This window comes from Pseudomonas sp. NPDC096950, assembly GCF_044762525.1.
In the GTDB taxonomy this organism is placed as follows: domain Bacteria; phylum Pseudomonadota; class Gammaproteobacteria; order Pseudomonadales; family Pseudomonadaceae; genus Aquipseudomonas.
Genome location: NZ_JBIWEL010000010.1, coordinates 27,630 through 85,300, shown reverse-complemented (window position 1 = coordinate 85,300; position 57,671 = coordinate 27,630). Strand labels below are relative to the sequence as shown.

At 58.5% G+C, this 57,671-nt stretch carries 42 protein-coding genes and 1 pseudogene (1 of these 43 only partly in view); 20 read left to right on the top strand and 23 right to left on the bottom strand.

Going from position 1 to position 57,671, the window contains the following annotated elements; translation table 11 throughout:
• The 9 genes from ACIQY3_RS17130 to ACIQY3_RS17090 all read right to left on the bottom strand — a co-directional run.
• On the bottom strand, window positions 1–1,349 hold the 5' portion of the coding sequence (locus ACIQY3_RS17130) for an HlyD family type I secretion periplasmic adaptor subunit (protein ID WP_403021465.1). Its footprint begins 1 nt before the window's first position; 1,349 of the gene's 1,350 nt are visible here — the first part of the coding sequence; its start codon is at window positions 1,347–1,349; only part of the stop codon is in view: it crosses the left edge, with 2 bases visible at window positions 1–2.
• Window positions 1,346–3,136, bottom strand: a complete 1,791-nt coding sequence (locus tag ACIQY3_RS17125; protein ID WP_403021462.1) for a type I secretion system permease/ATPase — start codon at window positions 3,134–3,136, stop codon at window positions 1,346–1,348. The genes ACIQY3_RS17130 and ACIQY3_RS17125 overlap by 4 nt, the downstream gene beginning before the upstream one ends.
• A 213-nt stretch (window positions 3,137–3,349) precedes the next feature.
• Window positions 3,350–3,772 (bottom strand): AprI/Inh family metalloprotease inhibitor, encoded by a 423-nt coding sequence (locus ACIQY3_RS17120; protein WP_403021713.1) that lies wholly within the window; start codon window positions 3,770–3,772, stop codon window positions 3,350–3,352.
• 97 nt (window positions 3,773–3,869) lie between these two features.
• On the bottom strand, window positions 3,870–5,324 hold the full coding sequence (locus ACIQY3_RS17115; RefSeq protein WP_403021460.1) for a serralysin family metalloprotease: 1,455 nt from the start codon (window positions 5,322–5,324) through the stop codon (window positions 3,870–3,872).
• A 931-nt stretch (window positions 5,325–6,255) separates the two neighbouring features.
• Window positions 6,256–6,714, bottom strand: coding sequence for an REP-associated tyrosine transposase (locus ACIQY3_RS17110; RefSeq protein WP_403021458.1), 459 nt, complete (start codon window positions 6,712–6,714; stop codon window positions 6,256–6,258).
• 93 nt (window positions 6,715–6,807) lie between these two features.
• Window positions 6,808–7,893, bottom strand: a complete 1,086-nt coding sequence (locus ACIQY3_RS17105; RefSeq protein ID WP_403021455.1) for a polyamine ABC transporter substrate-binding protein — start codon at window positions 7,891–7,893, stop codon at window positions 6,808–6,810.
• Between the two features lie 53 nt (window positions 7,894–7,946).
• The gene (locus tag ACIQY3_RS17100; protein WP_403021453.1) at window positions 7,947–8,288 is read right to left on the bottom strand and encodes a cupin domain-containing protein; all 342 of its coding nucleotides are present in this window, start codon (window positions 8,286–8,288) and stop codon (window positions 7,947–7,949) included.
• Window positions 8,289–8,319: 31 nt separating this feature from the next.
• Entirely contained in the window at window positions 8,320–9,726 is a 1,407-nt protein-coding gene (locus ACIQY3_RS17095; RefSeq protein WP_403021451.1) for an NAD(P)/FAD-dependent oxidoreductase, read from the bottom strand.
• Window positions 9,727–9,776: 50 nt separating this feature from the next.
• Window positions 9,777–10,592, bottom strand: coding sequence for a helix-turn-helix domain-containing protein (locus tag ACIQY3_RS17090; RefSeq protein ID WP_403021448.1), 816 nt, complete (start codon window positions 10,590–10,592; stop codon window positions 9,777–9,779).
• Window positions 10,593–10,855: 263 nt separating this feature from the next.
• On the opposite strand from ACIQY3_RS17090, the gene ACIQY3_RS17085 reads away from it, so the two are divergent.
• Window positions 10,856–11,131: a DUF1652 domain-containing protein gene (locus ACIQY3_RS17085; protein ID WP_027923219.1), complete on the top strand. Its 276-nt coding sequence runs from the start codon at window positions 10,856–10,858 to the stop codon at window positions 11,129–11,131.
• 183 nt (window positions 11,132–11,314) lie between these two features.
• Here the strand turns inward: ACIQY3_RS17085 and ACIQY3_RS17080 are convergent, their stop codons facing one another.
• Window positions 11,315–13,789 carry a UvrD-helicase domain-containing protein gene (locus ACIQY3_RS17080; RefSeq protein ID WP_403021444.1) on the bottom strand — a complete coding sequence of 825 codons (2,475 nt, stop codon included), beginning with the start codon at window positions 13,787–13,789 and terminating at the stop codon, window positions 11,315–11,317.
• Window positions 13,790–14,068: 279 nt separating this feature from the next.
• Here ACIQY3_RS17080 and ACIQY3_RS17075 point away from each other — a divergent pair, with 279 nt between their 5' ends.
• On the top strand, window positions 14,069–14,764 hold the full coding sequence (locus ACIQY3_RS17075; protein ID WP_403021441.1) for a pirin family protein: 696 nt from the start codon (window positions 14,069–14,071) through the stop codon (window positions 14,762–14,764).
• Window positions 14,765–14,817: 53 nt separating this feature from the next.
• Here ACIQY3_RS17075 and pgm read toward each other — a convergent pair whose 3' ends face one another.
• From pgm to ACIQY3_RS17055, 4 genes are all read right to left on the bottom strand, one after another.
• Window positions 14,818–16,464: a phosphoglucomutase (alpha-D-glucose-1,6-bisphosphate-dependent) gene (gene pgm / locus ACIQY3_RS17070; RefSeq protein WP_403021439.1), complete on the bottom strand. Its 1,647-nt coding sequence runs from the start codon at window positions 16,462–16,464 to the stop codon at window positions 14,818–14,820.
• A gap of 110 nt (window positions 16,465–16,574) precedes the next feature.
• Complete coding sequence (locus tag ACIQY3_RS17065) at window positions 16,575–17,975, bottom strand: PLP-dependent aminotransferase family protein (protein ID WP_403021437.1); 1,401 nt, start codon at window positions 17,973–17,975, stop codon at window positions 16,575–16,577.
• 67 nt (window positions 17,976–18,042) lie between these two features.
• Window positions 18,043–19,497, bottom strand: coding sequence for a hypothetical protein (locus tag ACIQY3_RS17060; RefSeq protein WP_403021435.1), 1,455 nt, complete (start codon window positions 19,495–19,497; stop codon window positions 18,043–18,045).
• A gap of 573 nt (window positions 19,498–20,070) precedes the next feature.
• Window positions 20,071–21,093, bottom strand: coding sequence for a zinc-dependent alcohol dehydrogenase family protein (locus ACIQY3_RS17055; protein ID WP_403021433.1), 1,023 nt, complete (start codon window positions 21,091–21,093; stop codon window positions 20,071–20,073).
• Window positions 21,094–21,362: 269 nt separating this feature from the next.
• On the opposite strand from ACIQY3_RS17055, the gene ACIQY3_RS17050 reads away from it, so the two are divergent.
• Entirely contained in the window at window positions 21,363–22,280 is a 918-nt protein-coding gene (locus ACIQY3_RS17050; RefSeq protein WP_403021431.1) for a LysR family transcriptional regulator, read from the top strand.
• 37 nt (window positions 22,281–22,317) lie between these two features.
• On the opposite strand, the gene ACIQY3_RS17045 is transcribed toward ACIQY3_RS17050, so the two are convergent.
• Entirely contained in the window at window positions 22,318–23,523 is a 1,206-nt protein-coding gene (locus tag ACIQY3_RS17045) for a hypothetical protein (protein ID WP_403021429.1), read from the bottom strand.
• A 222-nt stretch (window positions 23,524–23,745) separates the two neighbouring features.
• Here ACIQY3_RS17045 and ACIQY3_RS17040 point away from each other — a divergent pair, with 222 nt between their 5' ends.
• From ACIQY3_RS17040 to ACIQY3_RS17020, 5 genes are all read left to right on the top strand, one after another.
• A complete protein-coding gene (locus ACIQY3_RS17040; protein WP_403021426.1) occupies window positions 23,746–24,096 on the top strand; it encodes a DUF4190 domain-containing protein in 351 nt (116 codons plus the stop codon).
• 15 nt (window positions 24,097–24,111) lie between these two features.
• Window positions 24,112–24,567: a DUF805 domain-containing protein gene (locus tag ACIQY3_RS17035; RefSeq protein WP_403021423.1), complete on the top strand. Its 456-nt coding sequence runs from the start codon at window positions 24,112–24,114 to the stop codon at window positions 24,565–24,567.
• A 275-nt stretch (window positions 24,568–24,842) separates the two neighbouring features.
• Window positions 24,843–26,096 (top strand): multidrug efflux RND transporter periplasmic adaptor subunit MexE, encoded by a 1,254-nt coding sequence (gene mexE, locus ACIQY3_RS17030; protein WP_403021420.1) that lies wholly within the window; start codon window positions 24,843–24,845, stop codon window positions 26,094–26,096.
• Window positions 26,097–26,108: 12 nt separating this feature from the next.
• Window positions 26,109–29,288, top strand: coding sequence for an efflux RND transporter permease subunit (locus ACIQY3_RS17025; protein ID WP_403021418.1), 3,180 nt, complete (start codon window positions 26,109–26,111; stop codon window positions 29,286–29,288).
• Entirely contained in the window at window positions 29,285–30,706 is a 1,422-nt protein-coding gene (locus ACIQY3_RS17020) for an efflux transporter outer membrane subunit (RefSeq protein WP_403021416.1), read from the top strand. The genes ACIQY3_RS17025 and ACIQY3_RS17020 overlap by 4 nt, the downstream gene beginning before the upstream one ends.
• Window positions 30,707–30,908: 202 nt before the next feature.
• On the opposite strand, the gene ACIQY3_RS17015 is transcribed toward ACIQY3_RS17020, so the two are convergent.
• From ACIQY3_RS17015 to ACIQY3_RS17005, 3 genes are read right to left on the bottom strand one after another with little or no spacing between them, the layout of a single operon-like run.
• Window positions 30,909–31,859, bottom strand: coding sequence for a biotin/lipoyl-binding protein (locus ACIQY3_RS17015; RefSeq protein ID WP_403021414.1), 951 nt, complete (start codon window positions 31,857–31,859; stop codon window positions 30,909–30,911).
• Between the two features lie 4 nt (window positions 31,860–31,863).
• On the bottom strand, window positions 31,864–32,064 hold the full coding sequence (locus ACIQY3_RS17010; RefSeq protein WP_054046186.1) for a DUF1656 domain-containing protein: 201 nt from the start codon (window positions 32,062–32,064) through the stop codon (window positions 31,864–31,866).
• Window positions 32,054–34,201: an FUSC family protein gene (locus tag ACIQY3_RS17005; RefSeq protein WP_403021411.1), complete on the bottom strand. Its 2,148-nt coding sequence runs from the start codon at window positions 34,199–34,201 to the stop codon at window positions 32,054–32,056. The genes ACIQY3_RS17010 and ACIQY3_RS17005 overlap by 11 nt, the downstream gene beginning before the upstream one ends.
• A gap of 205 nt (window positions 34,202–34,406) precedes the next feature.
• On the opposite strand from ACIQY3_RS17005, the gene ACIQY3_RS17000 reads away from it, so the two are divergent.
• The 4 genes from ACIQY3_RS17000 (at window position 34,407) to ACIQY3_RS16985 (ending at window position 39,844) form a co-directional block, all read left to right on the top strand.
• Window positions 34,407–35,306 (top strand): bestrophin family protein, encoded by a 900-nt coding sequence (locus ACIQY3_RS17000; RefSeq protein WP_403021407.1) that lies wholly within the window; start codon window positions 34,407–34,409, stop codon window positions 35,304–35,306.
• Between the two features lie 76 nt (window positions 35,307–35,382).
• A complete protein-coding gene (locus ACIQY3_RS16995) occupies window positions 35,383–36,438 on the top strand; it encodes a tetratricopeptide repeat protein (protein WP_403021405.1) in 1,056 nt (351 codons plus the stop codon).
• Window positions 36,439–36,674: 236 nt separating this feature from the next.
• Complete coding sequence (locus ACIQY3_RS16990) at window positions 36,675–38,177, top strand: ATPase domain-containing protein (RefSeq protein WP_403021402.1); 1,503 nt, start codon at window positions 36,675–36,677, stop codon at window positions 38,175–38,177.
• The gene (locus tag ACIQY3_RS16985) at window positions 38,174–39,844 is read left to right on the top strand and encodes an ATP-binding protein (RefSeq protein ID WP_403021399.1); all 1,671 of its coding nucleotides are present in this window, start codon (window positions 38,174–38,176) and stop codon (window positions 39,842–39,844) included. The genes ACIQY3_RS16990 and ACIQY3_RS16985 overlap by 4 nt, the downstream gene beginning before the upstream one ends.
• Window positions 39,845–39,946: 102 nt before the next feature.
• Here the strand turns inward: ACIQY3_RS16985 and ACIQY3_RS16980 are convergent, their stop codons facing one another.
• From ACIQY3_RS16980 to ACIQY3_RS16960, 5 genes are all read right to left on the bottom strand, one after another.
• Window positions 39,947–40,324: a response regulator gene (locus ACIQY3_RS16980; protein WP_054046198.1), complete on the bottom strand. Its 378-nt coding sequence runs from the start codon at window positions 40,322–40,324 to the stop codon at window positions 39,947–39,949.
• Window positions 40,325–40,401: 77 nt separating this feature from the next.
• Window positions 40,402–41,583 carry an ATP-binding protein gene (locus tag ACIQY3_RS16975; RefSeq protein WP_403021397.1) on the bottom strand — a complete coding sequence of 394 codons (1,182 nt, stop codon included), beginning with the start codon at window positions 41,581–41,583 and terminating at the stop codon, window positions 40,402–40,404.
• On the bottom strand, window positions 41,577–42,170 hold the full coding sequence (locus ACIQY3_RS16970; protein ID WP_403021395.1) for a chemotaxis protein CheB: 594 nt from the start codon (window positions 42,168–42,170) through the stop codon (window positions 41,577–41,579). Before ACIQY3_RS16970 ends, ACIQY3_RS16975 begins: the two co-directional genes overlap by 7 nt.
• Window positions 42,167–42,982 (bottom strand): CheR family methyltransferase, encoded by an 816-nt coding sequence (locus ACIQY3_RS16965; protein ID WP_403021393.1) that lies wholly within the window; start codon window positions 42,980–42,982, stop codon window positions 42,167–42,169. The genes ACIQY3_RS16970 and ACIQY3_RS16965 overlap by 4 nt, the downstream gene beginning before the upstream one ends.
• Before the next feature lie 13 nt (window positions 42,983–42,995).
• On the bottom strand, window positions 42,996–46,487 hold the full coding sequence (locus tag ACIQY3_RS16960) for a response regulator (RefSeq protein ID WP_403021391.1): 3,492 nt from the start codon (window positions 46,485–46,487) through the stop codon (window positions 42,996–42,998).
• Window positions 46,488–46,751: 264 nt separating this feature from the next.
• Here ACIQY3_RS16960 and ACIQY3_RS16955 point away from each other — a divergent pair, with 264 nt between their 5' ends.
• From ACIQY3_RS16955 to ACIQY3_RS16920, 8 genes and pseudogenes are all read left to right on the top strand, one after another.
• A complete protein-coding gene (locus ACIQY3_RS16955) occupies window positions 46,752–47,117 on the top strand; it encodes a response regulator (protein ID WP_403021388.1) in 366 nt (121 codons plus the stop codon).
• 293 nt (window positions 47,118–47,410) lie between these two features.
• Window positions 47,411–51,190, top strand: a complete 3,780-nt coding sequence (locus ACIQY3_RS16950; RefSeq protein ID WP_403021385.1) for a hypothetical protein — start codon at window positions 47,411–47,413, stop codon at window positions 51,188–51,190.
• 92 nt (window positions 51,191–51,282) lie between these two features.
• Window positions 51,283–52,599, top strand: a complete 1,317-nt coding sequence (locus ACIQY3_RS16945; protein WP_403021383.1) for a glycosyltransferase — start codon at window positions 51,283–51,285, stop codon at window positions 52,597–52,599.
• A gap of 153 nt (window positions 52,600–52,752) precedes the next feature.
• Entirely contained in the window at window positions 52,753–53,619 is an 867-nt protein-coding gene (locus ACIQY3_RS16940; RefSeq protein ID WP_403021380.1) for a phospholipase, read from the top strand.
• 71 nt (window positions 53,620–53,690) lie between these two features.
• Window positions 53,691–54,596 (top strand): AraC family transcriptional regulator, encoded by a 906-nt coding sequence (locus ACIQY3_RS16935; protein WP_163910046.1) that lies wholly within the window; start codon window positions 53,691–53,693, stop codon window positions 54,594–54,596.
• A gap of 324 nt (window positions 54,597–54,920) precedes the next feature.
• Window positions 54,921–56,231 carry a sugar ABC transporter substrate-binding protein gene (locus ACIQY3_RS16930; protein ID WP_054046217.1) on the top strand — a complete coding sequence of 437 codons (1,311 nt, stop codon included), beginning with the start codon at window positions 54,921–54,923 and terminating at the stop codon, window positions 56,229–56,231.
• Window positions 56,232–56,402: 171 nt separating this feature from the next.
• A complete protein-coding gene (locus tag ACIQY3_RS16925) occupies window positions 56,403–57,302 on the top strand; it encodes a carbohydrate ABC transporter permease (protein WP_236708625.1) in 900 nt (299 codons plus the stop codon).
• 10 nt (window positions 57,303–57,312) lie between these two features.
• Window positions 57,313–57,671: pseudogene (locus tag ACIQY3_RS16920) on the top strand (carbohydrate ABC transporter permease); the annotation flags it as partial.

Genomic DNA, 57,671 nt, shown 5'->3' with positions numbered 1-57,671 from the left:
TATTCCTCGGTCAACGCGGAGCCTGCCCGGTCGAGCAGCGGTTTGAACAAATAGTTGAGGAGTGAACGTTCACCGGTGCGCACGAACATTTCCGCCGGCATGCCGGGCTTGATCACCAACCCGTGGAGTTTTTCCATGGCCTGGTCACTGACGCTGCTGCGCAACACGTAATACGGCGCGCCGGTTTTCTCGTCGATCATCTGGTCAGCGGAAATCAGGCTGACTTCGCCCGGTACACGCGGGGTGCGGCTCTGGTTGAACGCGGTGAACAGGATGTCCACCGGCAAGTGCGTGCCAACCTTGTCGATCAGGTTGACCGGCAAGTGTCCTTCCACTTCCAGGGTGGTGCCTTGGGGCACGATTTCCAGCAGGGTTTCGCCCTGGCGCACCACGGCGCCTTCGGTATGCACCCCAAGGTTGACCGCGATGCCGTCGGCGGTGGCGATGATCTCGCGGTGTTGCAAGTCGAACCCGGCGGAGGTCAGTTGCTCCTTCAGGGTGACGCTTTTGAGCTGCGCGTCGGCCAGTTGGGTGCGGACTTCTTTCTGGTATTCCTCGATGTGCTGTTGCAGCTTGAGTTTCGCTTCGAGGATGCCCTGCTCCACCCGGCCGCTTTCGCCGGTATTTTCGGCCAATTGCTGCTGCACTTGCGACAGTTGACGCTGGTATTCCATCAAGCGGTTGCGCGGGATGTAGCCGTTGTCCGCCAGGGGCTGAAGGTTGCTCAACTGTTGTTGCAGCGAGTTGGCCTGGGCCGTCAGGTCGGTGCGCGCACGGCGCATGCCGGCCAATTGCGCGCTGGCGCCTTCGATGTTGGCGCGCAGTCCACCTTGTTCGCGGGCATAGGCTTCGCGACGGCTGCTGAACAATTGGCGCTGGCCTTCGAGGACCAATGCCAGGCGCGGATCGGCGTCCTTGCTCAGTTCGGCGGGGAACGTCACCACCTTGAGGTTATCCCGCTCACTCTCCCAACGCGCCACGCTGGCCCACGCCATGCGGTATTGCGCCTGCAGCGAATCGACGTCGGCGGCGGCCTGGGTCTGGTCGAGCTGGAACAGCGGCTGGCCTTGCTTAACCGCCTGGCCTTCGCGCACCAGAATACGGCTGACCACGCCATTGCCAATCGACTGCACGGCTTTGCGTTTGCCGGAGACTACGACGGTGCCTTGCACCGGAATCCCTTGATCCAGCGGCGCAAGGCTGGCCCAGGTGAAAAAGCTGCCGGCACCGACGATCGCCAGAATCCAGCCCATGCGAGCGAAGTATTTGGCGTCGCGCTCCGGGCGCTCGGCAATGTAATCGTGTTCCATCGTTGCTTCGTTTTCAGTGTTCATGCGTGCGCTGCTCATACACCCGAATTCCTTGTCGTGGGCTGATACTGCCGGCTCATGCTGAGCCCGCCCGGTGCCTGCGCCGCTTTCTGTTCCTGATTGGCCGGTTGATTGCCGGACTGATTGCCTGATAGCGCCTTAAGCACTTCCTGACTCGGGCCGTAGGCCTGCAAGCGACCCTCGCTGAGCACCAGCAACTTGTCCGCCTGGGCCAGTGCCGAGGAGCGATGGGTGACCAGAATCACGCTGGTGCCCCGGGCTTTCATGTGTGCGATGGCGCCGGCCAGTGCCGCTTCGCCGACGGTGTCGAGGTTGGAGTTGGGTTCATCCAGCACCACCAGGCTCGGGTTGCCGTACAACGCACGGGCCAGGGCCACGCGCTGCTTCTGGCCGCCGGACAAACCGCTGCCGTCTTCGCCGAGCACGGTGTCGTAGCCTTGGGGCATGCGCAGGATCAGTTCGTGGACGCCGGCGTGTTGCGCCGCTTCCACGACTTTCTGCGGATCGGCATCGCGGAAACGCGCGATGTTTTCGGCGATGCTGCCGCTGAACAATTCGATGTCCTGGGGCAAGTAGCCGATGTATGGGCCGAGGTCGTCGCGGTTCCAGCGATGAATGTCGGCGCCATCGAGCCGCACCGTGCCGCCGAGGGTTGGCCAGACACCGACCAGTACGCGGGCCAGGGTTGATTTGCCAGAACCGGAGGCGCCGAGCACGCCCAGCACTTCCCCGGCCCCGAGGCTGAAATTGACCATGTGCAAGGTCGCCGCACGTTGGCCCGGAGGGCCGGCGCTGACTTGCTCAAAGGTGATCTGGCCTTTCGGTGCGGGCAGCGCCATGGCTTCATCGCTGGGCGGATAGGCTTGCAGCAGTGCGTCGAGGCGACGGTAGGCGAGTTTGGCGCCGCTCCATTGCTTCCACACGGCAATCAGTTGATCGATGGGGCTCAGGACGCGGCCCATCAAGATCGAACCGGCAATCATCATCCCGGCAGTCATGTCACCCTTGATTACCAGCAATGCACCCAACCCCAACACCAGGGATTGCAGGCACAGGCGCAGGGTCTTGCTCAGGGAGCTAATCACCGCACCGGTGTCGCTGGCCTGATTCTGCAAGCCCAGGAAACGCGAATGCACCTGGAACCAACGCTTGCGCAGAACCCCGAGCATGCCCATCGCCTGGATGGTTTCGGCGTTATGCAAGTGACTGGTGGCCAATTGGCTGGACTTCTGGGAAAACCCGGCGGCTTCGCCAAGTGGCTTTTTGGTCATCGCCTCGTTGAGGCACGCCAGGCCGATCAGCAGCACCGCACCGGCCGTAGCCAAAACGCCCAGCCAGACGTTGAACAGGAAAATCACAAACAGGTACACCGGGAACCACGGCGCATCGAAGAAGGCGAACAGCGCCGGCCCGGTAACGAACTGACGAATGTGGGTCAGGTCCCCGAGGGACTGCCCGGCGTTGCCCTCGCCCTTGAACAGGTTGCGCTCGAACGCGGCTTGGTAGACCCGCAGGTTAAAGCGCCGCTCCAATTGGCTGCCGATGCGGATGACGATAAAACTGCGCACGACTTCGAGCATGCCGATGAAGGCAAAGAACCCGACCACCATCAATGACAGCATCGCCAGTGTGGTTTCGTTTTGCGAAGACAGCACCCGGTCATAAACCTGGAGCATATAAATGGAGGGAACCAGCATCAGCACGTTAATCAGTGCAGTAAAACAACCGACGCTGATCAAGATGCTCTTATAGTCGCCCAGTGCCTTGAATAAGGGTGCGGTGCCTGGGGCCTTCGCCATCTTCATTGATTTTTCCTGAGATGATAGTCCTCGTCATTCTTTGACGAGGTTTCAATTAACTGCCTGCTCGCGAGCCCAGGCACTCTTTGCTAGTTAACGCTTACAAATGAATAACAACTCTTTTTAATCAAACGAGAGTCGGGGTTATTGATCTTCGGCCTATATCTGCATTGACGGGCTTTATATCCAGCGCTCAGAGCGTCGATCTTGTACTTATGCTTATTGCGCGGCGCGCGTGAGCGTAATGATCAGTCCTGACTTCAAAGTGCTTTTATAGAGCCCTTCGCGTTGTCGGCTGAAAAACACAATTCTTGAGCCTTCTTTGCCAGTGATCGAAATGCCGTCCGGCTCGGTGAACCAGCCAATCGCCGGCTCTTCCAGCCAGGCGCTGAGGCATTCGGCGCCTTCGCCCAGGGTCTGCTTTTGTTGAAAATCGATGGTGCACACGTTCGACGGTTTGTCCTGCAATGCCTGGGACTCAGCGGTGTCTTGCGGGGCGTTGAGGGTGGCTTGCCAAAGGCCTGCCAGTTCCGAGGGGTCCGCTAATTTCAGGCTGTTTGCCATGGCTACATCTCCAAAAAACATCATCAGCGTTGCCAATAGCCACGCGGTTGCTTTGTAGGTAAAGGCGTTATGGGTCATAGGACGTTTTACTCCGGGGTGTAGCCTCACCCACAGCGGGCATGGATGCAAGGGCAGAGCGCGGCGCATGACGCGCCGCGCTCCTTTTCGCCCTGGATCAGGCCACGATGTCCGTGGTAGCTGCCTGGCCAACGGTGCTGACGAGGAAGTCAGCCACGCCGTGACCGGAGAAGTCCACCGCCAACTGGCTGTTGCCACCCGAAGAGGTCAACACCGCGTCGCCTGCCGCACCCGTGAACGAACTCACGAAGTGCACGCCCGCGCCCTTGGTGATGCCGGTCAGGTCGATCTTGTCCAGGCCGCTGACAAAATCGAGGATCTGATCGGCTGCACCTGGCTTGGAATCGCTGCTGGCGGCAAACACGAAGGTGTCCGAACCCGAACCGCCCCACAGCTTGTCCGCACCGCCCGCGCCGTAGATCAGGTCGTTGCCGGCACCGCCCTTCAGCTCGTTGGCAATGCTGTTACCGATCAACAGATCGTTGCCCGAACCGCCGATGGCATTTTCGATGATCGCGCCCTTGGCGATGGACACGTTACCTACCAGGCCGCCAACGTCGGAGAACGAGGCGTCATTGAGGTTGATCTTCTGGTTTTGGGTAAAACCGGAGAAGTCCAGGGTGTCCTTGCCGCCCGCATCCCAAACCGAGAAAACGAGTTTGTCGGCGGACGACGAAGCGCTCAGGAAATCACGACCGGCGTTGGAGTTGAAGCCGTAAGTGGTGTCACCGGTACGGGTTTCAGTGTTGGCGCCGTAGAGTTTCTGGATCGCCGCGATATCGTCCATCAGCGGGCCGGAAGCATAGGCTTCAACGCCAGCCTTGCTGAAGTTCTGGCTGGTGTTGCTTTCACTCCAGTAGCTCATGAGGCTGTAGCCACGGGTGTCCTGGCCGTAGGACGCGTCGTTGTAGGTCGGGTTGCCTTCGCCGGCGTTGTAGTCGCCAGGGTGAGACAGGCCCAGGGTGTGGCCGATTTCATGGGTGAGTGTCTGACGCCCGTAGTTGTTCACGCCCGGGGTCTTGTTGACGTTGTAGCCGCTGCCGGTCAGGTACCAGGACTGCCCGTCATAACCTGGCTCGGTGCCCGGCAGGAACGCAAATGCCGCTGCGCCGTCCTGGCCACCGCTGTAGTTACCGAAGCTCATGTGACCGTCGCCGCCCTTGGCCGCTTCGGCAAAGGTAACTTTGGCCACATCGGCCCAGGATTGCATGGCGAGCACAGCCTGGGCTTTTTGCAGGGCACTGAACTGACTGAAACCGGTAACGCCCAGGCCGCTGAAATTCGAGGTCTGGGACGTCAGAAAGGTGTAGGTCAGTTCGATCTTGCCGCTGCCGTTGAGATCGTGCCAGGAAGCACCATCGCGCAGCAGTTGAGTCGCGGCTTGATCCACCGAGAAGGAGGGTTTGCCATTGACCGTGAGGTTACCGCCACGGTCGTATTGATGGCTGAAGCTATTGATCTGGTTGAACGCAGAACTCGGCGCCGCCAGTGCTTGCAGTGGCTGGAAGGCCAGTTCGGCGGAATCAATAGCCTTGGCTTTTACTTTCGACATAAACACACTTCCTTGTTAAGCAATGGAACAGTTTTTGTCAGATAGAGACAATCTCTGGCGAGATCGTCCTATCACTCGCCCAATGAAGGCGTAAGAAACCTGACACAATTTGAAATCAAACGTCTACTACTTTTTTAAGGTCAAATTGTTGTGTTCCAGCAAGTGCCCGGAAACAAGGGGTGCGGGGTCTGAATATAGTTTTTAGTGCGCGGATCTGGACGAATTGTCTGACAATTTCAAATTTAAATATTAAATAGACCTAAGTTGCTTTTTGTCGAGGACGTCTCACTTTGCTGAACTTATTAATATGAGTGCCAGTGCATTGCCATCAACTAAATTAAATACTTAGTGAATACACATTATGTCGAGTGCCACCTGTAGCAGCTGCCGAGCCTGCGAGGCTGCGTTCGACTGCGCAGCTGTCGTCAAACCTGAGCACACCGTCTTACTGAAACACCACATCGCCTGATTTCACGACCGCTGCGCGCTCGAACGCAGGCTTCGCCAGCTGCTACAAAAAGCACGCCCTACGCCAACCTGTAGCAGCTGCCGAAGGCTGAGCTCGACTGCGCAGCAGTCGTAAAACCTGAGCACACCGTCTTACTGAACACCACGTCGCCTGATTTCACGACCGCTGCGCGCCCGAACACAGGCTTCGCCAGTTGCTACAAAAAAGCACGCCCTCCGCCAACCTGTAGCAGCTACCGAAGGCTGCGCTCGACTGCGCAGCAGTCGTCAAACCTGAGCACACCGTCTTACTGAGACACCACATCGCCTGATTTCACGACCGCAGCGCGCTCGAACGCAGGCTTCGCCAGCTGCTACAAAAAGCACGCCATACGCCATGTCTAGCGCGCCCTACGCCAACCGTAGCAGCTGCCGAAGGCTGCGTTCGGCGGCGCAGCCGTCGTAAAACAAGCGATGCAATACATCAGAGCCAACACGCATCCCAAAGCGGGTAATCATGAACTCGCTCAACGAGCCCCGCGCGTACGGGGTTGTGAACTACGTATCGCGCAAGATCCTTTACATCGTCCTCCTTGCGAACTGCTCGGTCGTGATAGCCCTTCTGCCACAACCGCCCTCGCCGTCCCAACGCCTGATTGACGGCCAAACTGCTACGAGATTTGATGCGACACACCACGTCGGCCAATGTTCTATCCCTCAGCTGTAAGAGGCAGTGCATATGATCCGGCATCACAACCCAGGTCAAAAAATCCGCCCAAGCCTCCTCCTCTATCTCGCGAAGCTGTTTGACGACCAGTCGCCCCAGTTTCCAATCAGCAAAAAACGGCTGTCGCTGGTGAACGACAGCCGTTATCAGATAAATACCTCCGGGTTCGGAAAAACGACCAATACGCAGGCGACCAGCGTTCGTACAGACAGGCATTCCATTGCCTCCTTATCCATTGAATAGGAAGCCTCGAATCTACAGCGCGGCCTCTTAACTCGATAATCGCCAATAGCGACTAAATGTGTGGCTTCAACTCCCCGTCCGAATCTTGTTCCAAACCCGCGTCCTAATCCGGTCAATGTTCAACGGCATCGCCTCCAGCGCGAACAATTTCCCCATCATTTCCGGGCTTGGATAGACCTTGGTGTCGTTCTTGATTGCCGGATCAATGAGGCTGTCGGCCTGTTCGTTACCGTTGGCGTAGTGCACGTAGTTGCTGATGCTGGCCATGACGTCGGGGCGCAGCAGGTAGTTCATGAAGGCGTAGCCGGCCTTGTCGTCCGGGGCGTCGGCGGGCATGGCGACCATGTCGAACCAGATGGCGGCGCCTTCCTTGGGAATCGAGTAGCCAATATCCACACCGTTCTTGGCCTCCTTGGCACGGTTTTCCGCTTGCAGGATGTCGCCGGAGAAGCCGACCGCCACGCAGATATCGCCGTTGGCCAGGTCGCTGGTGTACTTGGACGAGTGGAAATAGCTGACATACGGGCGGACTTTCAGCAGCAGCGCTTCGGCTTTTTTATAGTCTTCCGGGTTTTTGCTGTGGTGCGGCAGGCCCAGGTAGTTCAGCGCTGCCGGCAGCAGTTCCGGGCCATTGTCGAGGATGGCGACGCCGCACTTTTGCAACTTTTGCATGTTTTCCGGCTTGAAGATCAGGTCCCAGGAATCCACCGGCGCGTTGTCGCCCAATACGGCTTTGACCTTGGCAATGTTGTAGCCGATGCCGGTGCTGCCCCACAGGTACGGAAAGCCGTGCTCGTTGCCCGGATCGTTGGTCTGCAAGGCTTTGAGCAGCACCGGGTTGAGATTTTTCCAGTTCGGCAACTGACTCTTGTCGAGCTTCTTCAACGCCTTGCCTTCAATCTGCCGGGCCATGAAGTGGTTGGATGGAAACACCACGTCGTAACCGGATTTGCCGGTCATCAACTTGCCGTCGAGGGTTTCGTTGCTGTCGTAGACGTCGTAGGTGAAACCGATGCCGGTTTCTTTCTGGAAGTTCTTGGTGGTGTCCGGGGCGATGTAGTCCGACCAGTTGTAGATCTTGACGGTTTCGGCCGCGTGGCCGAGGGTCGCGACGAGTGCAAGGGGCGCCAGAGTCAGTGTCTTTCGGATCATGAGTCGATTCCTGTAAGGGCTATTGTTATTGGCAGGCAATCAAAAGATCAAAATCAAAAAATCAAAACGTAGGTCTTGCGCACGGTTTCCTGGATATCCCAGATACCGAGGCTGTTGGCCGGCAACATCAGTGCATCGCCGGCTTCTATGTGCAGGGTTTCGCCGCCGTCGGGGGTGAAGGTGCAACGGCCCTGGATGAAGTGACAGAACTCCTGGGCCACGATCTGCCGGCGCCAGCGGCCGGGGGTGCATTCCCAGACGCCGATTTCGACGCCGTCGTCGCGCTCGACGCTGGTGGTCGAAGCCACGGCCACAGGCGTCCCCAGCGGCACGGCGACGGGGTTGGATTCGTCCATTTTCAGGGTGGCGGTGTTCTTGAATTGCGTGATGCCCATGGGAGTACCTGTGGATGAGTAAAAACGCTGTTTAGTGCATGAAACCTTCCATGAACCCCGCCACACCGCTGGCCAGTTTGCGCCGCCAGGGCGCGGTGGCCGGGTTGGCCAGGGTCTGGTCTTCGTGGACGAAGCTGCGGATGATCGCGTTGTAGCCGAGCCAGCGGCAGGGTTCCGGCTCCCAGGCTTTGAGCGCATCGAGGCTGCCCTGTGGAATGACCCACGGCTGGCGCACCAATTCGGTATCGCGCTCCAGGATCAGATCGGCCAGGGTGCGCCCGCCCAGATTGCTGGCACCGACACCCTCCCCGCCATAACCGCCGGACAAGGCAATGCCGCTGGCCCGATCGCAGAGCATGTGCGGCTTGAAGCGGCGGGACATGCCCAGGTTGCCGCCCCAGGCGTGGGTGATGCGCACATTCTTGAGTTGCGGGAACAGTTCGCCGAACAGATAGCGGCGCAGCTCGACTTCGCTGGTGGTCAGGTCGAAGTCATGGCGCAATTTGCCGGCAAACTGATAACCGCCCCGGGCGCCGAATACCAGGCGGTTGTCGGCGGTGCGCTGGCCGTAGGTGACCTGGCGACTGCTCTCGCCGAAGGCTTGGCCGCGGCTCAAGCCGATTTCGTCCCATGTCGCGGCGGACAAAGGTTCAGAGGCCACGATCAGGCTCTGCACCGGCAACTGATAACGCCCCAAGGGAGGCAACGTGACGGCGTAGCCTTCCACCGCAGGCACCATCCAGCGACTGCGCACCTGAGCTTTCGCCGTGCGCAAACTGCCGGGCTGCCACTGGGTGACCGGGCTGTTTTCGTAGATTTTGACGCCCATGCGCTCCACCACCCGGGCCAGGCCACGCACCAGTTTTGCCGGGTGAATCGTCGCCACGTGCGGTGCATAGATACCGCCATAGGGCTTGGCGATTCTGATCTGTTGCGCCAATTGTTCGGGGCTGAGCCAGCGGTAATCGTTTTCGGTCAGGCCCTGGCGGTGCAGTGTGTCCAGATAACCGCGCAGGCTCGCTTCCTGTTCCGGATAACGGGCCGCGCAATACAGTACGCCGCCCTTGCGGTAATCGCAGTCGATGCCTTCGCGTTCGAGGACGATCTCTACTTCATCGGGAATGCCGTGCAACAGATCAAATGAGGCGCGGCGCTGTTCGGGTGAGAGACCAGCAAGCAAGCGGTCCTCGCCGAGCAGGTTGCCCATCAGCCAGCCACCGTTGCGGCCTGAGGCGCCAAAACCAGCGGTTTGCGCTTCGACGATGGCGATATCAAGGCCTGGGGCCAGGCGCTTGAGGTAGTACGCGGTCCACAGCCCGGTATAGCCGGCGCCGATGATGGCCACGTCGACGTCCAGGTCCTGCTCCAGGGCCGGACGCGCCAGCAATGGCTCGTCGAGTTGGTCCATCCATAAACTGATGTTGCGCCACGCCGGCATACCAGACTCCACCACTCAAACTTCGATGGCGTCGATCCTAGAGCGTGACCTCAGAGGCTGTCGTGCGCGCGTGCACGCAAAGAAATTTGTTTGACGTAGGCCTTGGGCGACTGGCCGGTGTGCTGGCGGAAACAACTGTAGAACGCCGACAGCGAGTTGAAGCCGGCGGCAAAGGCCAACTCATCGACCCGCAAGGGCGGCGTCGCCTTGTCCAGCGCCGCGAGCAAATGCTGCAACCGCGCCTGGTTGACGTAGCGATAGAAGCTTTGCCCGAGCACCTGGTTCAGCAGATAGGAAATCTGATTGCGGCTGTAACCGCACTCCTTCGCCACTCGCTGCAAATCGAGTTCGGGGTCCAGATAAGGTTGCTGGCGCTGGAAGTATTGCTGCAGGTCTTCGGCCATGAAACTCAGTTGACGCGGTGACAATCCGAGGCGACTGGCCGCCGGGCGCAGATTGTTGCTGGTTTTGCTGGCAGGTTGTTCGCGCACCAGGGATGCGTACTCGTTGACCCGCCAGATCAAGCCCTCACGCACGGTGATCGCTTCACTGGAACGAAACGACACCAGCCCGTCGGTGCCGCGCAGGGTCATCTGGTATTGAATGAACGCGGTGTTGCCGTCCAGGCGAATGCGATCCGAATGCTCCAGGGCTTCGCCGGGGTTGCGCGGCATGCTGTCGCGCACGTACTCGCGCAGTTCGGCCAGCCCCATTACGCGGTTCTGGAAAAAGTCGCTGTACTGGATGTCCGGGTGATACAGCGCCATGACGCCGTCCAGGTCCCGGTGTTTCCAGCACAGGTGGTAGCGCATGACCGTCTCGCCCGTGGCCTGGGTTTGCAGCGGGCCATCATCATCGGCGTGCATAAAGGGCTCGGTGAAATAACGGAGCTTGCCCAACTTGTGCCTCGGCTTCAATGGCCATTCGATGATGGCTCTTTGGCGATAATCTTCCGCAGCGTGACCCATATCAAAAAAAATTGAACCAATCGCCAAACGGACTGAAAAAATCCACATGGTTTTCACATCTGGATGCTACTTTTAAATGCATTCACCGGTTGAACCATTGAAGGTTCTACCCCTCCTCACATGAGCTAAAGGAAGCGCTCGATGACTAAGGCGGGCAACACATGAACAAAGGGTCGTTCAGCAAAGTCACCTTTCCAAACGCCTGCCAGCTGATGCGCTGGCATTTTCATCCCATGGGTTTCGAGGCGAGCATGGACGCGCCGGGCAGCATGATTGCCCGTCTTTTTGACCGTGCCAGTGGCGAAACCATGATCGCCATTGCCGGCATTCCCTGCGCGACCGTGATGAATGCCGCGGACGTCGAACGAATAATCGAAGCGGTGGAGGATGAACTCGAAGCGTTCATTCCGCCGGTGGCGCTCAGGAGTTATGCCTGAGACCGGTTCCAGACAACAAGAAGCCCACAGGATGTGGGCTTTTTTGTGGGCGTTTACTTCCTGAGTTGAATGCAATACCCCTGTGGGAGCGGGCTTGCTCGCGAAAGCGGTGAATCATTCAACATTGATGCTGGATGACACACCGCCTTCGCGAGCAAGCCCGCTCCCACAGGGATTAGCGTTCTATGCGGTTTTTGCGCTCTGGCGATGATCGGCAAAGAACGCCTTGCCCTTGCCAATCCTGTCAGACGCCTTGGGCATATTGACGGCCTGGCCGTCCTGGCCATCGACATACCAGTAGCAATGACTTACCGCCCGGGTGATCCCGACATAGGCCAACCGCAAGATCTCGTCTTTCTGCGCAGTGTCATAAGCCTCATTGTCACCAGCCTTGCCCAGTCCCGCCATGCGATACACCTGGTTCTTGTAAGGCGAACTCGTCAGATGCTGGCAATCACCCAGCAAGAACACCGCATCCGCCTGAAGCCCCTTGGCGCTGTGATAAGTCAGTTGCTTGAGACGCCGGGCTTCATACGGCAAGCTAGAATCCACATTAACTACAGGCTGAATATGCTGTTCTATCAATGACTTATCGCTACTTTTTCGATAGAGCATCAAGATTGAGTCGCCGCGCTTGTAGTGCTCCATCAACCGTTGCGCCATACCTTGATCATCGCGATCCAGCACATTCACTGGCTGTAGCGATTTGGCTTCGCCGCTAGCCTTGGCCTTTTTGCCAGGGATGGCCGGCGCAGCTCGCACGATGTGTTCGGCCGCATCAATGATGTGCTGATGACTGCGGTAATTGTCGCTGAGCATGACTCGGGTCGTACTCGGCGACGGGAATTCCTTGTTGAATTCCATGAAATAGGTCGGCGAGCTACCGCGCCAACCATAGATTGACTGCCAATCATCGCCGACACAGAGCAACGACGAACGCTGCGCGCCGCGTCCTACGTGCATCGCCGGGCCACGACTGCGGATCTCGGCCAGGCTGGCGCGGATCCACGAGACAATCTGCGGCGATACGTCCTGAAATTCGTCGATCATCAGGTGCGAAAGCGGTCGCAGCAGTTCATCGCTTAACAGCTTCAGATTCTCCGGCGAATGTTCGCTGAACAAGGCAAACATTCGGTTGTAGGTCATTACCGGCGGCTTTTGATCGAGCAAGTGATCTTCCAGGGCACGCCAGAATAGACTCAGGGCTTCGAAGAAGAATCGGTCCGGATCGTCCTTGGCGAAACTCATCCGGCCCACGGCGTCCGGAACATCCAACCCCAGGTTCTCTATAAACCCGGCGGCAGCGACGAAACAGTCGAGCAGCGGCGCCGAACCGAGTTCGCCCTTGACCTTGTAGTCGAAGCCCGGACCGGCGCTGGCATCCCCGGCCAACGAGGCCAAAACCTGCTTTGACGACTCGTAACTATCCAGCCATATCAAAGGCTTACGACAGAAAGCTTGAAACAGGGTGCGCTTTACTGCCCACTCAGCCCGCACTGTCAGCTTGGCATTCGGGCGACTGACCTGCGGGTTTTCCCGGGGATCGAAGCCCAACACCACCCAGGCATCGAGGCTTGGAATATAGCCATGACAATGGAACGTCGAGCCGTTGATATCAAACGCCTGACGTTTGGGCTCGATGCCCTTGATCGGCCAGGCTCCGGCGCGAAACCACAGGTCTTCTATCGTGTCGCACAGTTCTTCATCGCGCTTGGCCGCCAGTTCGGTCACGGCCACACGCTTCTGCACATCCGGGTGATCGCGCTCCAGTTCCTTGAGCTGCAAGGCGTGGCGGGATAACGGCTGAATCAGCTCGCGAAAGCGCCCGTTGGTGGTAAACAAAGCGTGATAACAGGCGTTGAGCTGCTGACGCTGGGCGTCGTTGATGCGCAGGTCGAACGGATTGCTGTCGACTTCCTCGTCGCCGTTTTGTGGCCGATTGCTGAGGTTTTCGAAGGCTTGAAGGCGTTCGAAGCCCGGCAAACTGCGGACCATCGGCAGAATCCGCGAGTGGAAGGTGCGCACCAGGTCCCGCGCGTCTTTAAGGTTGAGCGCCCAACCCCACAAGCCAACCAGTTCGATCAGCTTATTGATGAAGTCTTTGCGCGATTCGCGGGTGAAAGTCACCACGGTCATCGAACTTAACTCGAATCCGAGGTAGTGAGTCAGCAACAGAATACGTAGCACCAGCGTTGTCGACTTGCCTGCGCCCGCCCCGGCAATCACCGAAGTCGATGGCGTATCGCTGAAGATCATCTTCCATTGCGCAGTGCTGGGTTGGGCATGGGCCGGCAACAGCCGCGCCACATCGGCCTTCATGCGCTTCTTGATCTCGGCACTCAATGGCAGCCGCCAATCGTCGAACAGATGGTCATCGACATTCGGCGGTCGATGCTCGGTGGAGCGCGAGTCGCGGATCAGCAGCACCTGCCGGCCTTCTTCCAGCCCTTCGAGCTTGCCTTCCTTGAAGCCGTAATCCACCCCGGCGCTGTGACCGCTGCGGAAGCCGTCAGCTTGCCCGTGCAGCCACGACGCACGGTGTTGCGCGCGCATTTGGGTCAAGCCATACCCAAAAAATCGGGCGGCCAGGCGCTTGAGCCATGGCATCTCGGCGAGGGGACGAAGTTCGGGAGGAAGATCGGGGGTGTGTTGCGGCACGCGGACGGACTCCAGGGTGTGAGGCTGTTGAGGGCTATGGTGTCTGCATTTGCCGTTGAGTTCTAGTGAAATGCTTACAGGTCATTGGCTTATGCGATGAAGTGAAGGCTGAATGAGAATGTTTCGAGGTTATTTAACATTAACTTATTAGATTGTTTTGAAGCACTTTTTACGCTTTTTATCGATCATCCCCTGATAGATGATGCACGCCATCAACCACCGGTTCTTGTTTCGTGGCTCAGGCGCACCGCCCCATGACGAACCTTTCAGGAGACGATCATGCTTGAACTCAGACCTTTCAACACCTTGGGCGGCGCCCACCATGGCTGGTTGGATGCCCATCACCACTTTTCGTTCGCCGAGTACCACGACCCCAAACGCATGAACTGGGGCAACCTGCGGGTCTGGAATGATGACGTGATTGCGCCGGGAACCGGGTTTCCACAGCATCCGCACCGCGACATGGAAATCATCACCTACGTGCGTGAAGGTGCGATTACCCACCAGGACAACCTGGGCAACAAGGGCCGCACTGAAGCAGGTGACGTGCAGGTCATGAGCGCCGGCACCGGCATCGCCCACAGCGAATACAACCTGGAAGCCACCGAGACCCGAATCTTCCAGATCTGGATCATCCCCAACGAGGCCGGTTCGGCACCTTCGTGGGGCGCCAAGCCTTTCCCGAAAGGTCAGCGCGAAGGTTTCGTGACACTGGCCAGCGGCAAGACTGGCGACGATCAAAGCTTGCGAATTCGTGCTGATGCTCGGTTGGTGGCGGCGAATCTGAAGGCCGGGGAATCGGCGGAATATCGCTTGGACAGTGGGCGTCGCGCCTATCTGGTTCCGGCCACCGGCGTGATTGAAGTCAATGGCTTGCGTGCACAAGCTCGAGACGGTGTGGCAGTTGCCGATGAGCAGGTGTTGCGGGTGACGGCGATTGAAGACAGTGAAATCGTGTTGGTGGATCTGGCTTAAATACCGGGCAAAAAAAATGGGCGACCTTGTGGTCGCCCTTTTTTATAGCTCAATCACTTCGCAGCAATCGCGCCATCCACCAGGGTCTGAGCCTCAGCCACCAACTGCTTGAGGTGATCATCGCTGATAAAGCTTTCCGCGTAGATCTTGTAAATGTCTTCAGTGCCCGACGGACGCGCTGCAAACCAGCCGTTTTCGGTCATGACTTTCAAACCGCCGATCGCCTGGTCGTTGCCCGGCGCATGGCTGAGGATGCTCTGAATCGCTTCGCCGGCCAATTGAGTCGAGGTGACCTGGTCCGGCGACAATTTGCTCAGCAGTGCTTTCTGCTCAGGGTTGGCCTTGGCATCGACCCGAACGGAGAACGGTTCGCCGAGTTCATCGGTCAGTGCGCGATAGGCCTGGCTTGGGTCGCGACCGGTGCGAGCGGTCATTTCTGCCGCCAACAGCGCCGGAATCAGGCCGTCCTTGTCTGTGCTCCAGACGCCGCCATCCTTACGCAGGAACGAGGCGCCGGCGCTTTCTTCGCCGCCAAAGCCCAAGGAACCGTCGAACAGACCGTCCGCAAACCACTTGAAGCCAACCGGCACTTCATACAGACGACGACCCAGGCGCTTGGCCACGCGATCGATCAAGCCGCTGCTGACCACGGTTTTGCCCACGGCAGCATCGGCGCGCCAATGCGGGCGGTTCTGGAACAGATAGTCGATGGTCACCGCAAGGTAGTTGTTCGGCGCCAACAGGCCACCGGACGGAGTGACGATGCCGTGACGGTCGTGATCCGGGTCGCAGCCGAAGGCCACGTCAAAACGATCTTTCAGACCGATCAGACCTTGCATGGCGTGGGTGGACGATGGGTCCATGCGGATTTGCCCGTCCCAATCGACGGTCATGAAACGGAACGTTGCATCGACCTGGGTGTTGACCACTTCCAGATCGAGGCGGTAATGCTCGGCAATCGCCGACCAGTAGCGCACCCCTGCTCCACCCAGTGGATCGACCCCCAAGTGCAGCTTGGCATCGCGAATGGCGTCGAAATCGATCACGTTGATCAGGTCGGCGACATAGGTGTTGACGTAGTCATGGCGATGGGTGGTGCTGGCTTTCAGCGCCTGCTCGTAGCTGATGCGCTTGACGCCGGCCAGCTTGTTGCCGAGCAGTTCGTTGGCCTTGGCTTCGATCCACTTGGTGATATGGGTTTCGGCCGGGCCGCCGTTGGTAGGGTTGTATTTGTAGCCGCCGCTTTGTGGCGGGTTATGGGACGGAGTAATGACAATGCCGTCCGCCAGACCCGAGGTGCGACCGCGGTTGTAGCAAAGAATCGCATGGGAAATCGCCGGGGTCGGCGTGTATTCGTCGCCTTCGGCGATCATTACGGTGACACCGTTGGCCGCCAGCACTTCGAGGGCACTTGCACCGGCCGGGGTCGACAGCGCATGGGTGTCGATGCCGACAAACAGCGGGCCGTCGATGCCCTGGGCTTCACGGTACAGGCAGATGGCCTGGCTGATTGCCAGAACGTGCCATTCGTTGAAACTCAAGTCGAACGAGCTGCCTCGGTGACCGGATGTGCCAAAGGCCACGCGCTGGGTGGAAATGGAGGCATCAGGCTGGCCGGTATAATAAGCCGTTACCAGTCGCGGGATGTCGACCAACAATTCTGCCGGTGCCGGTTTGCCCGCAAAAGGACTGAGTGTCATGCAAAACCTCTGAAATAGAGTGGTTCAGGAATAGGAACGCAGTTTACTGGCAGTTTGACCGTAGCGCGATGGTAACGATCCGCGCCGTCCATGACCTTTTTTAACCCGGCTCAATCAAGCGCTTCCAGACGCAACGCATCCCCCAGCAGTCCCAGGGCGGCACCCAGGTCATGATCGCCGCTGAACGTATGGCTCAGGCGCAAATGCTGACCATGCAGGCCTTGCAGGCTGAACAGCTCGCCTGGCGCAATCACCACCTGTTGCTTGAGCAAACGCTGGAACACCCGACGTACATCGACCTGACGCAACGAGCGCGCCCAGATCGTCGCCCCACCCTGCGGCTCGACCGGTTGCAACGCGTCCCCCAGCCGTTCGTGCAAAAGCTGGATCATTTGCGCCTGGCGATCCTTGAGCATACGCCTCAGGACTTGCAGATGCTGGTCGATGCGTCCATTGCTGTACAGGCGGGCAATGGCTTTCTGGCGGATCGGTGACAGGCGAAACGCACGCAGCAAGAAGTGCCGTTGTAGCTCATCTCCCAGCTTTCGTGAGAGCAGATAGCCGTAGGGCGCTTCCGACCCGATGATTTTCTCAAAGGTGGAAAACACGATCAGCCGGTCAGGGTCCACAAGGTCGCGAATCCTTGGCCCGTCGAGTTCGAAAGCGAGCTCGCCATAACAGTCGTTTTCCAGCACCCAGCAGTCATGCCGGGCCAACAGCTGCGCAATCGCCTGCCGGTTGTCGTGGGGCACCTGGCTTCCCCGGGGCATGCTCAGCCCCGACGACAACATCACCAGCCGCACCAGCCGGGTTTCCAGTACGTCCTCGAGCTGCTCCAGGTCCAGCTCGCCACAGGCTTGCAACGGCAACTCGATCACCCGCACATCTGCCGCCTCCAACAACCGCAGAATTACCCAATCGCACGGCGACTCGACCACCACCGTGGCGTCCTTGAGACACAGCAGGGTGATCAGTATTTCCAGCACGCCGCGCAGGTCGGCACCGATGTAAACCTCGTCGGCATGCCAACAACGCGCCGGTGACGTGGTGTAGCGCGCCGCCAGGGCCGTACGCAATTCCTGCTCGCCACAAGGTTGCGAGGCCGAGGGTGGCTGACGCGGATACTGGCGCAGCAGTTCGCGTTCCAACATCAGTAACGGGCTGTCCAGCGGCTGCAACAGGGCCGGATCATCGGCGCTCAACACCAGCATTTCAGGACGCCGCGCGTTGACATAGACGGTTTCAAGCAAATCATTGCCGCTGGTCAGCGGACCGATGGCGGCTATCGGCTGGGAGTAATAGCCAGACTTGGCGACCGAGTAGACCCGCCCTTCTTTCTCCAGCAACGAATAGGCGTATTGGATGGTCGAAATCGACACGTTCAGACGCAGCGCCAGTTGCCTCAACGAAGGCAGGCGAATCGGCGTGCCGCTGCCCGGTTCGTTGATGAGGTGCGTCAAATAGCGATACACCGCCTGGTAAGCAAAGTCAGTTTGCCTGGGCCCTTTCATCGATCGTGGCCGGGCATGCTGCAAGCGTGTGCTTGAGCGGTTGTGAATCGCGGCAGCCCTTGCACCTTCAATGCCCCGCTGACAGTTCGCCAATCACGTCAGCGTCATCGTTCTGCGGGTCTTCGACGGGAATGCCTTCCCCTACCGCCACCGGACTCATGCGATAAAGCGTACCGATCAGGCTGACCGGCAGCCCGCTGACATCGACCATCCATTGCAGGACCTGCTCGGGCGCCTGATGCCCCTGCATCGCCTTGTGCAGGTCCGGCATGGCCACCAGCATGCCCGGGTGGCAATTGCGCAGGAAGCGCTCCAGTCCGGCGCCGCCATCGATAAAAGGCGCGAAAAGCAGGCATATCAACTGGGCTTCTGTCAGCCCCAGGGTTCTCAGCGCCTCGTCCGCCGCCCGCAAGCGCCGCTCGGCCATGTCTACCGGGTTGGCGAACGACTCAAGGGCCAGTTCGCAAAACCGTTCCGGCACCAGCTTGCGACGCATCATCACCAGGGCCCGCTGCAAGTATTCAGCAATTCCGGCTTCGTAACTGTCGCCCGACACAACACAGGCCTGCAGCCCCCGCAGATGCGCCGCAATCGCAGGACTGACGTATTCGCTATCGCTCAGGTGCGCCGCCATTTCGTCGATCTGGACCCCCAGGAACTCGGTAAGCAGCGGCCAGCGTTCCTCCAGTTTGCCGACCACCATGTCGTGAATGTCGATGTTGGTCGTGCGACGGCAGGCTTCGAATCGGCCGAGCGGACGCCACTGCGCGTACTCATGGCCGGCATATAGCTCACGGTAGTAATCGCTGCCCAGGTCATCGAGCATGGCGAACAACCCCTCGTACCCGGCGAAGTTGTAGTCAAAGGTCTCGAGGCCCGCCTTTTGCGCCGCACGCCTCAAGCCGTCGAGAAACTGTTTCTGCTGGCGAGGCGTTTCGCTGTTGATCAACGCATCGACGCCATTGTCCCACCGGGCAATTTGCCCGTAGAACTCGCCCGTGGTCAGGTAGCCGTCATCCCACAGATCGAGCGGCCCCTCCCAGGCCCGGCGATGGCCGACCATCAACAGGTTAAGCCGATTCGACTCGCGCCCCGCCTCGGAGATCGGCGCCAAGTGATTGAATGGCAGGACTTCGCGGTTATCCACCATCAACAATTCGACCCGGGGATCGTCGTAGAGAAACAGCGCCGCATTGCTGCGATGGATGTTTTCCAGCGCTGCGGCACCGGTCCCGCTCAGGCGCAGGGTGGCGACGCGCAACTGAAAGGTCGCTGGTGCCCGGCTGGCGATACTCAGTTGGGCGGCGCGCAGTAACGCCAGGGTGTAGCAACTGTCCAGGGTGCCGGACTGAATCGTCATCACCTTGAAGTCGCCGATTCGCTCCATGCCGCCGGCCGACACCACCAGGCGCTGAATCATAAGCTGCAAGGCCGTGCGTTCGGCGCGCGAGAAAAAACTCAGCAGCCTTTGCAGTACTTGCTGGTAAACATAGTTCATTGCCTGATCGTGGATTGTGGTCATCAGTGTTTTACCTGGTATTCGGAAGTTCAATGTCACGCAAACAGTAATAGACAGTGCGCGACCGATTCACGGTATGAAGTGCTGGATCCTGTCATGAAATGCTAGCACTTAAGTTTTGGGTAATTATTTGAAATGTTTGAACTCTGCCTATACCAAGGCGACAGCCACCTCCTCGCAAAGCCTGACGGGGCAAGGCCCGCGAGGTTTGGCATAACTTCCTAGGAAACTTCCGACAGCGTCCCACGGACATTGAGTACAAAAAATAGAGAAAGAAGATACCGATGTGTCTTTAGTCTTCAAACGTTGTGACATTTGCCCGTCGTCTATCGCAAACATGCGCTGATTAATATCAGCCGAACGCCCACTCATGACTCGTTCCTTGAGATGAAAGTAATCATTCAATTATCAGGGCTTATATGATGATTAGAAGATACAGATCGAAAGCAAAAACCGGTTCAGTTGCTGAAACCAGGTAGACAGAAACGACAATGCCCTCGGCGCAAGGTGCGCAGAGGGCATCGGGAAGGCATTTAAGCGCAAGCGTGCGTGTGGTCACCCACGCTTGCAGAAGGGTTACGCCGTCTCGACCTGCAGGGCGACCCGTTCGCGGCATGGGCATTCGTCCATGTAGCGGTGGGCTTCGACAAACTCGGCAAACGGGAAGACCCGAGTCTTGAGTGGCAGCAGCACGCGGTCGGCGGTCAACTGGTTGATGTCGCGCAACGCTCGTTGCAACGCCACCTGATCCTGAATGATGCCCAGCTCCGGCTTGCCAGTGAAGTTACCGATGCAGTGCACGAAGAACTGAATATTCTTCTGGAACGCCGCACAGGCAGGGAACGGTGTCTGGTTGCCGCCTTGCAGGCCATACAGCACCAGGCTGCCACGCGGCGCCAGCACGTCACCGAGCAGCGACATCTGTGGCCCGCCAAGCCCGTCGAACACCACATCGACGCCACGGTTGTCGGTGATCTTGTTGATCTGCATCAGCAGATCCTGTTCTTCGGTGACGATGACTTTCTCGGCACCGAGGGACAGCAGGTATTCGCGCTCATCTGCGGTCTTGGTCGCCGCGATCACTCGCACACCCAGGGCTTTACCCAACTGTACGAAGGACGGCCCTGCGCAATGGCTTGCGTCGGTCACCAGGGCGAACTGCCCCGGTTTGACCCGCGCCAGATCAACGTAGGCAAAATAGGCTATCAGCAGCGGCGTGTAGTGCACGCTGGCTTCGATCGGGCTGAGCACGTCCGGGTAGCGGGTCAGTGCCGAGCGCGGCAGAACAATCTGTTCGCCGTAGACCGGATAATCGTTAGGGCTCTCGGCCGGGAAGCTGGCGACCTTGTCACCCACCGCCAGGTCATCGACACCGTCGCCGACTGCCGTCACCACACCCGACATTTCATGGCCGAGGCCTGAAGGCAGACGAGCGTGGGACGAAGCCAGGTTCTGGCGCCAGAGTATGTCGTACCAGCTGATGCCGATTGCTTCGACGCGCACCTGCACTTCACCTGGTGCAGGCAGAGCAGCCGCATGCTCTTCGCATTTGAGCACCTCGGCTGGACCAAACTTGTGAAAACGGATCGTGCGGGACATCGCAAACCTCGTCAAAGTAACCTCTAATGCCACGAACTCTATCTGGGCTTTCTACCCAAGACCATCAGTGGCTATTAATAGTCGACATGCCTGTCATTGATTCCGCAGCGCCGGCGACATCATCAAATGCCGTAAAAACCGAAGCAGCCATTTAAGTAAAAAGTGAATTACACGGTGCAGAGTAGCAGCCTTTGCCCGTAATATTCATGCCGGCCATTGTTCTCATATGGCCGCCCACGTCAAGTTTGCTGACTCTGCCAGGACTCCAGATGAATCGTAATGACCTGCGTCGTGTCGACCTGAACCTGTTGATCGTTTTCGAAACATTAATGCATGAACGCAGTGTGACCCGCGCTGCGGAGAAATTGTTCCTTGGACAACCCGCCATCAGTGCGGCGCTCTCGCGCCTGCGCGGGCTGTTCGATGATCCGTTGTTCGTGCGCACCGGTCGCAGCATGGAGCCGTCGGCCCGGGCGGTGGAGATCTTCGCCCTGCTCTCCCCGGCACTGGACTCGATTTCCACGGCGGTCAGCCGTGCGGCGGAATTCGACCCGGCCACCAGCACTGCGGTGTTTCGTATCGGTTTGTCGGACGACGTCGAATTCGCGTTGCTGCCCATGTTGCTCAAGCGCCTGCGCGCCGAATCACCGGGCATCGTGCTGGTGGTGCGGCGGGCCAACTATATCTTGATGCCGAGCCTGCTGGCCTCAGGGGAAATCTCCATCGGCGTCAGCTACACCGCCGACCTGCCCGCCAACGCCAAGCGCAAAGTGCTGCGTCGCAGCATGCCCAAGTTGTTGCGGGCCGACACCGTGCCGGGGCCGCTGAGCCTTGACGACTTCTGCGAGCGGCCCCATGCGCTGGTGTCGTTCGCCGGCGACCTGAGCGGCTTTATAGATGAAGAACTCGAGAAACTCGGGCGCAAACGCCATGTCGTGCTCGCGGTGCCGCAGTTCAACGGGCTGAGCACACTTATCAGCGGGACTGATATCGTCGCCACCGTGCCGGACTACACAGCGGAAGCATTGACCGCGGCCGGCGGGGTTCGCGCTGAAGATCCGCCGTTGCCGGTGCGCAGCTTTGAATTGCACATGGCGTGGCGCGGGTCCCAGGATAATGATCCGGGGGAGCGTTGGTTGCGGTCGCGGATTCAGATGTTTTTCGGGGATCCGGATAGTCTCCAATAGCAGCCCTCCCCTGTTTTGTCATGGGCACCGACCTCTCTCATCGGCGCATCAGGCTTATCCTCGGTGTGAGACTGATCCGCACCCTATCCCATACGATAATCTGGCTGGCCGCCTGCGTCCAAGCCACTTTAGCCGTCGTTGGCGTCCGGCGAATCATCTGAGGGGGCATGCGGATCACCTTGCTGGATCGGGTGAACAGGCAAAGTGGCGTGTAGACGGGTAGTTGATGGAGTTTTGCGGTGCGCAGGATCGTTGGACAAATTAACAGCAGGTCGCCAAAAGCAAACAGCTGATAAGCCTGAACCTGCACCCTTGCGTCATCGCGCAGGCGCGTATGCCATTGAAGCGAATCCAAATCACCCAACCGTACCTGGTCTTCCAGAATGAAACGCGCTGCGTGCGTCTGACGGATCTCAAGTTTGCCGGCAACGTTATAAGTGATGGCCGACATGGCGCCGCGTGCGCCGAGCAGGAACACCGCAAAGAAGATGATCACCGACACACCAACGATGTACACCCGTCGGTAGAGACTGCCCGGGACTAAAAAGAACAGCAGCGCGGGCACCAGACTCAGCATCAGGGTAACGATCGAGAAGATCGCGACGAAGTTGAGCGCGGCTTGATCGTCCTGGCCAACATAAGTTTCGAGAATAATGAGCGTCGGGAGTGTACTAGAGCCCACGGCAAGAAAAAGGATCGCCGCGATGGGGAAATACACTTGCTTTCTTTGTCCTCTGGGCGCTCCCGCGGCGATCAAAACGCGAACGCGCCGCACCCGTGACAACCCGAGCAATGATAGGAGCGTTGCAGCCGAGACCATTCCCAGAGCTTGCCCGGCGCTGACTTCGTCACTCCAGTAAAAAGCAAGCACCATCAGGGTAGTAAATCCAACCACCAACGGCACCAGTAGCCATACGGCGAGAAACTTGGTTTTCGCACGACGTCTATTAAGAAACGAAACCGCCATCCCATAGAGCCACGCAGTCACCATCAGCACCGCAAGTTGCAACGTCATGATGAATATCACCACGAACACCCACACCAAAAGCGCTGACTTTGAGTCCAGGGTGGACATGAAAATATCCACCCGCCCGATAGCCCTGGTGTAGATATATAGGCTAAGCAGTCCGAAGCCAGTACCTAGAAAAACCAGCGTGACAGTAATCGGTGTCCAATGCTCAAGCAGACGCTTGAGCCATTTTCTAAAAAACGCTGGAAACGTTGAAGTTGTCGCTCCGGACATGAATCCTCCTTGAAATGATAAAAGGCCGCGCAGGCCCCGACTGTTATCGTGCCCGCTCAGGTTGTCGCGCTCAAGTCCTGTTGCCCGGGCGCGGCGGACACTACAGCAACTTGGGTAGCGGCGAAAATACCGCGCTCGAAAGTTATTTGAAATAATCTTAAAGTTATTCTGGGCGCGGCCGTTAATCGGGCGGGTATTCAGCAAAACAAGTTAAGGATGACGATGGCAATGGTATTTTGTCGCGCGTGCGCCAAGGAAATTCACGAGACAGCTCCTACGTGCCCGCAATGCGGAGCACGTCAGCAAGTTGACCCGGTCGCAACGACTGGTGTCGGCTCTCCATGGCTGGCTATTCTCTCGTTGATATTGGGCATCCTCTGCATACTTAGTCTGTTCGATGACTCCGAATGGGATAGAGATACCCTCGGCGGACTGGGCATCTTTTCTGTCGCCGGTCTCGTTTGCGGCATCATCAGCATCAACCAAAAAAAACCAGGAAATAATCTCGCAGTCGCAGGCGTTGTTCTGTCGGCTATTGCGACACTTATTTTCTTTGGACTGTCGTTAGACTAATTTTAGGGAAAAAATATGAGCATGGTTTTTTGTCGTGGTTGCGCCAAGGAAATCAGCAGCCTGGCTGTGGCTTGCCCGCAATGTGGCGCGCCTCAAGGTGTGCAACAAACACGTGTGATGTCCGCCGGTGTACCGGAACAAGGCAATCCATACATTGAAGTGCTGAAAAAATATGCTGTGTTCAACGGCCGCGCCAGCCGCCGCGAATACTGGATGTTTATTCTGATCAACCTTGGCATCTCCATCGGGCTGATCGTTCTTGAAACACTGCTGGGTGGTAAAGGATACCTTTCCAACCTTTATAGCCTTGCCGTGTTTCTTCCTGGCCTGGCGGCAGCTGTTCGACGGATGCACGACACTGACCGCAGTGGCTGGTGGATCTTGCTGCCAATCGTGAACATTGTGTTCCTGGCCCAGGACAGCCAGCCTGGTGACAACCGTTTCGGTCCGAACCCTAAAGGGATCAACTGAACTTAGTTGCACTAGATGCTGATGGAGACGGCCGCAATGGCCGTCTCTTTTTTGTGCCATTGACATGTCATCCAATCGGATCGACCTTTGCACTCCACGCAACACAGATTTGTCATCAATCCGATTGATAGCCCCCTAACTAAAGGTGCATGCTAGAGGGCTCGCTCGGTGCTTATATCATTCCGAATGATAGTTACCTTTGCCTCATTCGATTCGTGCGATACAGCCCTGCCGAGCATCATCCGTCCATTCTCAATACATTGGCGGATGCATCCATGGAACAGTCACTCAAACATTTGCGCTTCCCGTTGGCCTTGCTGGCCGTCCTGGTGATGAGCGCTTGCGGCAAGGCACCTGAGACGGCCGCCGCTATGCCGGCGGCCAAGGTCAGTGTGGCCAAGGTGCTGGAGCAACCTGTCAACGAGTGGGACGAATTCACCGGGCGCCTCGAAGCGCCAGAAACCGTAGAAATTCGTCCACGGGTCTCCGGTCAGATCGATGAGGTCGCTTTCACTGAAGGCGCATTGGTCAAGAAAGGCGACGTGCTGTTCCAGATCGACCCCCGCCCATTCCAGGCTGAAGTTCGCCGCCTCGAAGCACTGGTCGCCCAATCCCGCGCCAACGCCACCCGCAGCGAAAACGAAGCCCAGCGCGGTGAACGCCTGCGTACCAGCAACGCGATCTCCGCCGAACTGGCCGATTCGCGTACCAGCGCTTCGCAAGAAGCCCGCGCAGCCGTTGGCGCCCTCCAGGCTCAACTTGATTTGGCCAAACTGAACCTGAGCTTCACCCGCGTCACTTCGCCGATTAGCGGTCGTGTCAGCCGTGCGGAAATCACCGCCGGTAACCTGGTCACCGCCGATACCACCGCGCTCACCAGCGTCGTGTCCACCGACAAGGTCTACGCCTACTTCGACGCTGACGAGCGTGTGTTCCTCAAATACACCCAACTCGCTCGTCAAGGTAAACGCGGTGCCACTACCCCGGTGTACCTGGGTCTGTCCAACGAGGACGGCAACCCGCACCAGGGCGTGATGAACTTCGTCGACAACCAGGTCAACCCGAAGACCGGCACCATCCGCGGTCGTGCTGTCTTTGATAACGCCGACGGCCAATACACCCCTGGCTTGTACGCTCGCCTGAAACTGGTCGGCAGCGGCACCTACTCCGCCGTGCTGATCAACGACGAAGCGGTCGGTACCGACCTCGGTAAAAAATTCGTACTGGTCATCGATGGCGACAACAAGACTGCCTACCGTTCGGTTGAACTGGGTCCGAAGATCGAAGGCTTGCGCATCGTGCGCAGCGGCCTGAACAAGGACGACACCGTGATCGTCAAGGGTCTGCAACGGGTTCGTCCGGGTTCGCCGGTCACCCCTGAAGTGATCCCGATGGCCACCAAGGAAACCCTCGCCGCTCTGGCTCAACAACGACAAGCGCTGGAAGCCAGCAACCTGCCCCAAGTCGCACCTGCCAAGGTCGCGCCAGGTGCAGTTGTGAAACTGGCTGCTGCGACCCCACGCGGTTAAGGGATCTCTACGATGAATTTTTCCCAATTCTTCATTTCACGGCCGATCTTCGCAGCGGTACTTTCGCTGCTGATCCTGATCGCCGGCGCCATCTCGCTGTTCCAGTTGCCGATCAGCGAATACCCGGAAGTGGTTCCGCCGACCGTTGTGGTCCGCGCCAACTTCCCGGGTGCCAACCCTAAAGTCATCGGCGAAACCGTGGCCGCTCCACTGGAGCAAGCCATCACCGGCGTCGAGAACATGCTGTACATGTCCTCGCAGTCTACTGCTGATGGCAAGATCACCCTGACCATCACCTTCGCCCTGGGCACCGACCTGGACAACGCGCAGGTACAGGTTCAGAACCGTGTAACCCGGACCGAGCCGAAGCTTCCAGAAGAAGTGACGCGCATTGGTATCACCGTGGACAAGGCCTCTCCGGACCTGACCATGGTGGTCCACTTGACCTCGCCGGACAAACGCTACGACATGCTTTACCTGTCCAACTACGCCTTGCTCAATATCAAGGATGAGCTGGCGCGTCTGGGCGGTGTCGGTGATGTGCAGCTGTTCGGCATGGGCGACTACTCCCTGCGAGTGTGGCTCGATCCAAACAAGACCGCTTCGCGCAACCTGACCGCGACCGATGTGGTCAACGCCATTCGCGAGCAGAACCGTCAGGTCGCTGCCGGTGCCCTGGGCGCGCCTCCTGCGCCGAATGCCACCAGCTTCCAGTTGTCGGTCAACACTCAGGGGCGTCTGGTCTCTGAAGAAGAGTTCGAGAACATCATCATTCGCTCCGGCGATAACGGTGAAATCACGCGCCTCAAAGACATCGCTCGCGTTGAACTGGGTTCCAGCCAATACGCCCTGCGTTCCTTGCTGAACAACCAACCGGCGGTGGCGATCCCGATCTTCCAGCGTCCGGGCTCCAACGCGATCCAGATCTCCAACGAAGTTCGCGACAAGATGGCCGAACTGAAGAAGAGCTTCCCGGAAGGCATGGACTTCAGCATCGTCTATGACCCGACAATCTTCGTGCGCGGCTCCATCGAGGCGGTGGTTCACACCCTCTTCGAAGCGCTGATCCTCGTTGTATTGGTAGTGATCCTGTTCCTGCAAACCTGGCGTGCCTCGATCATTCCATTGGTGGCGGTGCCGGTTTCCCTGATCGGTACGTTTGCGGTGATGCACCTGTTCGGCTTCTCGCTGAACGCCCTCTCACTGTTCGGACTGGTATTGGCCATCGGTATCGTGGTGGACGACGCCATCGTGGTGGTGGAGAACGTCGAGCGAAACATCGAGCTTGGGCTAACACCTGTCGAAGCCACCAAGCGCGCCATGCGTGAAGTGACCGGCCCGATCATCGCCACGGCACTGGTGTTGTGTGCGGTGTTTATCCCGGCAGCGTTCATCTCCGGGCTGACCGGGCAGTTCTATAAACAGTTCGCCCTGACCATCGCGATTTCGACCGTGATCTCGGCCTTCAACTCGCTGACCCTGTCGCCAGCGCTGGCCGCGGTATTGCTCAAGAGCCATGACGCGCCGAAAGACCGTTTCTCCAAAGTGCTCGACAAGATGTTCGGTGGCTGGTTGTTCCGTCCGTTCAACCGCTTCTTTGAAAAGGCCAGCCATGGCTACGTCGGCACTGTTGGCCGGGTAATCCGCAGCAGCGGTATCGCCCTGCTGTTGTACGCCGGCTTGATGGTGTTGACCTTCTTCGGTTTCGCCAACACCCCGACCGGTTTCGTACCTGGCCAGGACAAGCAATACCTGGTGGCCTTCGCGCAGTTACCGGATGCCTCGAGCCTGGACCGTACCGAAGACGTGATCAAACGCATGTCCGACCTGGCCCTGAAACAGCCTGGCGTGGAAAGTGCGGTGGCCTTCCCGGGCCTGTCGATCAATGGCTTCACCAACAGTCCGAACGCCGGCATCGTGTTCGTGACCCTGAAGCCGTTCGACGAGCGTAAAGACCCGAGCATGTCCGCCGGTGCGATTGCCGGTGCATTGAACGGCAAGTTCGCCGGGATCGAAGAAGCCTACATGGCGATCTTCCCGCCGCCGCCGGTACAAGGCCTGGGCACCATCGGTGGTTTCCGCCTGCAGATCGAAGACCGGGGCAACCTGGGCTACGACGAGCTGTACAAAGAAACCATGAACATCATTACCAAGAGCCACAACGTGCCGGAACTGGCCGCCCTGTTCACCAGCTACACCGTGAACGTGCCGCAGGTCGATGCCGCTATCGACCGTGAGAAAGCCAAGACCCACGGCGTGGCCGTCAGCGACATCTTCGACACCCTGCAGATTTACCTGGGTTCGCTGTATGCCAACGACTTCAACCGCTTCGGCCGTACCTACCAGGTCAACGTTCAGGCCGAGCAACAGTTCCGCCTTGAGCCAGACCAAATCGGTCAGCTGAAAGTGCGTAACAACAAAGGCGAGATGATCCCGCTGGCGACCTTCATCAAGGTCAGCGACACCTCGGGCCCGGACCGCGTGATGCACTACAACGGCTTCATCACCGCTGAAATCAACGGTGCGGCAGCCCCAGGCTACAGCTCCGGCCAGGCTCAGACCGCCATCGAGAAACTGCTCAAGGAAGAACTTCCAAACGGCATGACCTACGAATGGACCGACCTGACCTACCAGCAGATTCTGTCCGGCAACACCGCGCTGTTCGTGTTCCCGCTCTGCGTACTGCTGGCGTTCCTGGTGCTCGCGGCGCAATACGAAAGCTGGAGCCTGCCATTGGCGGTGATCCTGATCGTACCGATGACCCTGCTGTCGGCCATTACCGGTGTGATTGCTTCGGGAGGCGACAACAACATCTTCACCCAGATCGGCTTGATCGTACTGGTGGGGCTTGCCTGTAAGAACGCGATTCTGATCGTCGAGTTTGCCAAGGATAAACAGCAGGAAGGCCTCGGTCCCCTGGCGGCGGTACTGGAAGCTTGCCGTCTGCGTCTGCGGCCGATCCTGATGACTTCCTTCGCGTTCATCATGGGTGTTGTGCCACTGGTTTTCTCCAGCGGTGCCGGTGCCGAAATGCGTCATGCCATGGGTGTGGCGGTGTTCTCCGGGATGCTCGGGGTGACCTTCTTCGGTCTGTTGCTGACACCCGTGTTCTACGTATTGATTCGTAACTTTGTGGAGCGCGGTGAAGCGCGCAAAGCGGCCAAGGCCCTGAAACTGGAGTCGCAACAATGAGCCTGAAAGCCTTCCTGCCGAGCTTGCTGGTACTGGCCCTGAGTGCCTGTGCCGTCGGCCCGGACTACAAAACCCCAACCACGGAGGCGGCCAACATCACGGCCGTCACCGATGGCGCCAACGGTCAGAAGAATTATGACCGCTCGCGTTTCGAAGGCATCTGGTGGCAACAGTTTGAAGACCCGACCCTCAACCAGTTGGTGATGCAATCGCTGCAAGGCAACCGCGATCTGCGCGTCGCCTTCGCTCGCTGGAAAGCCGCGCGAGCGATTCGCGATGACGCCAGCAACGATGCCATGCCGACCATCACCAGCCGGGCCAGCAGTGACTTGGCCAAGGGCCAAATCCCTGGCCAGACCACTAAACGGGTCAATAGCGAACGCTACGACCTGGGCCTGGACATGGCTTGGGAACTGGACCTCTTCGGTCGCATCCAGCGCAACCTGGAATCGTCAGACGCCGAGCAACAAGCCGCCGAAGCCGATCTGTACCAACTGCAAGTCACCATGATTGCTGAACTGGTGGACGCCTACGGCCAGCTACGCGGTGCGCAACTGCGGGAAAAGATTGCCCTGGCCAACCTGAAGAACCAGCAGGAATCGAGCAAGATCACCGTCAGCCTGCGTGATGCCGGCGTCGGCGATCAGCTCGACGTGGTCCGCGCCGATGCGCGCCTGGCGTCTGTAGAAGCCAGCGTGCCGCAGTTGCAGGCTGAACAGGTTCGGCAGAAAAACCGTATCGCCACCCTGTTGGGTGAACGTCCGGAAAAACTGACCGTCGACCTGAGCCCGAAAGATTTGCCCGCCATCGCCAAGGCCTTGCCGATCGGTGATCCGGGTGAGCTGCTGCAACGTCGCCCGGACATCCTCAGTGCCGAACGCAAACTGGCGTCGGCCACCGCCCGTATCGGCGTGGCCAAGGCTGATTTGTTCCCACGGGTCAGCCTCAGCGGCTTCCTCGGCTTTACCGCCGGGCGTGGTTCGCAGATCGGTTCCTCGGCCGCCAATGCCTGGGCGCTGGGCCCAAGCATCACCTGGGCAGCGTTTGACCTGGGCAGCGTCCGGGCCCGTTTGCGCGGTGCCGACGCCGATGCCGAAGGCGCCCTCGCGACCTACGAGCAACAAGTGCTGCTGGCCCTGGAAGAATCGGAAAACGCCTTCAGCGATTACGGCAAACGTCAGCAACGCCTGATCTCTCTGATTCGTCAGAGCGAATCCAGCCGCGCCGCTGCCGACCTGGCGGAAATCCGTTACCGCGAAGGCACGGCGGATTTCCTCGTCCTGCTCGATGCCCAGCGTGAACGCCTGGCGGCCGAAGATTCCCAGGCCCAGGCCGAAGTGGATCTGTATCGCGGCATCGTCGCGATCTACAAAGCCCTTGGTGGCGGTTGGCAGCCGGAGACGGTAGCCAGTAAGTAACGTTTTAAAGAGCTCCTTTGGTTGGCCGCAACCAACCAATTTTTTTGGCCCCGCGTCTCATTCGGTCGCGGGGCTTTTTTTTGCCTGCCCAAAGACACTGCGTTCCCCTGTGGGAGCGGGCTTGCTCGCGAATGCGGCGTTTCAGTTGACATAGATGTGGCTGACCCACCGCATTCGCGAGCAAGCCCGCTCCCACAAGGGGTTAGTGGTGGTTTTCCATTACTGTGACGGTTGCCGTGGTACCCGCACGCAACCGGTTCTTGGCGGCATAGTCCGCATCAATCTGTATCCGCACCGGGACCCTCTGCGCCAGTTTGACCCACGTGTAGCTCGGGTTGATGCTGGCCAGCAAACGACCGCCGGGGGCGTTTTCACGGTCGGCGATGGCGAAGGCAATGCTTTGTACCGTGCCGCCGAAGGTTTCGCCGCTCATCAACTCGATCCGCACCCGATCGCCCTCCTCGATTCGCGGCAGCTTGGTTTCTTCGAAGTAACCGCTGACATAAAACGAGTCGCTGTCCACCAGCGCCAATAACGCGCCCCCAGCCGTGGCGTAATCGCCCTGACGGGTCAGCAGATTGGTGACATAGCCGCTGACCGGCGCTTCCACCCGGGTGCGCTGCAAATCGAGTTCGGCCTGGGTCAACGCGGCGATCGCCAATTGCACATTCGCCTGGGCCAGCCCGAGGTTGGCCTGGTTGCGCAACAACTCAGCCTGGGCCACCGCCACTTCGGTGCTGGATTTCTCCCACTCTTCGCCGGAAATCGCGAACCCCAGTTTTAACTTGCGTCGCCGCTGCTCCTCGCTTTGACGCTGCTTGAGCAAGGCCTCGCTGGAGACAATCGAGGCCTGGGATTGGCCGAGGGTCGCTTTCGACACCTCTACGGAACGCTTGGCCCGTTCCACCGCCAGGCTGTAGCGCGCCGGATCGATTTCCAGCAATAGCTGGCCTTTCTCCACATGCTGGTTGTCCTCCACGCTCAAGGTGACGATACGCCCGGCCACGTCGGCCGACAGCGTCACCACATCCGCACGCACCCGGGCATCCCGGGTCCAGGGCGCGCGGGTGTAATGCTCCCAGGCGAACCAGCCAAGGATGAAGGCGAGCAATACCACTGCGACGGTCGCGAGTCGGGCAAGGATCTTCTTCAAGGCATCAGGCTCCCATGACCAGGATCAGCGTGGCGCAAACGCAGGCATACAACGCCCCTTCAAACAGCGCTTCATGCCAGACGAAACGCAACACACCCAAGCGCCGCAAAAGCCAGTCCAGCAGGAGGAAAATCGGCAAGGCCAATAACAAGGCCTGGGCAATCGGCGGCAGATAAACCCCGCCTACTTCCAGATCAATGGGCAAGGGCCGGTACTCCTTCTGCATCGGCGGGTTGAAAGTAGTCGCGGTAGCGTTGCAGGAACGACACCACGATCAGCAACGCCACGCGCATGCGGAACACCGACCACAGATGCTCATGAACATCCACATGCAGGTCATCCATTTCATCCCCCAAAGTGCGCAGGTTGGCGAGCAGTCGTTCAAGATCGATTCCGGCGCGCCCAGCAATCAATCTCCCGGTCTCGCGGACCGCGCCCAACAAGCGGTTTTGTTGATCGGTAGTCAGCAAAGTGTTGCCCTGCCCTTGTTGCCTGAGCTGATTCAAGGCCACGCCCAGCGCCATGCACCCGAGGCTGACTTCAAACAGTTCCCGAGAACGCCGGTCCTCAATCGCCGGCAGCAAACCGAGCATCATGGTCAGGCGATCGACCATGCGGCTTTCAAAGGCGAATTGCTGCTCATCGGTGGCCGGCGTTTTCATCAACGCGTAGACCTGCTCGCAGTTTTCATTGAACAGCCGGCGCATCCGCAACACGGGTCTGAACGGGAAGATCAGCGCATAGACACTCAACGCCAGGACGGTGGCGCAGGTATAGGCGGCGGCAAATTCGAACCACTGGATCGCAGTGTTTTGACCAATCCCGATGTTTTGCGGCCCCAACAGCAAAAAGGTCGAGAGCCCAAGGCCAATGGCAGTCCCGGTGGTGGGAGGCGTGGTCAGTCCGACTGCGACGGCGTACAGCAACGGCGCCAACAGTAACGCGAGCAATTCGAAGTTGCTGATCATGGGAAACAGCAGAAACAGGTAGAGCGCCGAAGCTATCAGAGCCAGCAACAGGCCCCGCGCATAACTCTGGGCCGCCAACAGCGGTCGTGGGAACGTCGCCATCAGCGAGCAAAGAATCCCGACCAGCACCATTCCGCCACGGGCACCGTCCCACCCCGTCTCGATCCAGATCAGGCCCGCGACCACCAGGGCCGTAAAGGCGCGGACGGCATTCATCGCCGCCAGGGTGAAATCCAGGTGCAGCGGGTTTTCCTGCCCGCGAAACACGCAGCTCGCTTCGCGCCCATCCTGTATCGCGTCGCTCAACTCAAGAATCTGCTCCAGCTGTTGCAACAGTCGCGCTTGTTCCCACCGCAGAGCCCAGGCCAGCGAACGCAAGGTGGCGGTCATGGTTTCGGTGAGTTGTTCGGCCTTATAAGCCTGGTTATCGAACCGTTGTTGCAGCGCGACGAAATGCTGGCGGGCCTCGGGCGACAGCGCGCGCCCTTGCACCGCCAACTCATCGAGAAAGGCCAGCTCTTCGGCGCGCAAAACCTGTATGTCCTCGGGCAATGCGCCTTGCCAGCGCTCGGCCAACAACTCGCGCTGGTGACGCAATGCGGTCAGTCGCGAGGTCAGCAACACCAGTTGATTGCCCAGCAACTGCACCAGACTATTGGCACTGCGCAGCCGTGGCGCATCGAAGTACAAATGCCGGCGCAAGCCTTCAAGCGCGCTGATCTCACCCAGCAGTTGCATCTGGCGGCGATGAAAATCCACTTCGCTTTCCTCGGTGCGAATAACCGCGGCCGCGTGAGTCGCGAGCAGTTTGATCACCTGATCGACCTTGGCGAAATAGCCCCGCGCCACCGTCTCTGGCCGCGCGGTCAATAGGCTGACCACGCACACGCAAGCGACGGCTAACAGGGTTTCGGTGACCCGGGTGACGGCCAACAGGAACGTGCCGTCCTGGTCCGGCACCGACAGCAGCGCGACGACCACGGCCGTGTAGCCGCTGAGCACAAACGCCTGGGAACTGGTGTAACGCAACAAGGTGCCGCCAGCGGTGCACAACGCCAGCCACAAGGCCAGGGTGATGATGAAGGGCAACGGCGCCTGGGGGAAAATCGCCATGATCAGCACCGCGACCGCCGCTCCCATGGTGGTGCCGATCACTTGGCCGAAACTCCGGGCCAGGGCCATGCCGCCCAGGGGCTGGCTGACGATGACCACCGCCATGATCGACCACTTGGGTTGGTCGAGATCAAACACAAACGCCAGGTACAACGTCAGCAGCCCCGCCGCGATGGTTCTCAGGGCAAACAGCAGCACCCCTTGGCCGGGGTTGAGCAACATCCTGAAGTATTGAAGCAGCGGTTGCATGGGCGCACTCATCGAGTCATCTCCAGCAAGCGTAGTCACTGCTTCAGGACCTCGACAGGTTTCAAAGTCGACAGGACTCGTAGGCAATTTCGCTGATGATTCAGACAACTTCGATAGATGCGCTCGATAACCCCGTCAGCCATAGCAATTGGACAGAAACCCACGGGGCCCCTAGGCTTGAATCGCTGCGAAAGCGTCTCTGAATAAAGCCCTACCCATGATCGTGCGTCCCAAGCCGAACCTGATCGGCATCCTGTTTTCCCTCAAGGGCTCGATTGCCAAGCGCATTGCCTTGCGCAGTCTGTTGGTGACCCTGCTCGCCTCGGTGATTGTGCTGGTGGAAACCTGGCACCCGGACTCCTTCTCCAAGGTCAGCGCCACGCCGTTCACGCTACTGGGTTTGTCGCTGTCGATCTTCATGAGCTTTCGCAACAACGCCTGCTACGACCGTTGGTGGGAGGGTCGCAAGCAATTGGGCCAGTTGATCATCGAGGTGCGCTCGTTGATCCGCCAGACCCAAGGCCTGATGGACGCCGATGAACGCGAGCGACTGTTGCGTGAACTCTGCGGTTTCGCCCATGGCTTGATCGCTCGCCTGCGCTTTGAAAGTGAACGGCAAGCCGTCGCGCCCTGGACCCCCGACCCCATCGACCATCAACACCCGAACATCCCCGATGCCTTGTTGCAACGCATCGGCGCCCGCTGCTCCGAACTTGCGGAGCTCGGGCGCATCAGCGAATGGCGCTACACCCAACTGGAGTCGCGGCTGGTCAGCCTGAGCCAGGTCCAGGCCAGTTGCGAGCGAATCAAAAGCACGCCACTGCCCTTCCCTTACACCTTGCTGCTGCACCGCACCATTTACCTGTTTTGCATCTTGTTGCCGTTTGCCATGGCCGAACCGCTGGGCTGGCTGACACCGGTGTTCACCGCCATCGTCAGTTACACCTTTTTTGGCCTCGACGAGATCGGCGACGACCTCGAAGACCCGTTCGGCTTCGATGAAAACGATTTACCGTGTAACGCTATATTGCGCACGCTTGAGCGCGAAGTCCTGGCCGCGTTGGGCGAAACCGATTTGCCGCCAGCCCTGGAACCGATCGAGTACGTTTTGAATTGAGTCAGGGTTTGACTCATCGCCGCGCCTGACCGAAGCTGACGTCTTTGCAAAAGCTCGCCAGCTCCCGGATCCGTGCATGCCCCAGTCCCGCCGCTACCTGCTTATCAGCCTCTGCGTCCTGTTTGCCGTTGCCCTCGCCTGGTTTTTCCTGCGCAGTACCACGCCCGTGGTGCCGGAGGCGATCAAACATGGCTACAGCGAAGCGCTGGCCCAGGCGCGCGCCGGTCAACCGGGGGCAGCGCGGGTGCTCTATCAGCAATTGGGCCGTCCTGACTTGTCGGCCAAACGCCGCATCTGGCTGCTCGCCGAACTGCCGAACTACCCCAGCCCCCAAGCTTTGAAACTGGCCGGCGCCGATTTGCAAAACGCTTCGGTGGATGTGCGGATTGCGGCGATCAAAAGCGTGGTCGGCCTGGTTCCCAGCGGTCAGCGCAGTTTGCTGCTCGGCCCTTTATTAGATGACAGCGAGCAGACCGTGCGCTTTGCCGCCGTCAACGCGCTGCTGGGGTTGTCGCCGGATGATCTCGGCTTGTATTTCGCGCCGTTGCAGCAGGCCATCGATGCTTGGGAGCAAGTCCTCAAGAACGAACCCGAAAGCGCCAACACCCATTACCAACTGGCGCGGCTGCACTTGCACAACGCCGAATTGAAAGCGGCGCAACAAGCCCTCGAGCGCACCTTGCAGCTCGACCCCGGCAACTTGCCGGCGCTGGTGATGCAAATCGAAGTGCTGGACAAGCAAGGCCAGAGCGATGCCGCCCGACAGTTGCTGGCCAAGCAGTTGCAGGCCCAGCCAGATTCCGCCTACCTGCAACACGCCCTCGGGTTGTGGCTGTTGCACCACGGACAGAGTGAATTTGCCGTGCTCGGTCTATCCAAAGCCGTTGAGCTGGAGCCGGACAACAAGGATTACCGCTACGACCTGGCCACCACGCTGCACAGCGAGGAAGAGCTGGAAGCCGCACAGAAACAGTTGCAAGAAATCGTCCAGCGCCACCCCGCCGACCGCAAGGCGCGGGTGTTGCTGATCAACTACTGGACGGAAAGCGGACAGTTGCAGAACGTGCAGATTCTGCTCGCGCAACTGGAACAAATGAACCCGGATGATCCGGCGTTGCAGCAAGGTCTTTAAAGATCGCAGGCTTCGCCACCTCCTGCACCGACCGCGCTGCGTCACGGTATCGCGGTCGAATCCAGCCGATGTAGGCGCTGCCGAGGGCTGCGGTCTTTTGCTTTTTTTGCACAAGAACATCACACAAACATAAAAGGTTGAACCGTCGTCTCGGCCAAGGGTCAAGAGAAACAGGCAGTCAATTCAGGCACTTCAGGCCTGCTGCCTCGCTTCCCCTAGTCATGAGAGGGCTTTTTTTGTCTACATCTAACGAGTTGTTCAGTGCAAAAGCCGCCACCGGCATCGAAGGTCTGGATGACATCCTGGCCGGTGGGTTGTCCCGCGGACATGTGTTTCTGCTGGAGGGTGAGCCGGGAACCGGTAAAACCACCGTTGCGTTGCATTTTCTTCTTGCCGGCGCCCGAGCCGGCGAGCGCTCGTTGTACATCACCCTGTCAGAAACCGAACGGGAGCTGCGCCAAGGCGCGTTGTCCCACGGTTGGGAGCTGGATGAAAACATCCATATCTTTGAGCTGACGCCGCCGGAAAGCCTGCTCAACGCCCAGCACCAGCAAAGTCTGCTGTACTCCTCGGACTTGGAGTTGGGCGAAGCGACCAAGCAAATCTTCGAAGTGGTCGAACGGGTCAAGCCGACCCGCGTGGTCCTCGACAGCCTTTCGGAAATCCGTCTGCTGGCTCAAAGCTCATTGCGTTATCGCCGGCAGATCCTGGCGATCAAGCACTATTTCGTGCGCTACGACGCCACGGTCGTGCTGCTCGACGACTTGACCACCGAATCCCTCGACAAGACCGTCCACAGCGTCGCGCACGGGGTGATTCGCCTTGAAGAACTGACCCCCAATTACGGCGCCGAACGCCGACGTATTCGCGTGGTGAAGTACCGCGGCCAGAAATACCGCGGCGGCTTCCATGACTTCACCATCATGGGCGATGGCATCCACGTGTTCCCGCGCCTGGTAGCGGCCGAGCACCGTGGCGGTTACGTGCGCCAGCAATTGACCAGCGGCATCAAGGAAATGGACGCCCTGCTCGGCGGCGGCATCGAGACCGGTTCCAGCACGTTGATCCTCGGTCCGGCCGGTACCGGCAAATCGCTGATCTCAATGATCTTCGCCGCCGCAGCCGTCGCACGCGGCGAGAAGGCAGCCCTGTTTATCTTCGACGAAGAACTGGGTTTGCTGTTCGAACGCATGAAAAACATGGGCATAGACCTCCAGGCGCTGCAAGACACCGGCAACCTGCTGATCGAGCAAGTGGATGCGGCTGAACTGTCCCCCGGCGAGTTTTCCCACCGGGTTCGTCGCTGCGTCGATGAGCGCAATATCAAGACCGTGGTCATCGACAGCATCAACGGCTACCAGGCCGCGATGCCCGAAGAGAACGCGCTGGTGCTGCACATGCACGAGTTGCTGCTGTACCTCAACCGCCGCGGCGCCGCGACGTTCATGACCGTTGCCCAACATGGGTTGGTCGGGGACATGCAGGCGCCGGTGGATATCACTTACCTGGCCGACACGGTCATTTTGCTGCGTTACTTCGAAGCCCTGGGCAAAGTGCGCCGGGCTATCTCTATCATCAAGAAACGCACCGGCAGCCATGAATCGACTATCCGTGAATACCGCATTAGCAGTCAGGGCATGACCATCGGCGAACCACTGGATGCGTTCCAGGGTGTGTTGCGCGGCGTGCCGACCTACCTGGGCGCAAGCAACCCGCTGCTCAAGGACGACAACCTATGACTTCGCTGGCGGCGACCTCCGAGCGCGCGATCATCCTCGCGCCGCTGGGGCGCGACAGCCAGATTGCCTTGATGATGCTCAACGAGGCTGGTTATGACGGCATCATCAGCCGCGACCTTCCGGATTTGTGCAACGAACTCGAACAAGGCGCAGGCCTATTGCTGATTTCTTCCGAAGCGTTGCTCGGCGGAGACCTCGAACCCTTGCTCGGCCTGATCGAACAACAACCGGCATGGTCGGACCTGCCGATTGTGCTGCTGACCTACCATGGCGGCCCGGAACAAAACCCGGCGTCGCGATTCGGCCCGCAACTGGGCAACGTGACCTTTCTTGAGCGCCCTTTCCATCCGGTGACGTTGATCAGTCTGGTGACTACCGCGTTGCGCGGGCGCCGACGACAGTACGAGGCCAGGGACCGGCTGATCGATCTGAGCCAAAGCGAACTGCGGCTGCAAAACACGCTGGAAACCCTCGAACAACAAGTCGAGGAGCGCACCGCCGAACTCCGCAATAACGAAGAAGCGTTGCGCCAGTCACAGAAAATGGAAGCCGTCGGCCAATTGACCGGCGGCATCGCCCACGACTTCAATAACATGCTGACCGGGATCATCGGCAGCCTGGAATTGCTGCGCCGGCGCCTGGCGCGCGGGCGCACCGAAGACCTCGACAGCCTGATCGACCTGGGCGTCACGTCCGCCAACCGTGCGGCGGGTCTGACCCACCGTTTGCTGGCGTTCTCCCGCCGCCAGTCGCTGGATTCCAAACCAGTGGTGATGAACACCCTGGTGACCTCGATGGGCGAACTGCTTGAACGCAGTATCAACGAAAGCATTCAGCTGGACATTCAGTTGAGCGAGCAATTGTGGGTGGCCGAGGCCGACCCCAATCAACTGGAAAGCGCCCTGCTCAACCTGGTGCTCAATGCCCGCGACGCCATGCCCGATGGCGGCAAACTGGTGGTGAAAACGTTCAACCAGCACCTGGACACCGGCTTTACCGAAGCCCACGGCAACCTCGAATCCGGGGATTACGTGGTGCTGAGCGTAACCGACACGGGCTGTGGCATGCCGCAGAGCACCATCAGCCGGGCGTTTGACCCGTTCTTCACCACTAAGCCCATCGGTCAGGGCACCGGGCTTGGGTTATCGATGATTTACGGGTTCAGTAAGCAGTCCCGAGGCCATGTCACCATCAACAGTGAGGTCGACCAAGGCACCACCGTCAACCTGTACCTGCCGCGCTACAGCGGTAACCTGGCGCAGGATCCCCTCGTGGACATCCAGCAAGCGCCTTACGCTCAGGATGGTGAAACCGTGCTGATCGTCGAGGACGATCCGGCGGTTCGGGTGTTGGTCAGTGCGGTGTTGAGCGAGTTGGGTTATGCGTTTGTCGAGGCCGGAGATGCCGACAGCGCGGTGCCGATCCTGGATTCGGCCCAGCGCATCGACCTGCTGATCAGCGACGTCGGGTTACCAGGAATGAATGGCCGGCAGTTGGCGGAAATCGGTCGTCAGTACCGGCCGGATCTCAAGGTTTTGTTCATTACGGGATATGCCGAACATGCGGCGGTACGCGGTGGTTTTCTCGACCCGGGCATGCAGATGATCACCAAGCCGTTTACCTTCGATCTGCTAACCGCCAAGGTCAGAGAGATGATCCGAATCTAAAGAACGCGCCTTGCAGGAGCTGCCGAAGGCTGCGATCTTTTGACTTTGCTTTCAAGATCAAAAGATCGCAGCCTTCGACAGCTCCTACGACGGCAAGAGCGTTTAGGACAACATTTGCTGCATCAATTCCTGCAACACATCCAGATCAAACGGCTTGCCCAGGATCGGCGCCTTGCGCGTGATCGGGCTGTCTGTCTCGCGGATTTCCTGCGGATAACCGCTGATGAAAATCACTTTGAGTTCCGGCCGGAGCTTCACTGCCGGCTCGGCAATCTGCACGCCGGAAATCCCGCCGGGCAGGCGAAAGTCCGTGATCATCATGTCCAGGTGGGGTTTGCTCGCCAGGATCTCGAAGGCCTGCTCGCCGTTTTCGGCCTGCAATACGCGATAACCCTCGCCCGACAGATAGGCAGACAACACCATCAAAATCGAGGGATCGTCCTCGACAATGAGTACTACATCTTGCGCATCTTCACTCATGGGAAGCCTTTGTTCGGTCAATAGCTGCTGATACGACCGTGGGGTCGCTCAGAGGTTGCGTTTGTCTGGCTGCTTTCCTACAACGGCAGACAAACGCGAAATAAGGCGCCTTCGTTGATTCTGCTCTCGACGACGATGGATCCGCCATGGGCGGCAACGATTTGCTCGGAAATAAACAGACCCAGCCCAAGTCCCGCGACCACGGTCTTGGCTGAAACCCGTTCGAACTGTTGAAAAATACGTTTCTGGTTTTCTTCACTGATGCCAATGCCACGGTCCTGGACCTCGACCCGCGCCTGGCCTTCGTGACTGTACACCCGCACATCGATCGGGCCTTTGCCGCCATAACGCAACGCGTTGGTCAGCAGGTTGGAGATTACTTGCTCGATGCGGAACTCGTCCCACGGCCCTTCTACCGGCGCGTCGGCGCTGAATGTCACCGTGGACTCGGCGGCATCGAACTGCGGCGCGAAGTTCTGCAGCAGGTTGGCCACCAGTTTCACCAGGTCGAAGCGGCTCGGGCGGATCGACAGTTTGCCGGTGCGAATCCGTGACACATCAAGCATGTCTTCGATCAGGCGGATCAGGCTTTTGATCTGGCGTTCATCGCGCTCGACCATGGCGTGCATCTTGTCCAGGGTGAACGCCGCGGCGTTGTCCCGAGCCAGGTGCATCTTGCGCAGCTGGGTTTCGAGAATCAGCCCATTGAGCGGCGTGCGCACTTCGTGGGCGACGATCGACATGAAGTCATCGCGCATACGCACAGCCTGTTCCAGTTCGTTCTGGGTGTTCTGCAGTTTTTTGAGCAGCGCTTCCTGTTCCCGGCGGCTCTGCTCCAGGGCTTCGACCTGTTGCTTCATGGCCTTGCTCTGGCGATACAGGTCGACGAATACGTTGACCTTGCTCTTGACCGCGTGGATATCCAGCGGTTTGTGCAAAAAGTCCACGGCGCCACTTTCGTAGCCTTTGAACGCGTAGTTCAGCTCGCGGCCGGCAGCACTGACAAACACGATCGGGATGTTCTTGGTCTTTTCCGTGCCGCGCATCAGTTCGGCCAGTTCGAAGCCGTTCATGCCTGGCATCTGCACGTCGAGAATGGCCATGGCGAATTCGTGTTGCAGCAACAGCGACAGGGCCTCGTCGGCCGACAGCGCCTTATAGACCATGCGGTCTTCACGCTTGATCAGTGCTTCAAGTGCCAGCAGGTTTTCCGGCAGATCGTCGACGATCAGCAGTTTGGCTTGGATGTTACTCAGCATGCTATTCGTTCCAGCTCGACAAGCAGACGGCCGATGCCGCGTATAGGGAGAATGTGGTCAGGTTGATGCAAGTCCAGCGCCGCCTGGGGCATGGTCGAGACCTGGGCTTCGTCCGGATCCTGCACCACGGTCAGGCCACCACGGTGCTTGACCTGGGCCAACCCGTTGGCGCCATCACGGTTGGCGCCGGTCAGCAGCACGGCGGCCAGCGCCGGCCCGTAGGCGTCGGCGGCGGATTCGAAGAGGAAATCGATAGCTGGCCGCGAATAGTGCACGCGGTCTTCCAGGCTCAACGAGAAACTGCGGTCCTGCTCCACCGAAAGGTGATAACCCGGCGCCGCGAAATACAGGGTTCCGGCCTCGACCAGCGTCTTGTCGACGGCCTCCAGCACCGGCAGCGAAACCCGCCGCGCAAATACTTCGGCCAGTTGGCTGCGGCGTTCGTCCGGCAAATGCAACACCACGATGATCGGCAGCACAAAGCCTTCGCGCAACGGGCTGAGAATGTTCAGCAGCGCCTCGACTCCACCGGCCGAAGCACCGATCACGATAGCCTCTACGGTCGGCAAACCGGCTTCGTTGTTCATGATTTACGGTAGATCCGTTCTTGTTTGACCAAAGGCTCGAACTGTTTGCCGAATGCCGAAAAATCCGGGGTTTCCTTGCTGCCCAACACCAGGAAACCACGATGGCAGAGCGACTCATGGAACAAGCCGAACGCACGATCCTGAAGCTTTTTATTGAAGTAAATCATCACATTGCGACATGAAATTAATTGAGTCTCTGAAAAGACACTGTCGGTCGCCAAGCTGTGATCGGCGAAGGTCACGTTCTCGCACAGGGTCTTGTCGAAAATCGCGTAACCGTACGCCGCCGTGTAGTAGTCGGCAAATGAACGCTGGCCACCGGCCTGCTGGTAGTTAGAAGTGTAGGCGCGGACATTCTCCATGGAGAAAATCCCTTGCTTGGCTTTCTCCAGCGAGCGCGGATTGATGTCGGTGGCGTAGATGATCGTACGATCGAGCAACCCTTCTTCACGCAAAAGGATCGCCATCGAATAGACCTCTTCGCCGGTGCTGCACCCGGCGATCCAGATCTTGATCGACGGATAGGTCTTGAGCAGCGGCACCACTTCCTGCCGGATCGCCAGGAAGTGCGAAGGGTCACGGAACATCTCGCTGACCGGGATCGTCAGCAATTGCAGCAACTGCATGAACGCGGTCGAATCGTGCAGGACCTTCTCCTGCAACGCCGAGATGGTCGCGCACTCGAATTGAGCCAACGCATGTGCGACCCGGCGCTTGATGGACGCGCCGGAGTAGTCACGAAAGTCATAGCTGTATTTGAGGTAGATCGCCTCGATCAGCAGCCGCAATTCGATTTCGGTATTCTTTTCCACTAAGACCTTTCCACTAGATGCGTTCCATCTTCGGCAACCACACACGAATCAGCGAGAACAGGCGATCCAGGTCGATCGGCTTGGCCAGGTAATCGTTGGAACCCGCCGCCAGGCAGCGCTCCTGATCGTCCTTCATGGCCTTGGCCGTCACCGCGATGATCGGCAGCTTGCGCCAGCGCGGATCCTGACGGATCAAGGTCGTGGCCTCGAAACCGTCCATCTCCGGCATCATCACGTCCATCAGCACCAGGTCGATGTCCTCGACTTCATTCAATTTTTCAATCGCTTCACGACCATTACGGCCGATCACCACGACTGCCCCCTTCTGCTCCAGCGCACTGGTCAAGGCGAAGATGTTGCGCACATCGTCGTCCACCAGCAGCACCTTGCGGCCTTCGAAGACCTTGTCGCGACTGCGTGCGGTCTTGAGCATCTTCTGCCGCTCATGGGACAACTGGGATTCGACTTTGTGCAGAAAGAGTGTCACCTCATCCAGCAACCGCTCTGGCGAGCGGGCGCCCTTGATAATGATCGAGCGCGAATACTTGCGCAGCTCGGCCTCTTCGTCCCGAGTAAGATTGCGCCCGGTGTAGACAATCACCGGCGGGAACGAGCAGATGTCTTCGGTGGACATGCGCTTGAGCAGATCGTTACCGAGCATGTCCGGCAACTTCAGATCGATGATCATGCAATCGAAAATCGTCTCGCGCAGTCGGTCCAGGGCTTCCTGGGCGAAACCGACGGCGGTGATCTCAATGTCTTCGTCGCCGATCAGGCGGGCAATGCTGTCGCGCTGCAAGTCATCGTCTTCGACCAGCAGGACCTTCTTGACCTTCTGGGTCAGCTTGGCCTCCAGGCGGGCGAACACGTCCTTGAGCTCTTCGCGGGTGGTCGGCTTGACCGCATAACCGATGGCGCCCATGTGCATCGCGGCTTCGACCCGGTCTTCGACCGAAATCACATGCACCGGGATGTGGCGGGTTTCGGCATGTTCTTTCAGGCGCTGCAACACCGTCAGCCCGGAGTGATCCGGCAGGCGCATGTCCAGCAGAATGGCGTCGGGAATGAACTCCCTGGCCAGGTCATAACCTTCGTCGGCGCCGTGGGCCACCAGGCACTGGTAACCCAGTTCATGGGCGAGGTCGTAGAGGATGTGCGCGAAATTCACCTCATCTTCCACCACCAGGATGCAGCGCGTGGCGAACGGCGCCTTGGCGCGGTCATCGTTGAAACGCGGGATGTCGACTTCAGCAATCAACGGCACCGGAGCGGCCACCGGGACGGCTGGCACGTAGGCCACCGGCGTCGCGCGCATCGGTTCAACCGGCTCATCGCCGGGTTCGACGTACTGCTGCGGCAACACCAGGGTAAACACACTGCCCTGCCCCGGCTCACTGGTGACGCTGATCGAGCCGCCGAGCAAATTCGCCAGGTCCCGGGAAATCGACAGGCCCAACCCCGTGCCGCCATAACGGCGATTGGTGGTGCCGTCGGCCTGGCGGAAGGCTTCGAAGATGCTTTCCTGCTGATCCGGGGCGATGCCGATCCCGGAATCGCGCACGATGAAGGCAATGCCCTCGCCCGGCTGACTGGCCACGGTCAGGCTGACGGAACCTTTTTCGGTGAACTTCACCGCGTTGGACAGCAGGTTCTTGATCACCTGCTCCAGACGCTGGCGGTCGGTGTAGATCATCATCGGCGCGCCAGGCTGCAATTCAATCTGGAAGTCCAGTTTCTTGTCCGTGGCCATTGGCTGGAACATCCCGCGCAAACCGTCCACCAGACGAACGACGCTGGTGTTTTCCGGGCGCATTTCCAGTTTGCCGGCCTCGACTTTGGAAATGTCGAGAATGTCGTTGATCAGGTTGAGCAAGTCATTACCGGCCGAATAGATCGACTCGGCGAACTTGACCTGTTCGGCGGTGAGGTTGTCCTGGGGGTTTTCCGCCAACAACTTGGCCAGGATCAACGAACTGTTCAGCGGCGTGCGCAGTTCGTGGGACATGTTGGCGAGGAATTCGGACTTGTACTTGCTGGAGCGCTGCAATTCTTCGGCGCGGTCTTCCAGTTGGATCTGCACCTGATTGAGCTCGGTGTTCTTCTGGTCCATGGCATCGCGCTGATCGGCGAGGATCTGCGCCTGTTCGGCCAGTTGCTCGTTGGTCTGCTCCAGCTCCACTTGCTGGGTTTCCAGGTGCGCCTGGGATTCCTTGAGAATCCGCGACTGTTCTTCCAGCTCTTCGTTGGCGGTCTTGAGTTCTTCCTGCTGGACCTGGAGCTCTTCGTTGAGCTGTTGGGTTTCGGCCAACACTTCCTGCAAGCGTTGGCGGTAGCGCGCGGCCTCGATCGAGGTGCCGATGTTGCCGGCAATCAGCTCGAGCAATTCGATGTCACGCTCGTCCAGGGTGCGCAGGAAGCCGAGTTCGATCACGCCATTGACCCGATCATCGTCGCTTGTCGGCACCACCAGCACACTGTGCGGCAAGCCTTCGCCCAGGCCGGAGCTGACCTTGAAGTAATCGGCGGGCACGTCATCCAGGCGAATCAACCGGCCCTGCTTCACTGCCTGGCCGATAATCCCTTCGCCGTCGTAGATCGATTGTTCCTGTGCTTCCTGCTCCCGGGACAAACCGTAGGACGCCACGCGCTTGAGGCCGCCATGTTCTTCACGCACATAAATGGCGGCCACGGCGGTGCCCAGGTATTGCGCGCAAAATTGCAGGATGTTGCGCCCCAGCAAGTTGAGGGTCAGTTGTCCCAGCACCTGCTCGGCGAGTTCGGTCTGGCCACTGCGCAGCCAGCCTTGTTTCTCCAGGCGCGCGGCGCTGGCCTGTTGGGCCGCCATGTTGGCGCTGTAGTTCTGCGAAAGATTGAGCAAGTCGCGACGGCCAATGTAGGCCAGCAACGCACTGATACCGGCCACGAACAGCAGATACAGGGTGATGCTCCAGATCGTGGTGCGGCGCACTTCTTCGTTGCGCGTGGTGCGCAACTGCTGCTCCATGTCGATCACATCCTGGAACTGGGCGCGGATTTCATCGGTCAGGCGCTTGCCACGCCCGGCCTTGACTGCGCCACGGTAATCACCGCTGCTGCGCTGCAAATCGATCATCGATTGCGCGTAGGTGGCCCACTCGGCTTGCAGAGCCTGGAGCCGGCGCAAGCGGTCGGTCTGGACCGGGTTGTCAGCGGTCAGTTCGAGCAAGGTATTGAGGGCGACCGCGATTCTCGGCCTGGCCGTTTCGTACGGGTCGAGGAAGTGCTCGTCGCCGCTGAGCAGGAAGCCGCGCATCCCGGTTTCCAAATCCACCGTCAGCTTCACCGCTTCATTGGCGTTATTGATCACCCGGTCGGTGTGCTCCACCCACTGGATGACCGACAACAGGTACGTGATCAGCGCTACAAAGAAAACGGCGCTGATTGCACCTACGCCAAGCGGCAAACTGACGTTGCGGCTCAGGAGTTTACGGAAGCGTTGCTCGTCAACCGAAGACGCAGAGGTCATGGGGAAGGCCTTGTCGAACTGTTGAAAACCAAGGAGTTTGCCCCAAAACCGCTCCATTGATCTAATTTTCTGACTGCTTTGTTAGCAAAATCCAGCAATTAACTGCTCTTGATCAATGCCGCGCGTTATCCTTGCCTATTGTTGTACAACGATTGTTTTTTGTATCGGGTCGGGAACTTGTCGGGGTCTTGCATTTACTCAAGCAAGAGACCGGCGATTTCGATCGACCGCCGACCCGTAAATCCACCATTGAGAGCCCCTACTATGTACTCCAACGCGTCCATCATTCTTGTCGTCGAAGACGATGCCATCGTGCGCATGCTGATCGTCGATGTGCTGGAGGAGCTTGAATTCAAGGTTCTCGAAGCAGATGGCAGCGAGCAAGCCCTGGAGTTTCTCAATGACGAAGACCAGTACATCGACCTGATGATGACCGACGTCGGCCTGCCGGTGATGGATGGCCGTGAACTGGCGACCCAGGCGCGGATGCTGCGTCCGGAATTGCCGATCCTGTTTGCCAGCGGCTACGCCGAAAGCATCGACGTGCCGGCGGGCATGCAGGTGATTGGCAAACCGTTCTCGATCGATCAGTTGCGCGAGAAAGTATCCGGGATACTGTCCGCCCGCTGAGTTATTGCTCGACACTTTTTCAATGGCTCTTGTTTGCGCGCAAACAAGAGCCATTTTTATTTAACACGCCGACCCTTCCCCAGATAAACACAGCTGAAATAACTGGTTCAAATAACTATCTGGCCATCCGCACTCATTCAAACTAAGTTGCGTCTCGGCACTACTCATCGCCTCTGCATTCTTTTCAATAACGAGTGCGTAGCCGATATATAGCCAGACGAAACAGGCACCTTCTATTTTTTAAATAGAGCACCCGCCTGCCTGCAACTTCCTAAACTTTGAATGGATTCAAGATGAACAACACAAGTAACCGCATAATCGCCGATCGATACCTTTCGCGACCCTCCAGCAACTTCGACAACTTTGTCGACCCAACAAGCAGCGATGACAGTGAGCGACTGGAGGTCAGCCTCAGATTGAAAAAAATGTTGGCTGAAGACAGCACAGGATTCGCCCCCAACTGGACAATGCCGCTTATTTCTCTGGAACGCGATTCAAGCCTTGAAAGCTCGATGGTGCCCGGTATCGAGCTGTTAAAGCGAATGATCAGGAAAGATGCATTTCAACGAATACTGAACAGACTCCGGTTATCCGAAGACGCAGTGTTTCAAGTTGCAGATAACGGCCGCATCACCGCATTGGCCGCAAACCTCACCTACGACCTGACCAGCCGCACTAAAACTGACCCCGAACTGGACGATGACCTGAAAACCCTCACAGAAGTGGCGGCGGCGCTGGGTGGCGCAGTGTCGCTCGACGACCAGGTCAGCCTGGCGCAATGGCTCAGATTCCACGAGCATGCCATCCCGAAAACAGACGAGGAAACCCGACGTCTCATTACGTTGCTGGAATTGCGCCTGCCGAAAAGTCCACCACTGGGTAACTATTGGGAGTTGCTCTCGGCAGCCCCCGACAGCCCGATCAGCCTTGACGACACCCAGCGCCGCCAAATCAGAGCGTTGAGCAACCGTTACACTCGGGGGCAAGGGAAGTTACTGGATCATCTGTCGCAAGTTGCCTTGGGGGGGCGCATCACGACCCTCAACCGATCCGACGCCGATGAATACCTGCAGACACTCGCGTCCCACTTCCTCGCGGCCTCGTGGGCCAAAGGCTATATCAAGGAACTTGAGTGGTATGGCGCATCAAGCGATGAGCCGTTATCCGATGAGTATCGGCAGCAAGTTATGCTTACAGCGGTGCTCTTGGACTTGCACCCGTCCATTGGCGAAGAAGAACCTCGCAATCATGTCGCCGGGTTTAATCTCTATGCCACTGAGCATGTTGAACACTCTTTCGTTGCCGTTCGGACAGCGCTGGAAAGTCATCTGGTTGCCAAGGCAGGCGTTAGCGAACAGATCGCGCCTCTCGCGGCCCATTTACTGTTAGCCTACGCCGCGCCTGAATTCCTGGTCAAAGAACTGCCCCCGACTCTGCTGCTGGGCACACCGCCGTGGGTTGAGTTTTGCCGGTCCGTAGCGATGGTGGAATTCAACGCGCCGGGCTCTTCGCGCCTGATGACGTATGCACAAATCAAAGAACTGGCAGCGATTGACTGGACCGATGAATCACTGACAACGCTCAGCAACTTGCTCGCCGTCGATCCCCTGCTCGATTGGGCTCTGCTCAACGGCATTATCACACTGGCCGACGTGCAGAACAGCCACACCTCTGCAATCGGCACCGCGACTTCCGCTTATGAAAAGCACCTTGGACTCTTGGCCGACATTCAAACCAAATTGTCGAAAAAATTCCCCACACGACGGGATATCGCATTAAGGCTACTGAAAGTTACGGCCCCTGATTGCGATTATGTTGAAGATGAAATTCTCCGCAAAAAGATAATACATGCCCCCCGCCCGGGCTTTGCGACATCAGAACCGATGTCGTTGGTAGAGCTACTGATGTCCAATGAGCTCGGCGCTCGCGAATGGGATCTTGTGAACAAGGGCAGCGTCTATGACGTTTATCCGTTTATCAATAATGAAACCTACCGCTTGAAACCCGAGTTCAATCGTTTGTTCAATCAGGTTCATACCCAGTTTTCAGAAGCCACGAGCAGCAGTTTCAAACTGGCTTTTACACATTTGCCACCGCTGGACCGCAAGCGACTGTTACAAGGACAGGTAACGTTATTCACCCTCCGACCATCCGTAGCGATCATCCCCGCGCCAGAAATTAAATTCGCATTCAATCCACTTCAGTTAGTGGTTAACACCTCCCTCCAGCTTGCAGAACTGGGTTACAAGGAAAGGCAAGCCGACAAAGATGCCGCCACCGGACGTTATGGCGTAGTGATCTGTGCTGATTTCGAGGATAAGTTGTATTGTTACGAGCTGTTTACACTGCACGGCGTCTGCCGCGAGAACCCGGAGCTCGCCGAACTGATCCGCCGTAACGGCTTGTTGAATCAGGCCCCGCGCACGGATTTCTCTGAAAGTGTAAACCGCTACGGCCCGCCCTCTCGAAACTATCATTTGCCGACTGATATTGAGTGCTACACCCACGGTGTAAACCCCGGCATCAAATCCGCCAGCATTGGTGTCATTGAAAAGCTCGCCGTTCTTCCAGTAGCCGCTACACACTCAACCCGGCAACCCCGCAGTTATTACCATAGCTTTTACGATGGCGAGTTCGACGAACTAACAGCATTCATTCAAAAGCACCGTCCCATTGCGACCTATGACGAGCTATTTAAAGAGTGCTGGGGACAGACCAAACTGGAGAGGTTGCGGGCCGAGTACGATGGCGTTGTCGACACAGTGCTCAACATCATTGTTCCATTCAAGTCATGCATCCAAGACATCCTTTCGGACGATCCCGATCGCCGGGTAGAGGGTTGGGCGTCGTGCACTATTGAAGCGGCCATGACACTTCTGTTGGTCGTCGGCGCGGTCGCCAAGGTTGTAAGCATTGCCGCCAAAACGGCGTCCGTCGCTGCAAAGGCAGCCAGCATGGCGAGAGTGGGTGTCGGTTTGTTCAACAGCGTGTTCAACCCACTGGACGGCATACCCACCTTGGTGCGCAAGGGCGTGAAAGTATTGAAACTCAGGAAACTGGGCGCCAACGTTCTGGAAAACGCCACATTCCAACTGCGCAAGCTGACCGGCGGCGCGCAATCCTATGATTTGGTCAAGGCCGCCAATCGTGTGGACACCGGCCTGGGAACCTGGCGTCCATTGGTGTCGTCGTCGGACTCGCTCATCGTCTTGGCCACACGCCAGAACAACCACTGGTACGCGTTGAATCGTCAGGGCCAGGCCATTGGACCAAAGTTGAAAAACTTTGACTTCCTGAACGTGATTCGCTTGCCCGGTTTACACAAACTCATGCCAGCGATCTACACACGCAAGTTACTGAAGGACGCATTGCCGGTTGCCCGGGGAAAAGTGGATGACGCCATTAAAGTAATGACCAACAGCGCATCGGAATATGATTCGGGTTTAGTACTGAAGCTGCTCATGGGAGACAACTCCCCCGAGGCTCGAAAAAAACTTCTGGAAGCCCTGCGAGATGTCAGGAATGACTTGGCGAAGATTACCCCCGACAACTTCTTAATCGATACCAAGACGCAGACAGGCGCCTTGGCTTCGCTTAACCCACAGGAGTACAAAAAGTGGAGAACAGCAAACAAGGCTGATGGCCCTCAAACAAAATTCATGCGGATTTACGCGGACAATTTCAATCGGCAATTTCGCAAGGAGGGATTCAGTCTGGATGTGGCCTCCGATGACCTGATCCATGAAGTGTTCCACGGCGCCCCCAATACGCTTGACCACGCTTATGCCAATGTGTCCCTGTCAGGCCGCATCGATAACCTGCAACGCCTGGATGTGACGCCACTGATGAACCTCGCCTCGGGTCATCTCCGCGACAACAATTTTCAGTTGCTCAGTAAAACGTTGGCGTTTGACAACGCAGATTCATTTGCCATGACCACCTCCCTGCTGAGCCAATCTTCACGCGACAATCTTATATTCCTGGAAAACATCACAACCCTGCAGAAGGCCACTGACAGAAGCCGCGGAGGATATATCGGCTGGGAGGTAGCACTGAGTTTTAATCCGGTTTGATCGATAACCTGCCTGCCGGGCACCTGTGCGCAGGGCTGTGGTTTAATTGCGCTCTTTTTTCCACCGCCCTGCGCCCTCCTCAGGAATGCCCCATGAGTCTGCCCCCCATCAAAGTCCTGGTCATTGGTTACGTCTGGCCCGAACCCCGGTCTTCGGCGGCCAGTGGGCATGTGATGCAGATTCTCGAGACGTTTCTGCAGGAAGGCTGGGACATTACGTTCAGCAGCCCGGCGGGTGTCGGCGAACACAAGGCCGACCTCGCCGCGCTGGGCATTCGTGAATGCCCGATCGAGTTAAATAACAGCAGCTTCGACGCCTTTATCAGCGAATTGGCCCCGGATATCGTGCTGTTCGATCAGTTCATGATGGAGGAACAGTTCGGCTGGCGCGTGGAGAAGCACTGCCCCGATGCGTTGCGAGTGCTGGAGACATCCGACTTGCAAAGCCTGCGGCACGCCCGGCACCAGCGGCTCAAGGACCGCTTGAAGGCCAGCGCCGACGAAAACGACTTCAGCGAACTGTTTGCCCCGGCCTTGCGCGAGGAATTCGAGTTGATGGCCGGCACTGACCTGGCCAAGCGCGAGATTGCCGCGTTGTATCGCTGCGATTTGAGCCTGATGATTTCGCCGGTGGAAATCGAGTTGCTGGTCGAGCAGTTCAAACTGCCTCGGGACTTGCTGCACTGGTGCCCGTTGATGCCCGACCTGCCGACGACGGCCCACACTTCGTTTGAGGAGCGTGCGCACTTTCTCAGCATCGGCAACTTCCGCCACGCGCCGAACTGGGACGCGGTGCTCTGGATGAAAACCTCGGTGTGGCCGTTGATCCGTCAACAACTGCCCGGCGCGCAACTGCACCTTTATGGCGCCTACACCCCGCCCAAAGCCACGGCGCTGAACAATCCGGCCCAGGGTTTTCACATCATGAACTGGGCCGAAGATGCGTTGCAGGTGATGTCAGCCGCGCGCATCTGCCTGGCGCCGCTGCGGTTTGGCGCGGGGATCAAGGGCAAAATCGTGGATGCCATGCTGTGTGGCACGCCAACGGTAACCACGCCGATCGGTGCGGAGGGCATGAGTGACGGGCTGCCATGGCCGGGCATTATTGGCGAGTCGGCTGAAGCGCTCGCCGCCGCAGCGGTCGCGCTGTATCAGGACAAGGCGTTGTGGACCCAGGCGCAACAACATGGCGACCAATTGCTCGCGGCCCAATACCGCCAATCAGAGCACGGCCCTGCCCTTATTCAGCGCTTGCAGGCCTGTCGCTATAACCTGGCCGAACGGCGCCGAGACAACTTCACCGGCGCCATGCTTCGCCATCATGCGCATAAGAGTACGCAGTACATGGCGCAGTGGATTGAGGCGAAAAATCGCCACGCCGAGTCATCCGTTTCTGATTCTCGCGGGTGATTTTTTACTTGAACTAGCTGGCCTAACGCTATGTTTATGTCGATGTTTCCGTGCATTGATAAATCCCTTATCGGGCTCTAGGCTTTGCTCACGATTCAATCAAACCTCGCTCCCACGGATGGGGAGCCGAGCCACAGGCAGGAGCCTTGCAATATGTCCAACAGCCCCACTTCCAATGTCGATACACAACGCTGGATGAGCAAAGTCCCCGACATCGACCGCTTGAAACTCACCGATCTCATTTGGCCCGGCACCCACAACTCGGGCATGGACAAGAAAGCCCGCAACTACGAGGTGGTCCTGGGCAACTGGACCACCTGCCAGAACGATTCGTTTGCCTGGCAACTGGCCAACGGGGCCCGCGCCTTCGATCTTCGCCTGGGTTACCGCGCGGGTTCGCCTCAAGGAACGTTCTACTTCCATCACAACGGTTACCAATCCCTGCGAGTGCTGGGTGAACTGATCGACGCGGTCAATGACTTTCTGGATCGCAATCCGGATGAGTTCATCATTCTCGACTTTCACCAGTTGCGCGACGGTAACCAGCACTTCGATTTCGGCCAGTTCAACGATTTGCTGACCCGATCTCTCGGCGCACGAGCCATCTCCCCCGGGGACGAAGACAAAACCGTTGGCGAGCTCAAGGCAGCGAGCAGTAAAAAACGCGTGGTTATGGCTGCCAGTGGTTCCGTGGAGCTGGACATGGAGGTGTTCTGGATCCGCATCCCCCATCACTGGAGCGGCACCCGACTGACCAATGTCAGCGAGTTGCGTTCGCACATCGTGAGTACCCTGGACACGCCGCGCCGCGACGACTACTTCTGGTCACTGACCGCCACCAGCTACTCGTTCCTCGGCGGGCCCGTGGACATCAAGCAGTACATCAATGAGTGGTTTCATTCATCGCGGGATTGGGTGACCCGCTGCGGCATCATCAGTACCGACTTTTTCGATGAATCCGAGATCGTCGGTTATTGCTGGGTGGCCAATAGCATGAAGGCGGCTCCCAGGGTGGCTTGAGTCGAGACGCTGGCGCTTTCGGCCGCGAAAGAGGCATCATCAAGAAGCAAAAACAATAACAGTGCGGTGCCATGAGCCGATCAGCCAGAATTACCGATCCGTCCTACGAGTTGATGGACGACCACAACGGGTTGTCCATCATCTATCGCCAGCATGGTTTTCCGTGCCCGCTGGTGCGCTGGCATTTCCACAAGGAATACGAACTGCACCTGATCGTGGCCAGTTCCGGCAAGGTATTCATTGGCGACTACATCGGCAACTTCTACCCGGAGTCCCTGTTCCTCACCGGCCCCAACCTGCCCCACAACTGGATCAGCCAGGTGGCCGAGGACGAAGTGGTACCCAAGCGCGACATGCTGGTCAACTTCACCGACGAGCTGTTCGACAGCGGCCATCTGGTATTTGCCGAACTCAAGACCCTCACACCGCTATTGGAACGCGCGAAGTACGGCATCGAGTTCCGCTGCAAGCGCACCATCCGCCAGGCCATGACCCTGATGCAGCGCATCGCCGACACCAAAGGTGTGACCCGGCTCGGGCATTTCTTCATTTTGCTGGAGTTGCTGGCGGCGTCCGATGATTTCCAGTTGCTGTCCGGTGCAACGACGGGACAACTGGCGGATGAGCACAACGTTGACCGCACCAACCGGGCGGTGGATTACATCTTTGCCCATTACGCCCGGGAACTGCCCCTGGAAGAAGTCGCCGAGCACCTGGGCATGAAGCCGACGTATTTCAGCCGGGTGTTCAAGCAGGCTACCGGGCGCTGCTTTATCGAATTCGTTAATCGCCTGCGGATCAGCAAATCCTGCGAACTGCTGGCCGATGGCGACAAACCCGTGACCGATGTGTGTTTTGAGTCGGGCTTCAACAATATTTCCAACTTCAACCGGCGCTTTCAGCAACTCAAAGGGATGACGCCGTCACATTATCGGCGGTTGGCAGTGCAACGGTTGACCGAACAAAACCTCGGTTAAAGACAAATCAAGATCAAAAGATCGCAGCCTTCGGCAGCGCCTACAGGGATCGTATTTCTCTGCAGGCGCTGCCGAAGGCTGCGATCTTTTGATTTTGACTCTTTAAAACCAATACGGATTCCATACCGGCCAATCGCCAGACAACCGTCCCATACGCCTCTCCTTCCAAACCCCAGTGCAAAAAAGTATCGATTCAAGTGTTACGGATGATTTGTCACATCCTCAATTGAAGGCTGTAATCAGTGCACATTCTTCCTGCCGTCGGAAGACACAAAAACAATAACCGTCCTTCTGTCCCTGCTGGGTTCAGAAAAGGAGTGCACGATGCAACCTTCTGTAAAAGCTCTGCTTGCCCTCACCTGCATGACCCTCAGCAGCGTCAGCCTCGGCGCTCAGACCCTGACCATCGCCACCGTCAACAACAGCGACATGATTCGCATGCAAAAGCTCTCGAAAACTTTCGAGACCGAGCATCCGGACATCAAGCTCAATTGGGTGGTGCTCGAAGAAAACGTCCTGCGCCAACGCCTGACCACCGACATTGCCACACAGGGCGGACAGTTCGATGTGCTGACCATCGGCATGTACGAAGCTGCACTCTGGGGCGGCAAAGGCTGGCTGGAACCGATGAAGGACTTGCCGGCCAGCTACGCCCTCGACGACGTGTTCCCGTCGGTGCGTGAAGGTCTGTCGGTCAAGGGTTCCCTGTACGCCCTGCCGTTCTACGCCGAAAGCTCGATCACCTATTACCGCACTGACCTGTTCAAGGACGCCGGGCTGACCATGCCGGAACATCCGACCTGGACCCAGATCAGCGAGTTCGCCAGCAAACTCACCAATAAGGATAAAGAACAGTACGGCATCTGCTTGCGTGGCAAGGCCGGTTGGGGCGAGAACATGGCGCTGATCACCACCGTCGCCAACTCCTTCGGCGCACGCTGGTTCGATGAAAAGTGGCAACCGGAATTCAACGGCCCCGAGTGGAAAAACGCCCTGAACTTCTACGTCAAGACCATGAAGGATTCAGGCCCACCGGGCGCCTCCAGCAACGGTTTCAACGAAAACCTGGCGCTGTTCAACAGCGGCAAGTGCGCGATCTGGGTCGATGCCAGCGTCGCCGGTTCGTTCGTGACCGACAAGACTCAAAGTAAGGTCAGCGAGCACGTCGGTTTCACCTACGCACCGCACGAAACCACCGACAAGGGCTCGGCCTGGTTGTATTCATGGGCGCTGGCGATTCCGACCAGTTCCAAGGCCAAGGACGCGGCGAAAACCTTCAGTGCCTGGGCCACTTCCAAGGAATACGGCGCACTGGTTGCCGAGAAAGACGGCATCGCCAACGTGCCGCCAGGCACCCGGGCCTCGACCTACAGCGACGCTTACATGAAAGCCGCGCCGTTCGCCAAAGTGACCCTCGAGTCGCTGAAAGCCGCCGACCCGAGCAAGCCGAGCATCAAGCCTGTGCCTTATATCGGCATCCAGCTGGTGACCATTCCTGAATTCCAGGGCATCGGTACCCAGGTCGGCAAGTCGTTCTCGGCAGCGCTGATCGGCCAGACCACGGTCGACCAGGCCCTGGCCGCCGCCCAGCAAACCACCGAACGTGAGATGAAGCGCGCCGGTTATCCCAAGTAACCCCGCAACCAATGTGGGAGCGGGCTTGCTCGCGAAAGCGGTGTTCCAACCGCCGAAGATGCATCGGATGTACCGGCCTCTTCGCGAGCAAGCCCGCTCCCACACTGGATCTTCACCTGCCTGTTCCCAATCGGTTCTTTCGCCATGAATATTTCAACTGCCAAAGCTCAAATGGACATCCCCCAACCGGTGCGTAAAAGCCGGTTGTCCAATCCCGGCTGGTTTCTGGTCAGTCCTTCGGTAGCGATGTTGCTGCTTTGGATGATCGTGCCGCTGGGCATGACCCTCTACTTCTCGGTGATCCGCTACAACCTGCTCAACCCCGGTGAGAACGAGTTCGTGGGGCTGGAGAACTTCACCTATTTCCTGACCGACTCGGGCTTCCTGCCCGGCGCCACCAACACTTTGCTGCTAGTGGGCAGCGTGCTGCTGATCAGCGTGGTGTTCGGCGTGTTGATCAGCGCATTGCTGGAGGCCAGTGAGTTTCTCGGTCGCGGCATTGTGCGGGTCATGTTGATCTCGCCGTTCTTCATCATGCCCACCGTCGGTGCGCTGATCTGGAAGAACCTGATTTTCCATCCGGTGTCGGGGATTCTCGCCTACGTCTGGAAACTGTTCGGCGCGCAGCCGGTGGACTGGCTGGCGCACTACCCGCTGCTGTCGATCATCATCATTGTGTCCTGGCAATGGCTGCCCTTCGCGATCCTGATCCTGATGACCGCCATGCAGTCCCTCGACCAGGAACAGAAAGAAGCCGCGCGCCTCGACGGTGCCGGCCCGGTCGCGATCTTCTGGCACCTGACCTTGCCGCACCTGGCACGGCCGATTGCGGTGGTGGTGATGATCGAAACGATTTTCCTGCTCTCGGTGTTCGCCGAAATCTTCACCACCACCAACGGTGGCCCCGGCTATGCGTCGACCAACCTCGCCTACCTGATCTACAACCAGGCGCTGGTGCAGTTCGATGTCGGCATGGCGTCCGCCGGCGGTTTGATCGCGGTGGTGATTGCCAACGTCGCGGCCATCGTGCTGGTGCGGATGATCGGCAAAAACCTGACAGACAAAGCCTGAGGCCTGCGCCATGACTCTTCAACAATCCCGCCGTCTGCAAAGCCTGCTGCTCGGCACCCTGGCCTGGGCCATCGCGATCCTGATCTTCTTCCCGATCTTCTGGATGGTGTTGACCAGTTTCAAAACCGAAATCGATGCGTTCGCCACACCGCCGCAGTTCATCTTCACGCCGACGCTGGAGAACTACCTGCACATCAACGAGCGCAGCGACTACTTCAGCTTCGCCTGGAACTCGGTGGTGATTTCCTTCAGCGCCACGGCCCTTTGCCTGCTGATTGCGGTGCCGGCGGCCTACTCGATGGCGTTCTACGAAACCAAGCGCACCAAAGGCACGCTGCTGTGGATGCTCTCCACCAAGATGCTGCCGCC

What these genes read in the sequence shown, in the direction of transcription:
- ACIQY3_RS17065 (WP_403021437.1), bottom strand. Translation starts at nt 17,975, where the DNA reads ATGAAAGGGCCCAGGCAAACTGACTTTGCTTACCAGGCGGTGTATCGC.
- ACIQY3_RS17075 (WP_403021441.1), top strand. Translation starts at nt 14,069, where the DNA reads ATGCTTGAACTCAGACCTTTCAACACCTTGGGCGGCGCCCACCATGGC.
- ACIQY3_RS16950 (WP_403021385.1), top strand. Translation starts at nt 47,411, where the DNA reads ATGAACAACACAAGTAACCGCATAATCGCCGATCGATACCTTTCGCGA.
- ACIQY3_RS17115 (WP_403021460.1), bottom strand. Translation starts at nt 5,324, where the DNA reads ATGTCGAAAGTAAAAGCCAAGGCTATTGATTCCGCCGAACTGGCCTTC.
- ACIQY3_RS17000 (WP_403021407.1), top strand. Translation starts at nt 34,407, where the DNA reads ATGATCGTGCGTCCCAAGCCGAACCTGATCGGCATCCTGTTTTCCCTC.
- ACIQY3_RS17040 (WP_403021426.1), top strand. Translation starts at nt 23,746, where the DNA reads ATGGCAATGGTATTTTGTCGCGCGTGCGCCAAGGAAATTCACGAGACA.
- ACIQY3_RS16925 (WP_236708625.1), top strand. Translation starts at nt 56,403, where the DNA reads ATGGACATCCCCCAACCGGTGCGTAAAAGCCGGTTGTCCAATCCCGGC.
- ACIQY3_RS16985 (WP_403021399.1), top strand. Translation starts at nt 38,174, where the DNA reads ATGACTTCGCTGGCGGCGACCTCCGAGCGCGCGATCATCCTCGCGCCG.
- ACIQY3_RS17005 (WP_403021411.1), bottom strand. Translation starts at nt 34,201, where the DNA reads ATGAGTGCGCCCATGCAACCGCTGCTTCAATACTTCAGGATGTTGCTC.
- ACIQY3_RS16935 (WP_163910046.1), top strand. Translation starts at nt 53,691, where the DNA reads ATGAGCCGATCAGCCAGAATTACCGATCCGTCCTACGAGTTGATGGAC.
- ACIQY3_RS16940 (WP_403021380.1), top strand. Translation starts at nt 52,753, where the DNA reads ATGTCCAACAGCCCCACTTCCAATGTCGATACACAACGCTGGATGAGC.
- ACIQY3_RS17025 (WP_403021418.1), top strand. Translation starts at nt 26,109, where the DNA reads ATGAATTTTTCCCAATTCTTCATTTCACGGCCGATCTTCGCAGCGGTA.
- pgm (WP_403021439.1), bottom strand. Translation starts at nt 16,464, where the DNA reads ATGACACTCAGTCCTTTTGCGGGCAAACCGGCACCGGCAGAATTGTTG.
- ACIQY3_RS17055 (WP_403021433.1), bottom strand. Translation starts at nt 21,093, where the DNA reads ATGTCCCGCACGATCCGTTTTCACAAGTTTGGTCCAGCCGAGGTGCTC.
- ACIQY3_RS16995 (WP_403021405.1), top strand. Translation starts at nt 35,383, where the DNA reads ATGCCCCAGTCCCGCCGCTACCTGCTTATCAGCCTCTGCGTCCTGTTT.
- ACIQY3_RS17090 (WP_403021448.1), bottom strand. Translation starts at nt 10,592, where the DNA reads ATGCACGCCGATGATGATGGCCCGCTGCAAACCCAGGCCACGGGCGAG.
- ACIQY3_RS17035 (WP_403021423.1), top strand. Translation starts at nt 24,112, where the DNA reads ATGAGCATGGTTTTTTGTCGTGGTTGCGCCAAGGAAATCAGCAGCCTG.
- ACIQY3_RS17020 (WP_403021416.1), top strand. Translation starts at nt 29,285, where the DNA reads ATGAGCCTGAAAGCCTTCCTGCCGAGCTTGCTGGTACTGGCCCTGAGT.
- ACIQY3_RS17125 (WP_403021462.1), bottom strand. Translation starts at nt 3,136, where the DNA reads ATGAAGATGGCGAAGGCCCCAGGCACCGCACCCTTATTCAAGGCACTG.
- ACIQY3_RS17120 (WP_403021713.1), bottom strand. Translation starts at nt 3,772, where the DNA reads ATGACCCATAACGCCTTTACCTACAAAGCAACCGCGTGGCTATTGGCA.
- ACIQY3_RS17045 (WP_403021429.1), bottom strand. Translation starts at nt 23,523, where the DNA reads ATGTCCGGAGCGACAACTTCAACGTTTCCAGCGTTTTTTAGAAAATGG.
- ACIQY3_RS16975 (WP_403021397.1), bottom strand. Translation starts at nt 41,583, where the DNA reads ATGCTGAGTAACATCCAAGCCAAACTGCTGATCGTCGACGATCTGCCG.
- ACIQY3_RS17110 (WP_403021458.1), bottom strand. Translation starts at nt 6,714, where the DNA reads ATGCCTGTCTGTACGAACGCTGGTCGCCTGCGTATTGGTCGTTTTTCC.
- ACIQY3_RS17095 (WP_403021451.1), bottom strand. Translation starts at nt 9,726, where the DNA reads ATGCCGGCGTGGCGCAACATCAGTTTATGGATGGACCAACTCGACGAG.
- ACIQY3_RS17105 (WP_403021455.1), bottom strand. Translation starts at nt 7,893, where the DNA reads ATGATCCGAAAGACACTGACTCTGGCGCCCCTTGCACTCGTCGCGACC.
- ACIQY3_RS16970 (WP_403021395.1), bottom strand. Translation starts at nt 42,170, where the DNA reads ATGAACAACGAAGCCGGTTTGCCGACCGTAGAGGCTATCGTGATCGGT.
- ACIQY3_RS16945 (WP_403021383.1), top strand. Translation starts at nt 51,283, where the DNA reads ATGAGTCTGCCCCCCATCAAAGTCCTGGTCATTGGTTACGTCTGGCCC.
- ACIQY3_RS16930 (WP_054046217.1), top strand. Translation starts at nt 54,921, where the DNA reads ATGCAACCTTCTGTAAAAGCTCTGCTTGCCCTCACCTGCATGACCCTC.
- ACIQY3_RS17050 (WP_403021431.1), top strand. Translation starts at nt 21,363, where the DNA reads ATGAATCGTAATGACCTGCGTCGTGTCGACCTGAACCTGTTGATCGTT.
- ACIQY3_RS16960 (WP_403021391.1), bottom strand. Translation starts at nt 46,487, where the DNA reads ATGACCTCTGCGTCTTCGGTTGACGAGCAACGCTTCCGTAAACTCCTG.
- ACIQY3_RS17100 (WP_403021453.1), bottom strand. Translation starts at nt 8,288, where the DNA reads ATGGGCATCACGCAATTCAAGAACACCGCCACCCTGAAAATGGACGAA.
- ACIQY3_RS17085 (WP_027923219.1), top strand. Translation starts at nt 10,856, where the DNA reads ATGAACAAAGGGTCGTTCAGCAAAGTCACCTTTCCAAACGCCTGCCAG.
- ACIQY3_RS17060 (WP_403021435.1), bottom strand. Translation starts at nt 19,497, where the DNA reads ATGACCACAATCCACGATCAGGCAATGAACTATGTTTACCAGCAAGTA.
- ACIQY3_RS16955 (WP_403021388.1), top strand. Translation starts at nt 46,752, where the DNA reads ATGTACTCCAACGCGTCCATCATTCTTGTCGTCGAAGACGATGCCATC.
- mexE (WP_403021420.1), top strand. Translation starts at nt 24,843, where the DNA reads ATGGAACAGTCACTCAAACATTTGCGCTTCCCGTTGGCCTTGCTGGCC.
- ACIQY3_RS16980 (WP_054046198.1), bottom strand. Translation starts at nt 40,324, where the DNA reads ATGAGTGAAGATGCGCAAGATGTAGTACTCATTGTCGAGGACGATCCC.